Genomic DNA, 55,806 nt, shown 5'->3' with positions numbered 1-55,806 from the left:
ATGTTGCCATCGCGGGGCGGGCGGTTGATGGTCACGCCGTTATCCATCAGGTGCTGGCACATGTCATAGATATTCTCGACCCGATAGGCGAGATGGCCAAAATGGCGGCTGTCATCGGGCAGGGCATCATCGCCATCCCAGTTGTATGTCAGTTCGACAGCGGCGTTTTCCTGGCCCGGAGGGGACATGAACACCAATGAGAACCGCCCGCCTTCATTGTCGATGCGGCGGGTTTCGACGAGACCCAGGAGTTCAAAAAACGCCTTGGATTTGTCCAGATCCTTCACCCGGACCATTGTGTGCAGATATTTGATTTTCATGATGGCTCTCCTTTTCTGTCCCGTTCAACTCTAGGGCAGTGCGACGTGAAGGGCGAGGCTCAGAATTTCGAAGCGAGGCCGAAAGACACCGCAAGTTCGGAGCCAGTGAACCGTGACACGTTGGAATTGGTGCGTGATTGGCGTATTCGCAGGCTGGGGGAAAACCCGGCGTATTGCAGTTTGTGAAAGGTCATGTCGATCTGGGCAAAGGCCGTGCGGTCCTGTCGCCCGCCCGGAACCGGCAGGACGCCCAGCGAATAATCCGGGTAATCGACATAGCTGCCACCAAATCTGGCCGAAAGTTGCACCGGGCCAATAGGACGCCCAATCTCATAACCCAGCGCACCAGACACGGCGCGTGAGGTCAGTTCAGGCGTCGCACCCTCGCTGTGACGCAGTTGAACCGACGCAGCCAGCGTGTTGTTTTTTGCCGTTTTGACGGTAAGCCCGGTTCCGAAGGCCAGGATTGTATCGCGGTTGCCGCTGGCATAGTTGCGCTGTTCGATCTCGACCGATCCGCTGAGCGCTGAGCGCTTGCTGATCGCCTGCCGCAGCCCGGCGCCCGCGCTTGCCGATTCGTAGTAGGTATGGCCACCTTGCCACGATTTCGTCAGCGCCAGATCAAGATCCCAGATCTGGCGCCCGTCATCCTGAGCAAGTGTCTTGGCGAGACCGATCTTGAAGGATGTCGCGCCCAGGTCGGCGTTCGTCAACGGAATTTCACCGGGCAGGGTCGTGGCGGGAGGATCGTCAAGATTGACCCTTTTGACCGACAGTGCAGCCGTCAGCAGGGTCCGGTGGGTCGCGGATTCAGACAGGCGATAGGACAGTGATCCGTACGCTTGGGCGACCACCCCCGGCAAGGCGCGCGCCGCGTTCGACAGAATGCCGATGACAGGCACCCCGTCGATGATGTTGAAGGCACCGTCACTGCCGCCGTTCACGTTGTCCGATGGCCTGATTGAGAAATCCAACCGGCTGCGCCAGGGTGATTGCGCCTGTAACGCGCGATAATTGCGCATGACACGTGCGCGTGACAGGGCATCTGGCGCGGTATCGCCCGCGCGGCGCAACCAAAAGCGTGTCCGCAGGTTGTGGTGTTCCGCCAGCGATGCAACCGCCGCGAGGCGGGCCGCCTGATGCCGGCCATCGCGGGTGTCGGCATAGCGGAACGACAGGCGCCCGGCACGGTAGGCCGCCGCAACCTCACCCATGGAGAGTTTCGCCGTTCCCAGCGCCAAAAGGGCGGCACTGTCGTGGGCATCTTGTTGCAAGAGCGATTGCGCGAGGGGCAAGGCGAGTTCGGTATCGCCCCGCAGACTGGCCGCAAGCGCGACGTGTCGGGCGTCGGGCAGGGTCAGGTCCGCGGTCTCGGCCGCGAGGGGTGCAGTAAGGCCAAGCGTCAGCGCGGCGGCACAGAGAACCTGTGTGAAACCGCCGCAGCCGTGAGGGCGTCGCGGGCACGGCACGCCGTTAGCGGGGCGCGACGGTGTCGCATATGGCCGCATCGCCCGGCACGCCGCAGATCCCCAGAACGAAGACGCCGGTTTCGATGGCGTCCGGGATCAGTTCATGGTTCCCGTCGTAAACTTGGGTTAGCGCGAGGATTCCGCTGACCGATGTCGCGCCAACGCCTCCGAAGTTTCCGCCAAAATCACCGATGTCGGTTGTAGCGATACCGAGTGATTTCGGTTTCTCGGCATCGCCGAAGAATGTGCCGTCCTCGGTGATCTCTGTTGGTGCAAGGATGACGCTTTCAAGCTGAAGGCCAGTATCAACCAGAACCCGATTATAGATCGAACCATTGATTGCTAAATCCGCGAAGTTTGCATTGATGAATGCGGTGCCGGAGGTGCGTGTCGGCTGACCGGGAATGAGCGAGGGATCGGTGCCCGGCGGCACTGGTTTCAACTCGGATCCGTTCGTCAGACTACCGTTGGTGATGCCCGCATAGGTTCCGGCATAGGAAACCTGCCCGGTGCCCGGCCCGTTTCCGGTAGCGTCGGGCGCAGAATAATCGCCGTTGCGTTTGTAATAGGCGCCTGGGCCGAATATCTTGTTGAACTGCCCGCCGTCAGTCACGACTCCAGCCTCGCTGGTGCCATCGGCACTTTGAGCGACAAGTGCGACGAACAGCCGGTCCAGTGCATCCTCCTGCACCGCGAAGGCCTGATATCCGGGGACATCCAGCGTGGGGCGGCGTTCATAAACGGCCTTGATCGGTGTCGTGTCGAGCGATTTGATTTCAACTGTCAGCGAGGGGGCGCTACCACCCGAACCCGGGTTGTACTCAACCGATTTCAGGTTCTGGGCCAGACTTTCGGGAATCCCGTCCGGTTCGACCGGATCATCTACCGGAAAAAGGAATTCACCGCCGCTGCACGCGGCAAGTCCGGCCAGCGCGCTGGCCGCTAAAAGTTTCTTGATCATCACTGCCTGCCTATTATCATATTTTCCGTCAGAGTCAGGGGTTTGGCGGTGCAAGTCAAGGTTATCGACCCCTGCGTGCAGAATAGGGCGGGGGTGTGGAATTTGCGCACCAAGGCGCAGCATCCTGTCGTTGCTCTGGCGGGCATGCCCAGATATAGCATTGCGCGCCGCCCGAATGAGGCTGGCAACGTGCACAAGCAGAACCTTGGGCGCTGCTTCGCGCTATTGTCGCCGGGGGATGGCCCTTCTAAAAGGGGCGTTGGCGCGAACTGCGGGTAGGTGGGGCGCACCGGGGCGCGAAACATGGCCCTATGGATTTCTTGAACACGAGGCATGCGTAATGCGCCATCCAGAACATCAGTACCTCGACCTTCTTTCTCAGGTTCTTGAGCAGGGCGACGAGCGCGTTGACCGGACGGGCGTTGGCACGCGCTCGATCTTTGGGTCGATGGTGCGCTTTGATCTGTCGGGCGGTCAGGTGCCGATCCTGACGACCAAGCGGGTTTACTGGAAAACCGCGGTGAAAGAGATGTTGTGGTTTCTGACCGGCGGCACCAACATCCAGCCGCTGCTGCGCGAGAATGTGCGTATCTGGACAGACTGGCCATTGGCCAGCTACCGCCGCGAGACTGGCGAGAATGTGTCGCAGGAAGCGTTTGAAAAGCGGATCATCGAAGACGACGCATTTGCCGCACAGTGGGGCGAGCTTGGGCCGGTGTACGGCAAACAATGGCGGCGGTGGATGGGGGCGGATGGCCGCGAACATGATCAGATCGCCACTCTGGTACAGACTTTGCGTGAAAATCCCGCCAGTCGCCGTATGCTGTTTCACGGCTGGAATGTTGCCGATCTGGGTGCGATGGCCTTGCCGCCATGTCACATGGTGTACCAATATCATGTGACGTCTGATGGGCGCCTGAATTGTCTGTTGCTGCAACGATCGGTTGATTTGCTGCTGGGGGCGGCGTTCAACTTTGTTGGCGCGACGGCCCTTCAACTGATGCTGGCGCAACAGGCTGGTCTGCGCCCCGGTGAACTTGTCTGGGTTGGCGGTGATGTTCATCTGTATCGCAATCATCTCGATCAGGCGCGCGAACAACTCACCCGCGCCCCCGGCCATTCCCCACGATGAAGCTGACCCGCCAGGCGGCCAGCATCGACGATTACCGGATCGGGGATTTCGAGGTCGAAGGGTACACGCCGCACGCCGCGATCAAGGCTGACGTCGCGGTCTGACGTACTGTCGCGATTCGCCGCTTACCTGCGCGTCAGGCGGTTTCGGCCGGGCGGCCCCGGCCCAACGGATCAAGGTTGCGCGCCGGTTCACCCCGGGCGAGCGCCTGCCAGTCGAGGGCCTGACGCATCAGCACCGAACGCCCGACACAGATGATGGCCGGCGGCTCCAGCGCGGCGGCTGTGATGTCAGCCACGCAGGTGCCAAGGGTGGTTTCCAGCACATGTTGGGCGGGCGTGGTGGCCGAGGTGACCACGGCGACGGGTTCACCCCCGGGACGGCCCGCGTCAAGCAGGGCATTGGCGATCTGGGCGATGTGTTTCATGCCCATATAGATGACGATCACCTGTGAACCGCGCGAAATGGAGGGCCAGTCGAGCGATCCGGGGGTGTTGCCCGATTGATCGTGGCCGGTCACAAAGGTGACAGATTGGTTCACATCGCGGTGGGTGACGGGAATGCCGGCATAGGCCAGCCCGCCGATGCCCGCCGAAATGCCCGGAATGATGCGGATCGGCACCCCGTGCTGCACCAGCGTCTGTCCCTCTTCGCCGCCGCGCCCGAACACGAAGGGATCGCCGCCCTTGAGCCGCAGCACCCGTTTGCCCGCGCGCGCCAGATCGACCAGTTGCAGCGAAATGTCGCGCTGTTTGGCCGAGGGTTTGCCGCCGCGTTTTCCGGCATAGATGTGGTCTGCCCCCGGCGCCCAGTCAAGGATCGCGGGTTCCACCAATGCGTCATAAACCACCACATCGGCCTGGCGCAGGGCATTGAGCGCGTGCAGCGTCAAAAGCCCCGGATCACCCGGCCCGGCCCCACAAAGCCAGACCCAGCCGGGTTGCAATATGGGCCAGTCGTGGGGCGGGAGGGAGGGGGAATCGCTCATGCCCTGTTATGGCGCGGAATAGGGGCGGGGCAAAGCCCGCTTGCGACTGAAATCTGGCCGTTGGCGCCGCGGGTTCCGCAGCCTATGGTGCGGTTCATGAGAGGTGTTCCGACTCGAGAGTTGCGCCGTGGCTGGACCACGGGCGCCTGTGCCACCGCCGCCGTCAAAGCGGCGCTGATGCGGCTGTGGGGCGGGGCGTTCCCGGCCAGCGTTTCGCTGATTCTGCCACGGGGCGAGGTGCCCGTCTGGGAATTGGCCCATCGCGACGCCGGCGATGGCTGGGCCGAGGCGGGGGTGGTCAAGGATGCGGGCGACGACCCGGATGTCACCCATGGGTGCCTTGTGATGGCGCGGGTTGCGCCGTCACAGGGCGGTGTGGTGTTTCGCGCCGGTGCGGGGATCGGCACGGTCACGCGCCCCGGCCTGCCCGTGGCGGTGGGCGAACCGGCGATAAACCCGGTGCCCCGCCAGATGATGATCGCCGAGGTCGAGGCGCTGGCCGCCGAACTGGGCGAAAACCCCGATATTGAGATCACGATTTCCATTGCCGATGGCGCCGCCTTGGCCGAACGCACATGGAACCCCCGGTTGGGCATTGTTGGCGGGCTTTCGGTGCTTGGCACGACCGGGGTTGTGCGCCCGTTTTCCTGTGCTGCGTGGATTGCCTCGATCCACCGGGGCATCGATGTGGCCCGGGCCGAGGGGCAGACCCATGTGGCCGGATGCACCGGCGCACAATCCGAACAGGCGGTGCAGGCGCAGTTCGGCCTGCCGGATTTCGCCATGCTGGATATGGGGGACTTTGTCGGCGGCTTGGTGAAATACCTGTGCCGTCATCCCGTGCCCCGCCTGACCGTGGGCGGGGGCATGGCCAAGATGGCCAAGCTGGGGCAGGGGGCGCGCGATTTGCATTCGGCGCGCAACCGCGTGGATTTTGATCGGTTGGCCCTGCTGTGTGGTGTTGCCGAAGTGGCAGAGACCGGCACCGTTCTGGAGGCATACGGAATCGTTGGCGCGCCTTTGGCCGAGGCGATTGCCCGCGCGGCATGCACCGAATTGCAAGGCATGGTGGCAAAGACCGACATCAGCGTCGATGTGGTGATCTGTGACAGGGCGGGTGGCATATTGGCCATGGCCGGATGATGCGCCTGTTGCTTTTGGCCGGCACGACCGATGCGCGCCGGATTGCCGAAACGCTGGCCCATGCGCCGGGGGTGTCGGTGATCGCCTCGCTTGCGGGGGCCACGCGGGCGCCACGCCCCATGGGGGTGCAGACACGGATCGGCGGTTTTGGCGGGCGCGACGGGTTTGTGGATTTTCTGGAGCAAGAGCGGATTTCGGCGGTTCTCGATGCCACCCACCCCTTTGCCGCCGCCATATCCCACCGCACCCATGATGTCTGTGGCGCCCGCGGATTGCCCTATATGCAGGTGCTGCGCCCGGGGTGGCGCTCCGAACCCGGGGATCGCTGGATTGATCTGGAACGCGAAGAGGATGCCGCGCGCCATATTCCCAAGGGCGCGCGGGTGTTTCTGGCCACCGGGCGCCAGACCCTGGAACGCTTTGCCAATCTGGCAGGGCGCGAATTGATCTGCCGCCAGATTGATCCGCCGACCGGGCCGTTTCCGTTCGACAACGGGTATTTCCTGGTGGGGCGCCCGCCGTTTTCCGAGGCGGATGAGGTGGCATTGTTTCGGCGGCTGGGCGTCGATTGGCTGGTGGTGAAAAACGCCGGTGGCGCGGCGAGCCGCTCAAAGCTGGACGCGGCGCGGGCGTTGCAGATGCCCGTCGCGATGATCCGCCGTCCGGCGCAGCCCGCAGGGGCCAAGGTGGCAACGGTTGACGCGGCGCTGGAATGGGTAAGGGGGCTGGCATGACTGTCAGGCGCATTCTGAACACCCCCGAAGACATGGCCGAAGGCGCGGCATGGCTGATCGGGGTCGAGCCGCGCTTTGCCGAGGTTCTGAACGTGACCGGGCCATGGCCCCTGCGCCGCCGCCCGGGCGGGTTTGGCGCCCTGCTTTATGCCATCGTCGGGCAACAAGTAAGCGTGGCATCGGCCCGTGCGCTCTGGGCGAAAACCGAAACGGCGGGGTTGACGACCTGCGCCGCTGTGGCCACCGCAACCGAGGATGATCTGCGCGCCTGCGGGTTTTCGCGCCCCAAGGTGCGCTATGCCAAGGCTCTGGCGGCCAGCGGGTTTGATTTCGACGCGCTGGATGAACTGCCCGACGACGAGGTTGTCGCGCGGCTGACCGGCCTTCTGGGCATCGGGCGCTGGACGGCAGACATCTACGCCGGGTTCGCCCTTGGCCGGGCCGATGTGATCGCGGCAGGCGATCTGGCGGTGCAAGAGGCGGCGCGGGTGCTGTTCGATCTGCCCGCCCGCCCGAACGACCCGGAATTGCGCGCCCTGGCACAGCCCTGGGCACCGTGGCGCGGCGTTGCGGCACGGGGGCTTTGGGCGTATTACGCCCATATCAAGACACGAGAGGGGATCGGGTGACACGGATATTGGAAAGCAAACGGGCCGGCGCGCCCAGGGGCGAGACGACGGCAGTGGTGGTGCTGCTTCATGGATACGGGGCCGATGGCGCCGATCTGCTGGGGCTGGCCGATCCGTTGGGGCCACATATGCCGGGCGTGGCCTTTGTGGCGCCCAACGCGCCCGAACGCTGCACCGGCAACCCCATGGGGTTTCAGTGGTTTCCCATTCCCTGGATCGATGGATCAAGCGAGGAAGAGGCCGAGGCGGGCATGCGCCTCGCGGTGGACGATCTGAACGCCTATCTTGATTCTGTGCTGGCCGATGAGGGGCTGAGCGCGGACCGGATGATCGTTCTGGGCTTTTCCCAGGGCACGATGATGGCCCTGCATGTGGCCCCGCGCCGCGATGATGAGGTTGCCGGTATTGTCGGATTTTCCGGGCGGCTGTTGCAGCCCGAAACCCTGGCGGACGAAATCGTCAGCCGCGCGCCGGTTCTGTTGCTGCATGGCGATGGCGATGATGTGGTGCCACCCGAAAGCCTGCCTGCCGCCGCCGAGGCGTTGCAGGAGGCGGGCGTCGATGTTTACGCCCACATCATGAAAGGCACGGCCCACGGGATCGCGCCGGACGGGTTGTCGGTGGCGCTGGCCTTCATGCGCGAGCGGCTGGGAATGGAGCAAAACTGAGCCTGTCAGCATCGCCACTGGGTGCTGTCACACCCTTGTCACGCGCTGCTGCTTTTGGTCGTGCGTGACATCACCACCTTGTGGGGCTTGCCAGTGGGCGAACGCCATATATAGTCCGACATATTCCGGGGCGAGGCCGCCCATCTGCGGTCAACCGCCACGCCCCGCGGCGAGGAGTTGAACGACCGATGAACGGCGATTTCAGAACGACCTTCGTACGTGAACCCAGCAGCCTGCGCCATTGCCCGGCTTTGGTGCTGAATGCGGATTATCGGCCATTGTCCTATTACCCGCTGTCGCTTTGGCCCTGGCAAGAGGCGGTCAAGGCGGCGTTTCTGGATCGGGTCGATATTGTCGCCGAATATGATCAGATCGTCCGCTCGCCCAGCACCCAAATCCGTATTCCGTCAGTCGTGGTGTTGAAGGATTTCGTCAAACCGCAGAAACGGGTCGCCTTTACCCGGTTCAACCTGTTCCTGCGTGATGAATTCTGCTGTCAGTATTGCGGTGCCAAAGGGGATCTGACCTTTGATCATGTGATCCCAAGGGCGCGGGGCGGGGTGACCAGTTGGGAAAACGTGGTGGCGGCCTGTTCGCGCTGCAACCTCAGGAAGGGGTCGCAAAGCCTGCGCCAGTCGGGCATGAACCTGCTGAAACCCGCGCGCCGCCCCGGATCGGAAGAATTGAAAAACGTCGGCCGCCGGTTTCCCCCCAACCATCTGCACGATTCCTGGGTCGATTTTCTGTACTGGGACGCAGAGCTGGAAGCCTGATCGTTTCCCCAACACCCCCATGGTCAAGCGCCTGTGTGGTTTTTCGCACCGATCCGGGCCTCCAGAGCCCAGCACGCCGGTCAAAGCGCCTTAGCTGACGGTGGGGGCGGAGGGCGGCAATACTTCCAGATGTCTGCCGATCCGATCTGCGAGCGTGATGGCGGCGGCGCTGTAGAAGGGTGTCGATCCGGCGTTGTGGTCGGTGACATCGACGATGGCGCGCAGGCCCGGCAGGGCCGACCGCAGCGTCCGTTCGACCCCGCCGCGCAATGTGAGCTGCGACGCGGCGCAGCCTTGGCAACCGCCCGACATGCGCAGATAGAGGGTGCCGTCCGTGACCTTTTCGGCAGCGATCTGCCCCCCATGGCCAGCGATGGTCGGGTTGATACGGTCGTTCAGTACCGCGCGGGCGAGGCCAAGCATCCGGGCATCGGCACCGTCCCCGGTCGCCTTTGTGCCGGCGCGATCCCCCAGCGGTGTTTTTGCGTCACCCAGAACCGCGCGGATTGCCGCCGCGATGGGGGCCTTGATGTCGCTCCATGCGGTGCCGGCGATCTTGCGGACATGGATCGCGGGGCCGGCCACTTCGAGGTGGCGCACCCCGGTCACGGCGAACAGGGCAGCGGCCAGCGGCGCGGTCGGGTCCGGCCCGTCAAAGCGGATGACGCCGGCCTCGTGCCGGATCGGTGCATCAAGCAGAAAACACAGCGTGTCCGGGTCGCGTGGCGAGGTTTGCACTCGGATTCGCATCCGAGGCATCGTTTCAGACATCTTCCATCTCCGTCCCCTGCATCTGTCGAAGCGCGCGAAAGGAATGAATGCCGGTGCTGTGGCCGTCGCTGAACGCGATGCCGAGGGCATAATTTCCCACACTCCAGATCCGCGTCGGTGTCACGGTCAGCGGCACTGTCCCGGGATCGAGAAGGGCCTTGCCGGTCATCTCGTCGCGGCAGGCGGCGCAGGGACAGGCAAGGCGCAGGTCGCGCGCCTGGATCACCCGCAGATCACCGTCCGGCCAGCCGATCGCCAGCCCCGCCGCATCAAAGCCGAGCGCGCGGGGAATGTCGCCAGCGTTGCCCGATGCGGGAACTGGTGCCGGCTTTCCGGCGCCGGTTGTCACGGTCCAGTCGAAAGGCAGCGCGATACGGTCGGCACCGGTCTCGGCGTTCACCAACGCGGCAGCGATACCGGCAAAGGCGCGCGCCGCAGGGCAGTCGGGCAGGGCCGCGACCAGCGGCAAGCCATCATCGCCAGAGTCCACAATCGCCGGATCAAGCGGCACCTTGCCAAGGAATGGCACGCCCAGTTCACTTGCGATGGCCGCGCCGCCGCCCTGGTGGAAAATGTGGGTAACGTCGCCACAGGACGGACAGGTAAAGCCGCTCATGTTTTCGATGACGCCGATGATGGGCACCTTGACCTGTTCCATCATCCGAAGGCCACGCCGCGCGATCCTGAGGCTGACATCCTGCGGTGTGCTGACGACCACGGCGCCGGTCAGGGGGAAGGACTGGGCCAGCGTCAACTGAATGTCGCCGGTCCCCGGCGGCAGATCCAGAAGCAGCACGTCAAGTTCGCCCCAGGCCACCTGCGACACGAACATGCGCAGATATTTGGTGACCATCGGACCGCGCATGATTGCCGGGCGGTCATCGTCGGTCATCATCGCCATCGAGATGACCTTGACCCCGTGCGCCTGGGACGGGATCACCTTTTGATCGGGGCCCATTGCCGGCGGGGCGTTGCCCGGAATACCAAGCATGCCGGGGATCGACGGACCATAGACATCGGCATCGACAATGCCGACGCGCAGTCCGGCCCGGGCCATGGCGACGGCGAGATTTACGGTCACGGTGGATTTTCCGACGCCGCCCTTGCCGCTACTGATCGCGATCATTCGGGTCGGGCTGGCTGATGCGTCCGGGGATTTTTCTGCGCTGGTCATGAGGATGGTCTGTCTTCGACTGTGGCAAGAATCGCGCCGAATTGTTGCGGCTGAATGATCAGCTCGGCGAGCGTATGGCGGTCCATGACTGCCATGAAGGCGTTCAAAGCCTCGGTGACGATCACCGGCAGGCGGCAGAATGGCGTGATGGCGCAGGTGTTCGTGGGCGTAAAACATTCGACCATTTCGAAATCCGGTTCGGTCAGGCGGAACACATCGCCCAGATGTATCTGTTCGGGGGGCTGGCCCAACGTGAACCCACCGCTGCGGCCGCGTTGCGAGTGCAGGATACCGGCACGGGCCAGCACACCGATGATTTTCATCAGGTGCCCGCGCGAGATATCATAGACCGCCTGTGTTTCGTCGATCGTCACCAGCCGGTCAGGGTGGGCCGCCGCAAACAGCAGCACCCGCAACGCGTAATCCGACATCATTGTCAGTTTCATGTCGGTTCTCCGATCTGTACCTTCACATCATTCCCGGTTGGATGGGCCATGGCCCCGCCCTTGGGCAACGGCAGGCTTTCGAGATACTGCGCAACTTTTGCGGCCACCTCGCGGCCCTCTCGGATCGCCCATACCACCAGCGAGGGCCCGAGTCGCGCGTCTCCGGCCACGAAAACGCCCTGCGCCGCCGTCATGCGCGATGTGGTATCGGCAGCGATGCGTCCCTGCGCCGACATGCCCACGCGCCCGCCTGTCGGCCCGCCTGCATCCTCGACCATGAACCCGAGCGCGTTGATGACGAGGTCGGCGGCGATCTCGAACCCGGACCCTGGCATCGGCTCTGGCCGTTTGCGCCCGACGTGATCGGGCATGCCCAGCCGCGTGCGGCAGGCCTGAACCGTGCGCACGATGCCGATTTGTCCAAAGCCTTCGGGACGCGCGGTTATCACTTCGACGGGTATGTCCATCAGCGCCTCGGGTTGGCTCTGCCAACCGAATTCCGCGCCTTCCTCTTCCGCGTGGCCAACCTCGCGCGCTGACCCAGGCATGTTGGCACGGTCTCGGCGGTAAAGGCAGGTGACGCCCGCCGCGCCCTGCCGGACCGCCGTGCGTACACAGTCCATTGCGGTGTCTCCACCGCCGATCACGACAACCCACTTTTCGGCGGCATTGATCTCGGGTGTGTCTGTCTCGCCGATCAAGGCGCGGTTCGAGGACACAAGATAGTCCATCGCCGAAATCACACCGGCCAAATCCTCGCCGGGCAGGTCAAGACGGCGCGCTTTATGCGCACCATAGGCCAGAACAACCGCGTCGTGTCGCGCACGCAGCGATTCGAACGCAAGGGATTCGCCAAGAACCTGACCGCCGTGAAAGATCACTCCGGCCTCGGTCAGAAGTGCGGCGCGCCGGGCGACCACGTGCTGCTCCATCTTGAACTCGGGGATGCCATAGGACATCAGTCCGCCCATGCGGGCATGACGGTCATAGAGGTGAACCTCGTGACCGGCCGCGCACAATTCTTCGGCAGCGGCCATGCCGGCCGGACCGGCGCCGACGATGCCAACGTTCTGGCCCGTCACACGCAGCGGTCGCCGTGGCTTTACCCAACCTTTCGCCCAGGCGGTGTCTCCGATATGGCGTTCAACGGCGCCGATCGTCACGGTTCCATGCCCGGCCTGTTCCAACGTGCAGGCCCATTTCGCTTCGCACAAACGATCCTGCGGGCAGATGCGCCCGCAAATTTCGGGGAAATTGTTGGTCGCCTGCGCCAGTTGATAGGCCTCTTGCATGCGGCCTTCGGCGGTCATCTTCAACCAGTCGGGGATGTTGTTCTCCAACGGGCAATAGACCTGGCAATAGGGCGTGCCGCATTGCTCGCAGCGCGAGGCCTGAGCAGCGGCCTCGTCGGCCGAGAAGTCGGGCAAAATCTCGTCGTGGTCGCGGATTCGTACTTTGGGTTTACGCTTGTCTGCCATGCGCCGCTGGAGATGGACGTATTTCTGCATGTGATCGGGCATGTGTGGCCTCCTACCGTTGAGGAGGGTCTATGGCATAAAAGAAATATTGACAATATTTTTTTAAACGCCTAACAGATGAGCATACATCTGACAGGAGGGACCGATGTCCGCCGATACGCAGCCAACCACCGCAGAACCCGTCATCGTCGATCTGCGCCCGATGATGCCGCCTCAACGTCACGCAACCGTCTTTGCGGCGGTTGAGGGATTGGAGCCCGGTGCAACATTCGTACTGATCAATGACCACGCGCCGGTCCCGCTTCTTCAGCGGATCGAACAGAACTGGCCTGCTCAGTTTGATGCCGAGTTTCTGATTGACGGCCCCGAGGTCTGGCAGGTGGCGATCACCCGCAACGGTACCTGATCAGAGAGGAGTCACCAAAATGCGTCTGGAGCCAACAGAAACAGGATTTCAGATTGACGCAGCCGACCTTGCGCCGTTGCTTGGGCTTGAGACGGCTGATCTGCGCCGCCTGATGCGCGATGGTCAGGTCACCAGCGTCTGCGAAGCAGGGCAAGACAAGGATGAAGGGCGCCACCGGATTACCTTTCGCCACGAAGCCACCCGTGTGCGTCTGACCCTGGACAGGCACGGCGCAGTTCTGATGCGAACCCGGACAAGAAGTGCGCCCAAGCCCGACATCCCGGTCGGGGCTGATGTCATGGAACGCGACGTATCGAAAGAAAAACACCTGGCGAATGCGGCCCAGAGTGCCGATGGGGGTGAATTGGCAGTGTCGTTGGATGTATCAGCGCCTGAGCAACACCATCTTCAATTGCCACAACTGCTAAAGCTGGCCGAAATGGTCGAGGATCTTCACACCGGCGACAAAGGAAATCCGGACGGATTATCCAGGATCCTCCGCCGCTTTGTCGCGGCGGAGCAGGGTCTTTTTTCCGTCCCGCACGATGGTTCGGCGCCCGATGTTGCGGCATCGGCAGAGGTCTTGCACGCGAAACACATCGCATTTGATCGCGATATCCAACGGATCCGCGACATCACGACTGATTTCACGGTGCCCGCAGGTGCCTGCACCAGCTGGAAAACGCTCTATGTTGGTCTGTCGGATTTTGTTGACGACCTGGCGCACCGGTTGAAGCTGGAAAAGGAGACGCTTGGCAACCAAATCACCCCCTGACCAAGGTGCAGCCGTCCGGTTGCATTCGATGTGCCGATTGCGCCGACCTGCCGGTCAGGACGTATCGCAGAGTAAACCCCCATGGAGGAGAAAATGTTCAAGATCACACTTCCCGCTGACAGAGCCGAAACTGACGTATCTGCCGTTGCCAGGGCGTTCGGTATCAGTGTCGGGCAATTGCACGACGATATCGCAACCGCCAAAATCAATAACTGGCTCGAACTTGGTGAGGAAAATCAGGACAACAAGCCGCACAGGATATTTGCATCCCGTGACCTCGGACTTCGGGTCGACACGGATGAACATGGCAAGGTCGTTTCCACAACTGCCTATGAGCTTCGGGCCTTTGGCGGCGCCGATGTGACGTATCAATCCCAGGCCGGGATTGCGGCGGATGACACTGCACTGTCCGACAGGGCCCGTCTTGACGCTCTGTTGGACGAAGCACTGAGCGAGAGTTTTCCCGCCAGCGATCCCATCGCAATCTGCATCGAGCGTCCTGTGTCCGCAAGCAAGTCGTCAGGGGATCACCGTGACGGTCGGCACGTCTGACCAATGAGATGAAATCCCCCGCCTGAAGCGGCCATGCCGCGTCGGTGCCCCCTAGGGTGAATTCTCGTTCGGCCCATGGAACAACCCGCCGATCTGCGCCGAAGGGATGGACAGGGCGAACCGGTCAATCAGGTGGAAGGTGTAATATGACCGGAAACTCTCCTCATAGGGATTCTTGGTGAACATCAGGTGCGTCAGAGCGAAAAGCCCGATGCCGATGGTCAGCGGCGCATGCGCTGCCGGCTCATCCTCTGGCTTGCGCCGCGCGGGCAGCGCCGCGAAATGCGTGCTGTTTGCTGCCGATCCATGTCAGAAGCGACATCAGCAATTCGACTCGGTGGCAATGACCTGACAACGGGTTGCGGTACAGCTTGATCGGTGCGGTGCTGGCCGGAAACCTGGGGTTCATCGGGGCGTCGTTTCGCGGGTGCTTAAAGGCCAAGCTTGGTCAGGCCGGGAAAATCGACGGGGCGCGGGCCCTTGGCCCAGGTGAATTTGCGGTCGCCAACGCGGATCGGCATGTCGTTGATGCTGGCTTCGCGACGGGCCGTCAGGCCATGGTCGTCAAAACGCCATTGCTCGTTGCCATGGGCGCGGAACCAGTCACCGGCGGCATTGTGGTATTCATACTGAAACCGCACCGCCACCGGGTCTTGCCTGTTCCAGGCGTCTTCCGCCTTGCGGGTCTTGAGGGCTGTGCTTTCTTTCGTGAACGGCGGCAGCGGGGGGCGGGTTTCGCTCATCGGGGTATCCTTGAAACAGCGGGTGGTCGGGTCATGCCATGCACCGGTCACTTGGGGCCGGTGATGGAGAAGCCATTCGGGGGGGCTGGCAGTACCGACCGGAATCGGGCCGTGCACACATCAGTCTGCGTCACGGTCACCGCTTTCAAATAGGTAGATCAATCTATATAAAAGAATCCGACGCGCCGCAAAAGAGCGGCGATTACCGAAATGAATGACAGGAGATCCAGGCTGATATGGGCCGGAAAAGCAAACGCGACACCATTCTGGACACCGCAGACACCCTGTTCGCGGCGCAGGGGTTCGTGTCAACCGGAATTAACCAGATCACCCGCGAGGCCGGTGTCGCCTCGATGACGCTCTATAACAATTTCACCAGCAAGGATGCGCTGGTCGTCGCCACACTGGAGCGTCGCTCGGATGCATTTTTGGTGATGATGAAAGGCGCGATGGCGGATGCCGGGCCCGCGCCGGGGCCGCGCATCGTCGCCGTATTTGACGCCGTCGAACGCTGGGTTGCGGCAGAGATGGAAACGCCGCCCGGGTTTTCGGGGTGCATGTTTATCAAAGCCGCACAGGAATACCCGTCTTCGGCGTCCCGGGCACGTGCCATCGCTGTTGACCACAAACGCCAGCTTATCGACCTGCTGAAGCGCGAGATCAGGCGGCTTGGCCTTGCAGAACCTGCAGAGACCGCGCTGTCGCTTCAGCTGCTCATTGACGGAGGCATCACCCAGGCGCAGGTTCTTGGTGACCTGTCGAGCATTCCGCGGGCTCGGATGATGGCACGGATGCTGTTGCAACAAGGGCCGGCGCACCACGATTTTTAACCTTATGGGACGACATTGATGACAACCAAACAGGGGCGCCAGCCCGACCCGCGCCGATGGATTCTTGCGGCGCTGATGTGCACCATGATGCTGGCGGCGATGGATACGACCATCGTGTCCACCGCGATCCCGCAGATCGTCGGCGATCTGGGCGGGTTCAGGTTGTTCAGCTGGGTGTTCTCGATCTATCTGCTGGCCCAGACAGTGACGATTCCGATTTATGGCAAACTGTCCGACCTGTTCGGGCGCAAGCCGGTGTTGATGGCCGGAACGCTGGTCTTTCTGGCCGGCTCGGCCCTGTCCTCGCTGTCCTGGGACATGGTCTCGTTGATTGCCTTTCGCGGCTTGCAGGGGCTGGGCGCCGGGGCGATCATGGCGACGGTATCGACCCTGGCCGGTGATCTTTATTCGGTGCGCGAACGCGGTGCGGTTCAGGGCTGGCTGTCCAGCGTCTGGGGGGTTGCCGCGATCGTCGGGCCGCTGTTGGGTGGGGCGCTGGCGGAATATGTGTCGTGGCGCTGGATCTTTCTGATCAACCTGCCGGTCGGCGCCCTGGCGTTGGTATTGATCGGCAAACTGCTGCACGAAAAGTTCGAACGCCGGGCACCGCGCATTGACTATGCCGGTTCGGCGCTGGTTCTTGCAACGGTGGGAACGGTAATTCTTGGGCTGTTGCAGGGCGGACAGGCGTGGCCATGGTTATCGACGACCAGCCTGACAATCTTTGCCGTCGCGGCGGTTCTTCTGATCCTGACGGTTTTTGTCGAACGGCGTGCATCCGAACCGGTGATGCCCGGCTGGCTGTGGCGGCGGCGCGATCTGGCACTGCCTAATCTGGCCATGCTGGGTATGGGGGCGCTGATGATGGCACCAAGCGCGTATCTGCCGACGTTTTCGCAATCGGTGCAAGGGCTGGGCGCCATCGCGGCCGGTCTGGTTCTGGCCACCATGAGCATCGGCTGGCCCGTGGCTTCGGCCTATTCCAGCCGCCTCTACATGCGCTTTGGTTTTCGCAACACCGCGATGACGGGGGCTGTTGTTCTTTTGGTTGCGGCGATCGGCTTTCTGATGGTCCCGGTGCCGCAACCGGTCTGGCCCGTTATCGCGGTTCAGGTGACGCTTGGCATTGGGCTTGGTCTTGTGTCCACGTCCCTGATCGTTGGGGTGCAATCCGCGGTCGGCTGGGACCGGCGCGGCGTCGTGACCGGGGCCAGCATGTTCGCGCGCTATCTGGGGCAAAGCCTTGGGGCGGCACTGTTCGGTGCCATTTTCAACGCGGTGGTGGCCGAACGGCTGGCGCAGGCGCCGAGTGCCCTGGCGGCGGCGCTGCCCGCTGATGTGAACGGTGTGGTTGCGGCGCTGCAGGCCACCCACGACGATTCTGATGTGGCGAGCCTATCTGCGCGATACGATTTCGCTGGCGACACAGGATCTGTACCTGGGCATGGCCGTTATCGCCGTGGTGATGATTGGCGTGCTGCTGGTCGCGCCCTTGCATTTTGATGTGCATGCCGAGGAAAAGCAGTGACATCCGGCGACCATGACAAACCGGCGAGCCGCCTTTGCCCCTTCAACTTTTGGGACAACCGAAATGGACCGAACCGAGCAAATGGAAATGGCAAAGTCGCTTTTGGCGCGCCACCTTGCCCCGCCGGTCCTGGTGCTGCCGAACGTCCGGGATGGGAAATGCCCGACGCGCCGCCAGCCTAGGGTGCGTGGGGGGCGCATCACGCTGGCTAGCGCGCCCACATTGATTACGATGTCCACGACCCGGCGGCTTGCGACAGACTTGCAGGCAAGTGGCGTCTTTGGATTTTCGGAAAACACGATCAACCACCCCGACGCACAAGCGTTGTTTCAACCGAAAGGATGACGTCGATGAAAGCAAGACTGATCCCCGGCAAGCTGGCCCCCGGCGACGTGAACAAAAACAGGACGGGCGGCTGCTGTTTCGGGCATCGCCCGCCCTTGAACGCTTGTCGCGATCACGTCGTTGCGCGCCTATGTCGTTACGGCCACCCTGAACGCGGTGATCGCGGCACGTGTCCCCGGCGTTTTCGCGGCAGGACACCACCAGCGGCCGTTGTGCCTTGTGATCTGTGCGGACCTTCTGCAACGCTCAGAGGTGTTTCGAAACGATAATACAGATACGAAAGAGGGCGGGATGTCAGGCCCAGCCCCTGCGCCACTTGCCGTTGCCATCAAAAAGCCGCGTGACGGTTGATTTTTAATTGCCCGGATTGAAGAACCCGGTGATTTTGCCGATGTCATAGGTCTTGCCATCTACTGTCGTGAGCGTCCTTGCGTCGGTTTCGCGCAATGCGCAGAACTCGTCCAGGGTGATGCCATCGACTGTTTTGCCGTCGACTTTGCTCACGATTTCGCCAAGGGTAAGGCCTGCTTTGTCGGCAGGACCGTCCCTGGCCAATGCAGCCACGATGATTTTGCCATCCCGCATGGTGTATCCGGCGGACGGCACGTCGGACGGGGGGCAATGGTGTCGTCATCGGCAAGGGGATCAAGATACATCATCTGTGACGACCAATCGAAGGTGACGACGAAATTCCTGAGAAACGAATGCCCCATGTTGCCCGCTGTTGTCGGCGCCATGCCATCACCGATCAGAACCGGGGTTTTGATTTCGATAGCACCGAACCGGACGGGCAGGGCCATGGCGGTCAGTTTCGTTTCGAATGCGCCCGCGCCACCACCCGCGATGTTGGTGGTGGATGGTGCATTCGGGGGAACAACGATGCCAACCCCGGCGATATCCCTGGTGTTGATGGTCAGGGGAATGCCCCCGCCAGTGTCCACAAGAAAGGTCAGCGTGCCGTCGCCGACCCCCAGTTCAACAATCGGCGAGGGCGAAAGGTTGCCCGGTTTCACGGTGAAGGGCAGCGCGATGGCGCCGTCGATATGGTCAAGCTGACCAACGGTTGCGGCGACTGTTATCTTGTGGGTGCCATAGTTGATTTGCCAGACCGCGTTGCGCATGGCCGGCGCGCCGAGCAACCCGTGCGGCGCGACGCAATAAAGCGCATCGGCAGGCGCCCAGCCCGTCGCCCCGGTCACATCGGTGATCGTAAGCGCGCCTTCGATCGACAGGGATGGAAAACGTTGCAGCGGGTTCCACAACAGGCGCCCACCCCCGGCAATGCTGACCTGTTCGATGATGGTTTCACCGCCATGATCCGCGGCTATCTGTGACGTTACGAAGGTGGGCGCGCCCGTGTCGACCATAAACGGCAGGGGCGCGCCATCGCCAAAAGAAACGTCGACAACGATGTGGTTCATGATCTCATTGAACGGAAAGGTCACGGGCAGGGCGGCCGGGTCAACGCGGTTCACGGTTGGCAGAAAATCGTCGACCCCGGCAAGAAACGCGAGCAGTTTTTCCAGCCGCGCCCTGTTTTCGGGCGAAACCTCGTGATCCTGGGCGCCTGACGCGGTGCCGGTCACAAAAAGCGTTGCCATCACCAGAGCGGATAAACGCAACCACCCCCGCCCGATGCCGGTCTTTTCCATGTCCGTCCCCCTGAAAGGTTGATGCAACGAAGGGTTTTGAACCCCGATATTGCAGGGCGCAGGCCAAATGCCGTGGATTTCAACCTATACAGGTGCAAAACACCTGTCACCCGCGTCACGGCCAAAGGATCAGCTTTGCCGCCAGAATTACCAGTGTCACAAGGATCACCCGGTCAAACGCCCTGGGCGAGATCGACCGGGCCAGCCGCGCCCCCACCGGCATGAACGCCCAGAGCGGGATCAGGGCCACAGCACTCAGGAACAACATGTGCCGGTCATAAAATCCCAGCGCGACGAGCGTGGGAAACTGCATCGCCCCCATGGCCACGAAAAACAGCGATATGACCGGAATGAACTGTGCGCGGGGCAACCCCATCGCATTGAGAAAGCTGATCGAGATCGGCGCGGAAATACCCGCAGCCCCCTGAAGGATACCTGCCGCCACGCCCACAGGCAGGACGATCCGGTCGGCCTGCGCCTGCGCCAGCCGGAAATCCCTGCGCCACACGCGCAGAACAACATAGCCCAGAACAACCAGCCCGACCGCCAGTGTCAGAAACCGTGCCGGCACGGTGGCCAGCAAGGCACTGCCCACCAGCACGCCCAGGGCACCGCCCACGGCAAACCGCCAGGAAAACCCACCGTGCGTGTGGGTGCGAAATTGCCATAACTGCCAAAGGTTCGTGGCCAGGTTGGGCAGCACCAGAACCACAACCGCCAGCCGCACATCGAAAAGCGCCGCCATCACCGGAATTGCGATGATCGGCGCACCCATTCCGGTTACGCCCTTGAGAATGCCGCCAAGGGCCAGCGCCACGAACAGGGCACAATATGCAGTGAAATCAAGTTCGATCATCTGCCTGATCTAGCAAAGCTGCGGGGGCAGGGCCATGGCCAATTGTGCGCTGGTCAGCCCCAGATTTTCAAAGTACGACTTGGCCATGATCCCAATTCGTATCGGTAACGGCCCGTTTCGCCCTGATCCCCGTGTGGTGGTGTTCACCGCCTTTCTTCTGGCTTTGGGGGTGGCGGGGGGCGAAGCGGCCAAACTGTTGCATCTGCCGCTGCCGTGGATGATCGGCGGTCTTGTGACCTCGGCGGTGATGGTGGCCATTGCGCCGGGCCGGTTTCCGGTGGGGTATACGTTTCCCATGGGGTTCCGCATGCTTGTCATTGCGGTGATCGGGGCGCTGATCGGGGCGCAGGTGAATGCCGGGCTGTTGGCGCAATGGTCGGAAATGATCGTGAGTCTGGTCGGGGTCACCCTGTTTGTCTTTACCGCCCATGGGGTGAATTTCTGGCTGTTCCGCCGTCTTGGCGGCTATGATCGGGCAACGGCGTTTTTCTGTGCCACCCCCGGCGGCGTGATGGAAAGTATCACCCTTGGCGAACAGGCCGGTGCCGATATCCGGGTGCTGACGCTGCAACAGTTTCTGCGCATCATTCTGGTGGTCACGCTGGTGCCGGTGGGGCTGTCGGTGCTGCACGGCCATGCTGTCGGAAGTTCGGCGGGGGTCAGTTTTTCACACGGCGCGGCGCGGCTGTCGGATATTCCCGAACTGATTGCCGTCGCTTTCTGCGGTTTGATGCTGGGGCGGATACTGCGCCTGCCGGCGGGGCAGTTGACCGGGCCACTGATGGTTGCCGGGGCGCTTGGCGCGCTGGGGCTGTTGGAGATGAACCCGCCGGGGTGGGTTCTGGGCGCGGCGCAGGTGGTGCTGGGAACAAGTCTGGGCGTGCGGTTCATCGGGATCACCGGGCGGATGCTGCGTCTTGGGCTTTGGCTGGCCATATTGTCGGTGTCGGCGATGGTGGGGCTTGGTGTTGCACTGTCCGTGATCATTCACGCCATCACCGGCCAGCCGACCGAGGTTCTGGTGCTGTCCTTTGCGCCGGGCGGGGTGACGGAAATGGGGCTGGTGGCCCTGTCGCTGTCAGCGAACCCGGCGGTGGTGACGTTTCACCACCTGTACCGGATCACACTGACCGTTCTGGAAATGTCGGCGCTCAGCCGGTGGATTGCCCCGTCAGGCCGGTAGCTGGCCTGTCTTGTTTGCCGCTTCGCCTGCCTTGTCAAAGGCATCCTGCTGCATGTCGCCCCAGGCCCGGATATCGTATTTGCGCACCACATTGCGCAGGCGTGTCATCCGCTGGCGCCGCTCGTCCTCGGGCATTTCCAGCGCGGTCAGAATGGCACTGTCCATAGAGCGGTGGGAATAGGGGTTGGTGATCACCGCCGCGCCCAGTTCAACCGCCGCACCGGCGAATTCCGACAAAACCAGCACCCCGTCACCGTCGGTGCGTGCCGCGACATATTCCTTGCACACCAGGTTCATTCCGTCCGCCAGCGGCGTGATCCAGGCCACATCGGCCGCCCGGTAATAGCTGATCAGTTCCGAAAACGGCACGGCGCGCGAAATCAGGATGATCGGGGTCCACTCGAAGGTGCCGTATTGGCCGTTGATCCGGCCCGCCGTCTGTTCGATGGCATCCTGCACCTCGGCATAGGCGGTCATGTTGCGGTTGGCGCTGACAGACACATGCATCAGCCGCACCTTGCCCCGCAGATCGGGATTGTCGCGCAGCAGGCGACCGAAACTTTCCAGCTGATCCACGCCGCCCTTGGTGTAATCGGTGCGCCCGACCGACAGGATCAGCCGGGTATCGCCCATTTCAGCGCGGATCTCGGCGGTGGCTGTGGCGGTTTCGGGGCGATCTGCCTGCGACAGGATATAATCCACATCCACGCCCACGGGGGCGGTGCTGATATGCACCTTGCGCCCATGATGGTGCAGCTCGGTCGGGACGGTGCGTTCGGTCAGGGCCGTACCCTCCGAGATGAAATCATCCTGAACCCGGACGCGCACGATGGCATCGACATCAAACAGCGACCGCGCGACCGAGACGAAATTCGACGCATAGCGCGCGATGTGAAACCCGACCACATCACAGGCCAGCAGACTTTCGACGATCTCTTTGCGCCAGGGCAGCACGTTGAATATATCCGCCGCCGGAAACGGGGTGTGGTGGAAAAACGCAATGCGCAGATCCGGGCGCATCTGGCGCAGATACCCCGGCACCAGCCACAGGTTGTAATCATGCACCCAGACCACCGCGCCGATTTTCGCCTCGGCTGCGGCCGCTTCGGCAAAGGCGCGGTTCACATCGCGGAAATTCTTCCAATCCACCGGGTCGTAGTTATAGCGTTCGCGAAACCCGTGCAGGATGGGCCAAAAGGCCTCTTTGCTGGTCACATGATAGAACTGGCTGACCTGATTGGCGGTCAGGGGCAGGCGCGACACCGCATAATCGCCATAGCTGTCGGAAATATCGACAACCTGTTCAAAACCGGGATTCTGCGGGTCATCGGCCAGCTTCCATGCCACCCATGCCCCATGTTCGACCCCGCCAAAAAAGCTTTTGAGCGTCGGGACAATCCCATTGGGGCTGGAATTTTCCTTGAACACGATCTTGCCGTTTTCCTCAACCTCTTCATAGGGTTGACGGTGATAGACGATAACCAGATCGGATGGCATGGGGACTCCTCAGATGTTGGGGTGCAGGTTCAGCACGCGGATCGCCTCGGTGATCCCGGCGGCACCGATGGCCTGGGCGCGGTGGACATGATCCAGCCCCTCAAGCCGTGACAACAACGCCGGTTCCGATCCACCGACCGCAACGGCAGGCAGGCCAAGGGCCAGCATCGAATAATCGTTCATCGTGTCACCCGCCACCAGCAGGCGGGCCGTATCAATGCCCAGATGGTCGGCCAGAAGGCGGATCGACGGGCCTTTGCTGATCCCTTTCGGCAGCACATCGAAATAGCGTTCATCCGACACCAGAACATCCAGCCCCAGCGCGGTCACGGTGTCATGGCTGACCGGATCAAAGATGTCGGGGGCGTAATCATAACTGACGCGATAGCGGAAATCGGTGTCTTGCAGGGTCAGCCCCGGCGCATCGGCCAAAGCGGCGCGCACCCTTGCCCCGGAATCGTTCCAACGGCTGGCGATTTCTGTTTCCAATTCGCCAATGGGTGTGACCTTGCCGTCGCGCACCTGTGCGATGGTGGTGCCCACATCGCCCACCACGTAATCGGGCCATGGCAACCCGTCGTGGCACATCCCTTCGATGAACTGCGGATCGCGCCCGGTGACAAAGATCAGCCCCACCGTATCGCGGTTGCCTGCGATCCAGTCATAGAGCTGTTTGCGGTCGGTTTCGGTGCCCCCCAGAAACGTGCCGTCAAGATCGGTGGCCAGCACGAATTGCTTGGCCGAAATCGGTTTTTCAGTGACGGGCGTGGTCATGATGCACCTCCGTTTGCGGGCACTGCCGGGATTTGGGCCGAAGGGTGATCCAGCGACAGCCCCATGGCGCGCGGTTCGAATTCGATCGGTGATGACCACATGCGCGCAAAGGTATCGTTCAGATCGGCGCCTTCGTGCAGGATGCGGCGCACCGCCTCGCAGATCGGCATGGATACCCGGACACGGCGTGCCAGATCGGTCACGGAAATCGCGTTCATCTCGCCCTCGACCACCACGGGGCGGCCCTCGAAACATTCGGCGCGCGGGATGCCCGCGCCCAGTTGCGTCCCAAGGGACATGTTGCGCGAACTGTCCGACGAACAGGTCAGGGTCAGATCGCCCGCGCCGGACAGGCCGGTGACGGTTTCGCGCTGCCCCCCCAGGGCCTCGGCCAGACGCTTCATCTCATCCATGCCCCGGGTGATCAGGGCCGCGCGGGTGTTCTTGGCAAAACCAGCGCCCGTCATCATGCCACAGGCGATGGCGATCACGTTTTTCACCGCACCGCCGATTTCCACGCCCACCAGATCGTCAGAGATATAGGTGCGGAACGACGGCGTGCTAAGCGAAACCGCGACCCGGGCGGCGGGGCTTTCCATCGGCGACAGGCGGTCGTTGTACGAGAATTTGAACGCCACCGTCGCGGCAGTGAAATGGCCCATCGCGGTTTCATCGGCAAAGGTCGGCCCAGAAATCACGCCCACGGGATGATCGCCCAATTCATCGGCCACGATATGCCCCATCAGAAACCCGGTGCCTTCCTCGATTCCCTTGGCGCACACCGCCACCGGAACGCCCTTGCCGATCAGCGGCGCGATCTGGCTGCATATTTCGCGGATGGCGATCGAGGGAATGACGATCAGCACCGCCTCGGCGCCGTCCAGGGCCGCCGCCAGATCGGTGGTGGCCACGATGCCCGGTGCCAGATCAATACCGGGCAAAAAGGTGGTATTGCGCCCGTTGGTGTTGATGTCGTCAATCACGGCGCTGTCACGCCCCCACAGGCGCACATTGCGCCCGGCACGACGCGCGACAGTGGCAAGGGCCGATCCCCAGGCGCCGGCGCCCAGAACGGCCATGGTGCCATAAGGGCGCGCTTGCAGGGCAGGGCGGGGCAGATCGGGCGGGGCGTTGGTCACGGCATCTCCTTCGGCGCGGACGGGCTGCACGGGTAACGCGTGCCGCAGGTGCAAAGTTCCCTTGCTGCTGTGCAGAATACAAGAGCTTTCGCGCCACAGTTTGCCACAATGCAGCGGTTCTGACCACCGAGGGTGCGACACGGCCACCTCATTTCCTTGCAGAGGGGCGGTGGAAATAAAAAATTTTACCAGTTGATAAAATTTCAACCTGTGGCAAGCTAAACCTGTTCCAGCAACCGGGGAGGCAGCGATGAGCAACAATCAGATGACGCCGGGGGTGGCCGCAGGGCGTTTGCCCGATGCAGCCTATTCCGACAATTTCACCGACCTTCATCCCCCCTCGACGGTCACGAGGCGGCGGTGGCCGCTGACCGGTGTTATTTCTGCTATGATGCACCCTGTATCACGGCCTGTCCGACCGACATTGATATTCCCCTGTTTATTCGCCAGATCACAACCGGCACCCCCGAAGCGGCGGCGCGCACGATCTTTGAACAGAACATTCTGGGCGGTATGTGCGCCCGGGTCTGCCCCACAGAAACCCTCTGCGAAGAGGCCTGCGTGCGCGAAGCGGCCGAGGGCAAGCCGGTGGAAATCGGGCGGTTGCAACGCTTTGCCACCGATACACTGATGCAGGCTGACGTGCATCCGTTCACCCGCGCGCCGGAAACCGGCAAACAGGTGGCGGTGGTGGGCGCGGGGCCAGCGGGCCTTGCCTGTGCGCACCGTCTGGCCATGCTGGGCCACGGGGTGACGCTCTATGATGGGCGGCCCAAGGCGGGCGGGCTGAATGAATACGGCATCGCCAGTTATAAAACGCCAAACGGGTTTGCCCAGGCCGAGGTGGACTGGCTGCTTGCCATTGGCGGCATCACGGTGGAACTGGGGCAGCGGCTGGGCGAGGGTCTGTCCCTGTCCGGCCTGACCGCTGATTTCGATGCTGTGTTCCTTGGGGTCGGCCTTGGCGGGGTGCGGGCATTGACCGTTCCGGGGGCCGATAAGGATGGCGTGCAGGATGCGGTGGATTTCATTTCCGATCTGCGCCAGTCGCCCGACCTGTCCAGCCTGCCCGTGGGGCGCAACGTGGTGGTGATTGGCGGCGGTATGACAGCGGTGGATGCCGCCGTGCAGGCGCGGCTGTTGGGGGCGCAGAATGTCACCATCCTTTATCGCCGTGGGCGCGACGGGATGAATGCCTCGGTCTTTGAACAGGATCTGGCCGCCTCGAACGGCGTACGGATCATCACCAATGCCGTGCCCGTTGCGGTGCATGGCAACGGCAGTGCGCAGGAAATCGAATGCGCCTATGTCACTGACGCGCAGGAACACACGGGCGAGGTGTTTCGCCTGCCTGCCGATCAGGTGCTGAAAGCCATCGGTCAACTGATTGACACCACCCCCGATGGCCTGACCCTTGATGGTCAGCGCATTGCCACCTCGGGGGCGGGGCGCACAAGCATGGCAAGCGTCTGGGCCGGGGGCGATTGCACCGCCATGGGCGACGACCTGACCGTGACCGCAGTGGCACAGGGGCGCGACGCGGCGCTGGATATTCACGCCGCCCTGTCCGGTGCAACAGGATGAGCGTTTCATTCTCTAAAGATGGAAGGACAACAGTATGACCATCTCACGGATAAATTTCATGTCGATACCGGTTCACGATCAAGATCGTGCCATCGCCTTTTACCGTGATCGTCTTGGCATGGAGGTGCATACCGACGCCGCATATGGTGACGATTGGCGATGGGTGTTTCTGAAAATTCCGGGCGCCGAAACGATGATCCAATTCGCCAAGGCCGCCGAAATGACGGTGGCACAGGATCATCCCGCCCTTGTGCTGGTCTCGGATGATGTCGAGGCCGAGGTTGCCGCCCTTGCCGCGTCAGGGGTCACCGTTCGGGATGGTCCCGATGATGCGCCCTGGCAGCCGGGCGTGCGATACGCATTGATCGAAGACACCGAAGGCAACGTTATCTTGCTGGAATCTTTTAAGGGAGGCGCATAAATGGCTGATCTTTCAACAAATTTTGTCGGTATCAAGTCACCCAACCCATTCTGGCTCGCCTCGGCGCCGCCCACGGACAAGGCCTATAACGTGGTGCGCGCCTTCAAGGCGGGCTGGGGGGCGTGGTGTGGAAAACCCTGGGCGAGGAAGGCCCGCCCGTGGTCAACGTCAACGGCCCGCGCTATGGCGCGATCTGGGGCGCGGATCGCCGCCTGTTGGGGCTGAACAACATCGAATTGATTACCGACCGCCCGCTTGAGGTGAACCTGCGCGAGATCAAGCAGGTGAAACGCGACTGGCCGGACCGCGCCATGGTGGTCAGCATCATGGTGCCCTGCGAAGAGGCGGCGTGGAAGGCCATTTTGCCCCTTGTGGAAGACACCGGCGCTGACGGGATCGAGCTGAACTTTGGCTGCCCCCACGGGATGAGCGAACGGGGCATGGGCGCCGCCGTGGGCCAGGTGCCGGAATATGTTGGTATGGTTGCCCGTTGGTGCAAGCAACACAGCCGGATGCCGGTGATCGTCAAACTGACCCCCAACATCACCGACGTGCGCCACGCCGCCCGCGCGGCGGTGCAGGGCGGGGCCGATGCGGTCAGCCTGATCAACACGATCAATTCGATCACCTCGGTTGATCTTGATACCATGTCGCCCGAACCCAGCATCGACGGCAAGGGATCGCACGGGGGATATTGCGGCCCGGCGGTGAAACCCATCGCCCTGCACATGGTCGCCGACATCGCCCGCGACCCGGAATGTAACAACATTCCGATCAGCGGCATCGGCGGTGTGACCACATGGCGCGATGCGGCGGAATTCATGGCACTGGGGGCGGGCAATGTGCAGGTCTGCACCGCCGCCATGACCTATGGGTTCAAGATCGTGTCGGAAATGAAATCGGGCCTGTCCCAGTGGATGGATGAAAAGGGATATACATCGGTTGATCAGATCACGCGCCGCGCCGTGCCCAACGTGACGGATTGGCAGTTCCTGAACCTCAATTATGTGGCCAAGGCAAAGATTGATCAGGAACTGTGCATCAGTTGCGGGCGCTGTTTTGCCGCCTGCGAGGACACCAGCCATCAGGCGATCGCCATGTCCGACGACCGCACCTTTACGGTGATTGATGAAGAATGCGTCGCCTGCAACCTTTGCGTCAATGTCTGCCCGGTGGAAGATTGCATCACGCTTGAACCCATGGCCCATGGCAAAACCGATCCGCGCACCGGCAAGGTGGTGGAAAAGGAATATGCCAACTGGACGACGCACCCCAACAACCCGGGCGTTGCGGCGGAATAACCCCTTTGCCCTCCGGCGCGCGCCGGGGGCAGATCATTCGTATCCTGTCATCTCAAGATACCCGCGCCCGCTGTGCGATCCGGCAATGCGCACCGGCCCTTCCCAATAGGGCAGGCTGGTGTTCATCCATGCGTCGGGGTTCATGGCGCTGATCGTCACATCCACCCCTTTTTCGGGCAATTCCACCCGCCAGACCACGGGCACAGCGCGCCCCGCCACCCGGTGGCGTTTTTGCGGTGTCATCGCCAGATCGCCGTCGTCAAAGGGCGTTGGCGTGCCATCGGGCGCAATCCATGTGGCCGAGGTGAATCCGCCGGTCCCGCTGCGCAACACAAACCCCATCAATTTGGCACCACTGTCGAAACTCAGTGAAACCCAGTCCCAGCCGCTTTGATCCGCATCCAAAAGCTGCGACGACCATTCACGATCCAGCCAGGCCTGCCCCTGCACCGTGACCGGGCCGCCGGGCAGAAACAGGGTGCCATTCACGGCGTAAAACGGCTGGGAATAATACCGGCTTGCCTGGCCTGCGGCGGATTTCACCGAATATCCCCCATCGCCCTGCGCCACCAATGGCCCCTTGGCCGCAAGGCGCAGGTCATAGCCAAAATCGCTGCCCTGCGCGCTCAGGGTCAGGGTGTTGATGTTTGGCCCTGTCATCTGCCACTCATCAATCCACGCCGCAAAACCATCCTGCACCGAAACGCCCGCCTGTCCGGTGCCGCCCCGCGCCAGACGTTCGGTCACGAAGTGATCTGTCGGTGTGGTCAGGGCCGCGTGGCCCATCCATGCCTGATCTTTTGCCGCACCACCGGGGCGCAGGGCCGAGCGGAACAGCGTCCATTGCACGCCGTAGTCCACGCCATCGTCGCCGGTCAGGTTGGCGGTCACATACCACCATTCAATCCGAAACCCGGGATGCGGTGCATGATCGCGCGGAAATATGAATGGCCCCGGCGTGACAGCTTCAAACCCGTCATTGGCGGCGCCCAACCCGGCAAACCCCTGTGCCAGCGCGCCGCCGGCCGAAACGGCAAACAATACCGCGCAGATCAACCCTTTAACGTTCATGGGCAAACATCCCCAGCAAGCGCGCAGGCGGCATCCGCGCAATGCGCAGCGCCGGAAACAGCGCCGCCAGCCCCGCCGCCAGCAACGACAGAACGCCCAGTATCAACCAATCGCGCGGGAACAGGAACAGCGGCAGGCGCCAGCCGAACGCCTCGACGTTCACCACCGCCAACAGGACCCAGGCCAACAGCAGGCCCACTGGCACGGCGCAAACCAACGTCAGCCCGGCCAGCACCAAAGCGCGCAACAGCTCCAGCCGCGCAAGGCGGCGGCGCGACACCCCCAGCGCCCAGACGGGGGCCAGTTGCGGCAGGCGCATGGCGGCAAGGGTCAGCAGGCTGGTGAGAATGGCAAATCCGGCAACTGAAAGCGTCAGCACATTCAGGGCGCGCGACACGGTGAATGTCCGCTCGAATATCCCCAGCGAAAACGCCTTGATCGAGGCCTGATCGACGATGTTGTCGGCAGGCAGGCCGAAATCGTCGATCAGGGCGCGGCGCAGCGTATCAACATCGCCGTGTGGCAGGCGCAGGCCAAAGCGCAGGCGCTCCACCTCGGGGTAATGGGCGGTCAGCGTGTCGATCCCCATGAGGATCTGCCCCAGTGGATTGCCATAATCACTGTAAACGCCCAGAACCGGCGCCTGCCAGTCGCGCAGGGGCAGGGTGGCGCCGGGCCACAGATCGGCGCGCCGGGCCAGTTGTTCATTGACCAGCACGCCCTTGCCCGCCGCGAGGTTGTCCCACAGATCGGGGGTGGTGGCGATCATGGGCCAGTTGTCGCGATAGGTGGGATGATCGGCCACGCCGTAAATCTCGCCCGGCTGCCCGGCCAAAGTGGCGTCGATACTCCAGATTGGCAGGGTTGCATCAACACGGGGCGCCAGAAATTCCTGCAATGCGGTGGCCTGTTCCGTGGTTTCGGCGGTGACGTAAAGTTCGGAGGCCAGCCGTTGATCCAGCCACCCGGTAAAGGTGAGCCGAAAGCTGGAAACCATCGTGCCGACCCCGATATTGGCCGCCAGCGCCAGCAGCAGCGCCATCAGGGCCAGGGAAAGCCCGGGCAGTTGTTGGCGCGTATCGGCCCAGAACCATTGCGCCAAAGGCCCCCGCGCCAGTCGCGCCCCAAGGGCCATGACCCCGTAAAGAACAAGAGGCAGGGCAAGGGCCGCCGCGATCAACAGCGCCCCCAGCATCACGAAAGCAGCGATCAGCCCGCTGCCAAAGGCCAGCGTCGCCGCCGAGAGTGCGGTCAGAAACACCGCGCCCGCCCCCTGCCAGACCAGCGCCGATTCCGACGCCCGCGCCCAGGCCCTGGGCTGTGCCGGGGCCAGCAGGGGCAGGCGCGCCACCTGCCACAGCGACGCAACAGCGGCCAGCCCCGTGCCCAGCACCGCAATGCCCAGCCCGCTCAGCCACCAGATGGGGCGGATCGACAGGGTGCCTTCGACCGAAGCCCCATAAAGCCCGCGCAGGGTGGCCGCGACATTGGGGATAAGCGCGCTGGCCAGAAGATAGCCCATCGCGATGCCAAGGGCGCCCGACACCAGCGCCAGCACCAACAGCTCGGCCAGCAACAGCGCCAGCAGGCTGCGCGCAGGCAGACCAAGGGCGCGCAGGGTGCGAAACACTGGGCGGCGCTGTTCAAACGCCAGCCCGATGGTGCCGCGCACGATGAACAGCCCTACGGCAAAGGACAGCAGGCCAAAGGCCGTCAGGTTCAGGTGAAAACTGTCGGTCAGGGCGGCCATGTCGGTGCTGGCCTTCGGGGCGTTCTGCACCAGATCGGGGGCGATATCGGCCAGATCGGGGCGTTGGCGCGGTTGATCGCCCAGCACCACAAGACGGGTAAACCGGCCCTCAAGCCCCAGCAATCGTTGGGCCACAGGAATATCGCCATAGGCGATTCCGGGGGCAGGCCAGCCATTGAGACAACAGTGGGCAGATCGGCCCCCACCAGCCGCGCCATGGTTTCGGGCGCGGCGATCAGGGGGCCGCCTTTGCCGATGAATGTCGCGCTCAGGGCGGTGTTGCCGGTTCCGGCGGGCAGATCGGCAAGGGGCAGGGTGAACGGGTCGATCCCGATGATATGCAGGGGGCCGGCCTTGGTGGTGATCGTACCTTCCACCACGGGGCTGACCAGCCACCCGGCGCGGCGCAGGGCGGTGAATGTGGCGGCATCCAGCGGCGTGCCGTCGGGGGTGGTGATCGTGGCGCGGGGGGCGGGGCCAAGGGCGGCGGCGGCGCGGTCATAACTGCTGCGCGCTTCGGCGTTGATCGCCTGCACCCCCGACCACAGGGCGGTGGCCGTGGCCAGCCCCAGAACCAGCGTCAGCAATTGAAAAGGCCGCCGCCGCCAGTGGGACAACAGCGCATGCAGGGCGGCGCGCCTCATGGCACGATGCGCCCCCGTTCCAGATGCGCCTGTCGATCCAGCCGCGCGGCAAGCCGGGGCGAATGGGTGACCATCAACAGCGCGGTGCCGGTTTCCCCCACCAGCTCCAGCATCAGGTCCAGCACCTGTTCGCCGGTGTCCTCATCCAGGTTGCCGGTGGGTTCATCGGCCAGCACAAGGCGCGGACGCGCGGTCAGGGTGCGCCCGATGGCAACCCTTTGTTGCTGTCCGCCTGAAAGCTGCTCGGGGAATTTGCGCAGGTGATCGGCCAGCCCCAGCCGCCGGGCCAGCGTTTGCGCCCAGGCCGGATCGGCGCGACCGGCCAGCCGGGCCTGAAACGCGATATTGTCGGCCACGTTCAGCGATGGGATCAGGTTGAACTGTTGAAACACCACGCCAATGGTCGTGCGCCTGAGCGCTGCGCGCCCGGCATCATCCAGCGCGGTGATGTCCTGATCGTCGATGTGAATCGTGCCGCTGTCGGCGTGATCCAACCCGGCGATCAGATGCAACAGGGTGCTTTTGCCTGACCCGCTTTCGCCCGTTAGTGCCAGCGAGGCACCAGCGCCAAGGGACAGATCAACGCCGCGCAAAACCGGCTGGCCGCTGTCCCAGGATTTCGTGATGCCCTTGACGCTCAGCACGGCTGTTTCCTTTTACCAGCACGACAGGTAGCATGATCGGCCGGTAAAGACAGGGGGTTAGTCCAGCGGCGAATGGCCGCCGTATTGCCCCGAGGAAAACACCAAAGGCGCGCCGGGGCGGATTTGGGCCGTCAGAACCCGCCCGACGATGATCGCGTGATCGCCGCCGTCATGTACCGCGTGGCGGGTGCATTCGAACCGGGCAAGACAGCCTTCGATCAGGGGCGCGCCGCTGTCACCGGGCGCCCAGTCAAGCGCGTCAAAGGCCGCGCCGTCGCGCACGAAGGCATGGCATAATTCGGCCTGTTCGGCCCCCATGACGTGGATTGCATAGTGGCTGGCCGCCTCGAACACCGGAAACCGGCGCGCCGCCCGGGCGGGCGACCACAGCACCAGCGGCGGGTCAAGCGACACGCTGGCGAAACTGTTGGCGGTCATCCCGAGGGGGCCATCGGGGGTGTCGGTTGTCACCACCGTTACCCCGGTGGCAAAGCGACCCAGAGCATCACGAAACACGCGGGCCGTGTCGGGGCCGGGGATGAAATTATGGGCCTTGGCCATGGTCAGGGAACCTCTTGTCCGGTGGCGTGGGCGTAAAGTTCAAACCAGGTCTGGCGGTCAATTTTCACCTTAAGGGCGTCGGATAACGTTTTGATACGGTTTATGTTATTCGTTCCCATAACGGGCATGATCCGCGCCGGATGCGCCAACAGCCAGGCCACGGCGATGGCGGCCATGTCCACGCCCTGTTCGCGGGCCAGCGCGGCAAGGGCCGTGCGCAACGGGCCATGGCCACCCTTGCCTGTCATCAGGCTGCCACCGCCCAGCGGCGACCACGCCATGGGGGCGATGCGGCGCTCTTGCAGGAACGCAAGATCGCCATCGGTGAAGGGCGCGGCATGGCCCAGGGATATTTCGATCTGATTGGTCAGCAACGGGTTGTTCATACCCGATTGCAGCAGCGTCCAGTCGTGGGGTTTGAAATTGCTCACCCCGATGCCGCGCACCTTGCCCGATGTCACCAGATCATCCAGCGCGGCGCCGGTTTCGGCGGCATCCATGAACGGATCGGGGCGGTGAATCAGCAGCAGGTCGATATGGTCAATCCCCATCAGCCGCAGCGAGTGATCGACCGAGGTTTCAATGTGGGCGCGCGAGGTGTCGTAATGTTTCACCCGCATCCCGGAATGGCGCCCGACAGGGGCGACGATATCGCATTTTGTCACGATTTCCATACGGTTGCGCAGATCCGGGGTCAGGGCGGCGCCCATGATTTCCTCGGCCATATAGCCGCCATAGATATCGGCCTGATCCAGGGTTGTGATGCCTTGGTCCAGGCAGGCGGCGATTTTTTCGCGGATGTGGTCGGGGGCGGTGTTGGCATCATCACCCAGCCGCCACATGCCATAGATGATGCGGCTTAATGACAGGTCATCACTCAGGTGTATGCGGTCCATCAGTGGCGTTCTCCTGCGCCCAGGGGCGTCTGCGGTGTGTCATCCGGCACCCGGCCATAGGCGTGGGGCAGTGAGCAGGTTTTCATCTGCGGCAAAACCCGCTGTCCGAACGATTTACATTCATCCATATGGGGATACCCCGAGAAAATAAAGCTGCGGATGCCCAGTTTTTGATAGGCTTCGATCTTGCTCAGCACCTGATCGGTTGATCCGACCAGCGCCGCGCCACAGCCGGAGCGCGCCCGGCCGATGCCTGTCCACAGGTGCGGTTCGACATAACCGAACTGATCGGACAATTCCCGCGCCCGCGCCTGATGGGCCACGCCCAGGCTGATGCTGTCATGGGCGCGATCACGGATCAGTTTGCCATATTCATCATCCAGCTTGCTGACCAGATGATCGGCGTATTCGCGCGCCTCTGCCTCGGTATCGCGCACGATCATGTGGACACGCAGGCCATAATCCAGTGTTCTGTTATATTTTTCAGCAGCTTCGTTGGCGTCCTTCATGCGTTGGATGATGTTTTCCTCTGGCTCGGGCCACATCAGGTAAACATCGCAATGCTGGCCGCACAAATCACGGGCCGCGGGGGAATAGCCGCCAAAATAAAGCAGCGGCCCGCCGGTTTGATAAGGTTTGGCCGGATCGGTGGGAACGTCTTTGAAATTATAGACTTGCCCGTCATAGTTGATGTGATCTCTGGTCCAGGCCTGTTTCAGAATCTCGACCACCTCGCGCGAGCTGTTGATAGCGAAACGTGCTTTCGGCCACCTCACCGGGGAAATCGGATGAAATCACGTTGAGGGTCAGCCGCCCCTGCAACATATGATCCAGCGTCGCCACGGTGCGCGCCAGCATGATCGGCTGCATTTCGCCACAGCGGATGGCGGCCAGCATGTTGATTTTTTCGGTGATCGGCGCGCAACCGGCCACGAACGATAGGGTGTCCTGACCCACCTGATAGGACGAGGGGCACAGGACATTGCGAAAACCCTGGGCCTCGGCCTCTTTCACGATGGCGCTGCAATGGTCCCAGCTAGAGCGAAGATCGCCATCGGGAACGCCGAGAAACTGGTAATCGTCGGAACAGAGCGCCGAAAACCAAGAGACTTCGGCGCCGTCGAGATCGGCAGAGGTGACGGGAACTACGGTCATCGAATCTTTCCCTGATTGGTGCGGTTTTCCCTTGCCTAGCACCCCCATAGATGTGCATCAATAGTATATCAATTTGATGGCGCAGATATGACCGAACCGCAAACCCTGCCACTTTACATCCAGATCGGTGATGCGTTGCTGCATGACATCGCCGCCGGTCGTTTTATCGAAGGGGAACGCCTTCCGCCCGAACGGGTGATGGCGGCGCAACATGGCATTTCGGTTGGCACCCTGCGCAAGGCGTTGGCGGATCTGACCGAAAAGGGCCATCTGGAGCGGCGGCAGGGATCGGGCAATTATGTGCGCCGCACCCGGGATGCGGGCGGGCTGTATGCGTTTTTCCGGCTCGAATTGCTGGACGGGGGTGGGCAGCCAGCGGCGCAGGGGATCAGCGTTGATCTGTTGAATAAACCGAACGATGCGCCTGATTTCGGCCCCTCACCACAGGCGCAGCGGATCTCGCCGGTTGCGCACCCTTGGCGGTGTGCCGGCGGTGGTCGAGGAAATCTGGCTGGATGCCCATTGGACCGGGGCGTTGTGCCTGGGCGATCTGGAGGGGTCGCTTTATCACCTTTACCGCAGCCGCTTTGGCCTGATGATTTCCCGGGCGGAAGATCGGGTTGGCGTGGGCGAGATGCCCGATTGGGGTGGGTTGCTGCCTGCGGGGGCGGTCTGTGGATTTATCGAACGGTTGAGCTGGGATCAGAACGGCGCGCGGGCCGAATATTCGCGCAGTTGGTTTGACCCGAACGTGGCGCGCTATGTATCGCGAATGAAATAGGGGCTGAAATGACGAAAACTGTGCATTACGGGGTGATCGGTTGTGGGATGATGGGGCAGGAGCATCTGCGCAACATCGCCCTTGTCCCCGGCGCGCGGGTTGCCGCGATATTTGAGCCGGATCCGGCCATGGCCGCTGCCGCGCGGGTCACGGCACCCGACGCGGTGCTGTGCGATACGCTGGCCGATCTGCTGGCGTGCGAACCGCTGGATTGCCTGGTTGTTGCATCGCCCAACCACACTCACTCCGGGGTTCTGGGTGAAATCGCCGCGCGCCGTCCCTTGCCCTTGTTGATGGAAAAACCGCTGTTTACCGATCCGGGCGATCGTGACCGGGTGCTGGCCATTGGTGATGCCTATGCCGCGCCCCTGTGGGTGGCGATGGAATATCGCTATATGCCGCCGTTGCAGGTGTTTCTTGAAAAAATGCAAGAGGCGACAGGCGGCATCAAGATGCTGACCATCCGTGAACACCGCTTTCCGTTTCTGGAAAAGGTGGGAAACTGGAACCGGTTCAACCGCAATTCAGGCGGAACCTTGGTGGAAAAATGCTGTCACTTCTTTGATCTGATGCGGTTTATCCTTGGGGCCGAACCGGTGCGCGTCATGGCCAGTGGCGGGCAGGTGGTGAATCATCTGGATGAGGTTTATGACGGCGAACAATCCGACATTTGGGATACCGCCTATGTGATCGTCGATTTCGCCAATGGGGCGCGGGCCATGCTGGATTTGTGCATGTATGCCGAAGGTGCGCGGTTTCAGGAAGAAATCGCCGCCGTTGGCCCCACGGGCAAGATTGAGGTGAAGGTGCCCGGCCCGACCCGGTTCTGGCCTGCCCATCTGGGGGCGCCGCCTTTGCCGCAGGTCGTGATTTCGCCGCGCACCCCCAAGGGACCACAGCAGGTGGATATTCCGGTTGATCCGGCGCTGCTGACCGCCGGAGACCACAACGGTTCGACGTTTTATCAGCATCACCGGTTCAACGCCGCGGTGCGTGGCGATGGCCCGGTCGAAGTGTCATTGCGCGACGGCGAACGCGCCGTGGCCATGGGCATGGCGGCACAGACCTCGGCGCGGGAAGGGCGCGCCGTTGATATGTGAGGCCGAAACGCGCGGATGCGTCATCTTTTGTCGCAATCGGGCGACGCGGGGCGGGGTGGCTGTTGCTAGGCTCGGGGGGTTCACAGCAAGCGGAGCCTGACCATGAAAAGCCACACCCAAGTCGTTGTCATCGGGGGCGGCGTTGTCGGCTGTTCGGTGCTGTACCACCTGACGCGGTTCGGCTGGAGCGATTGCGTGCTGCTCGAACGCTCGGAACTGACCAGCGGATCAACCTGGCATGCGGCGGGGGGCATTCACACGATCAACGGTGATCCGAATGTCGCCAAGTTGCAGAAATATACTGTCGATCTGTATCGGGAAATCGAGGAATATTCCGGGCAGGATGTGGGGTTGCATCTGACCGGCGGTGTCATGCTGGCCGCCACGCCGGAACGGTTTGACTGGCTCAAATCCATGCTGGCCAAGGGGCGGTATCTGGGGCTGGACGCCGAACTGATCACCCCGAACGAAGCGGCCGAATTGTTTCCGCTGCTGGACCCGACGCAATTTGTCGGCGCGCTGCATGACGAGGCCGAGGGCCATCTTGACCCCTACGGCACCACCCATGCCTATGCCAAATCCGCGCGCAGGAACGGCGCCGAGATTGAATTGCACACCAAGGTGGAAGCGCTGGAAATGCTGGGTGATGGCACCTGGCGCGTGACCACCGACAAGGGTGACATCATCGCCCAGCATGTGGTGAATGCCGGCGGGTTGTGGGCGCGCGAAGTGGGGCGCATGGTGGGGCTGGAACTGCCGGTTCTGGCCATGGAACACATGTATCTGCTGACCGATGACATGCCCGAGGTGGCGGCGTTCAACGATGCCACGGGGCGGGAAATGCTGCACGCCGTTGATTTTGATGGCGAATTATATCTGCGGCAGGAACGCAAAGGCATGTTGATGGGCACCTATGAAAAGGCGTGTCGCCCATGGTCGCCCAAAAACACCCCGTGGAGTTTCGGGCATGAGCTGCTGGAGCCGGATCTTGACCGGATCGCGCCCAGCCTTGAGGTGGGGTTTCGCCATTTCCCGGCGTTTGAAAATGCCGGGATCAAGCAGATCATCAACGGCCCGTTTACCTTTGCCCCCGATGGCAACCCCCTTGTCGGGCCAATCCGGGGCTTGCCCGGATTCTGGAGCGCCTGTGGCGTGATGGCCGGGTTTTCCCAGGGCGGGGGTGTCGGGCTGGCGCTGGCGCAATGGATGGTCAACGGCGATCCGGGGATGGATATTTTTGCCATGGATGTCAGCCGCTTTGGCGATTACGCCACGCTGGCCTATACCAATGCCAAGGTGCAGGAGAATTATGCGCGGCGCTTTTCCATCCGCTTTCCGAACGAAGAACTGCCCGCCGCGCGGCCCCTGAAAACCACGCCGATCTATGATCTTTTGGCCGGGCAGGGCGCGCAGTTCGGCGCGTCTTTCGGGCTGGAATCCGCCCTGTGGTTTGCGCCCGAGGGGGTGCGGGATGCGTTTTCGTGGAAACGCTCGACCGACCACGATCATGTGGGCGCCGAGGCCCGGGCAGTGCGCGACAGCGTCGGGGTGATCGAAACCTCGGGGTTTGCGAAATACAGCGTAACCGGGCCGGGGGCGCGGCCTGGCTGGACCGGATTTTGGCGGCGCGCATTCCGGCGCCGGGACGGATGGTGCTGGCGCCGATGCTGAAAGACGACGGTTATGTCATCGGGGATTTCACCCTGGCCAATCTTGGCAAGGGTGAGTTTTTCATCGCCGGATCGGGCATCGCCGAGGAATATCACATGCGCTGGTTTGAACAGCACATGGATGAAGGCGTGTCCGTCGTGGCCCATGGCGCCGATCTGGTGGGCCTGTCGATTGCCGGGCCGAACGCCCGGGCGGTTCTGGAAAAGCTGAGTGATGAGGATGTCAGCGCCGAAGCGTTCAAATTCATGGACATACGGCGCATGGATGTTGCAATGGCGCCCTGCATCGTGGGCCGGGTCAGTTTCACCGGCGATCTGGGGTATGAGATCTGGATGAAACCCGCCTGTCAGCGCCACGTTTATCTGGCGATCAAGGCGGCGGGTGAAGAATTCGGCATCCGCGATTTTGGTCTCAGGGCGTTGAATGCCCTGCGGCTGGAAAAGGGGTTTGGCGGTTGGGGCCGGGAATATCGCCCGATCTATTCGCCCTATGAGGCCGGGCTGGGGCGGTTCGTCGCTCTGGGAAAAGACGCTGATTTCATTGGCAAAGCGGCGGCAACAGCGATGAAGGCCGAGGGCGGCAAAATGCGCCTGCGCACGCTGGTGGTTGAGGCCGAAGATTGCGATCCCATCGGGGATGAGCCGATCTATCACGCCGGTGCCGTCGTGGGGTGGGTCACGTCGGGGGGATATGCCCATGCCTCGGAGGTGTCGGTTGCCGTGGGTTATGTGCCGCGCGAATTGGCCGAGGTCGAGGCGGGGTGGGAAATCGAGGTGCTGGGCATACGCCGCCCCGCCACCCTGCGACGCATGCCGTTGTTCGATGCCAACGGCAGCCGAATGCGCGCCTGATCAGCCTGCAACGGTGATCGTGGCGGGCAGGCGGTGTTCCATGACATCCTCGGCGTTGGGCATGTCGTTTTCACGCAGTTTGGCAAAGGCTGCCTCACCGTCCAGCCCGTGTTCGCGCCAGCGCTGCATCAGCCGGCTGCGCAGGGTGGCCTCGGGCACATCCAGCCAGACCGACAGGGACCAGAGTTTTGTCAGCTCGCGCCAGTCGGGGTGATCGTACAGCAGGTAATTGCCCTCGACGATCACAAGATCGGTGTCGGCCTGCAACATGGCAGCCCCAACAATGGCCAGATCGCGGTTGCGGTCAAACAGCGGATAATAAACGGCACCGCCTTCCAGCATGTCCAGCATCAGGCGGGCAAAACCACGGGCATCAAACGTGTGCGGCGCCCCCTTGCGCGCCCGATCACCGCGCGCATCAAGAATGGCGTTGTCCAGATGAAACCCGTCCATGGGCACCACCTGTGCGGTGCGCCCCGCGCGGATCAGATCAAAGGCGAGCCGTTCGGCAAAGGTGGATTTGCCGCTGGCAGGCGCCCCCGCCAGTGCGATCAGGTGGCGCCCGGGGGGCAGGCGCAGGGCGAGGGTGGCCGGGTCCGGGCCGTTCATGCGGCCTGTGCCGGTTCTTTGGCGCCGGTCATAAAGGCCACGGCGTCGGACATGGAATATTCATCCGGTCTGATCACGGTCAGGCGTTTGCCCAGACGGTGAATGTGAATCCGGTCGGCCACCTCGAACACATGGGGCATATTGTGCGAAATCAGCACGATCGGCACACCCTTGGCGCGCACGTCCTGAATCAGCTCCAACACCTTGCGGGATTCCTTGACCCCAAGGGCCGCAGTGGGTTCATCAAGGATGATGACCTTTGACCCAAAAGCGGCGGCGCGGGCCACGGCGACGCCTTGCCGCTGACCGCCTGACAGGGTTTCAACCGATTGATTGATGTTCTGGATCGTCAGAAGGCCCAGTTCGGTCAGCTTTTCACGGGCGAACCGCTCCATCTCGGCCTTGTCGAGCTGGCGCAGCCATTTGCCGCGAAACCCGGGTTTGCGCAATTCGCGGCCCATGAACATGTTGTCGGCGATCGACAGGGCGGGCGACAGGGCCAGTTGTTGATAAACCGTGGCAATTCCATGATCGCGGGCATCAAGGGGGATGAAAAATTCACCCGCTTGCCCTCAAGAAACACTTCGCCTTCGTCGGGGGTGACGGCGCCTGACACCGCCTTGATAAGGCTGGATTTTCCGGCGCCGTTGTCGCCGATCACGGCAAGAATTTCACCCGGGTACAGTTCAAAATCGCAATGATCCAGCGCGGTGACCTTGCCATAGCGTTTGACCAGATTCTTGCCTTGCAGGATGGGCTGGTCGGTGCGGGGGGATGCCATGTTCATGTTACAGCGATGCCTTTCTGATCCATTGATCCACGGCGACAGCCGCAATGATAAGAACGCCGATCAAAAGATAGGTCCACTGGGCATCGGCCCCAAGCAGGCGCAGGCCAAGGGTGAAAACCCCGACGATCAGCGCACCAAACAACATCCCAAGGATCGAACCGCGCCCGCCAAACAGCGAAATGCCCCCGATCACCACGGCGGTGATGCTCTGGATATTGCCCAACTGCCCCGAGGTGGGCGACACCGACCCGATCCGCCCGATCAGCGCCCAACCGGCAAAGGCACAGATCAGACCCGAAAGGGCATAGACCGAAATCAGCACCCGGTTGACCTGAACGCCCGAAAGCTCGGCCGCTTCGGGGTCGTCACCCACGGCATAAACATGCCGCCCCCACGCGGTTTGGCGCAGCACATAGGCCAGTGCCAGCACCAACAGCACCATGAACACCACCCCAACCGTCAGCCGCGCCGCACCAATGGGAATTGTCGTGCCAAAGAATTGCAGCATGGGCGCGGTTTCCGAAATATCCTGAGCGCGGATGGTTTCATTGGCGGAATAAAGGAAATTCGACGCCAGAACGATCTGCCACATGCCCAGCGTAACGATGAACGGCGGCAGTTTTACCCGCGCCACAAGCCAGCCGTTCAGCGCGCCAATGGCGGTGCCCGCAGCCAGACCGCACAGAATGCCAAGGGGCGCCGGAATGCCATAGCGGAAGGTAAACTGGCCCATGACGACGGAACTGAACACCATGATTGCCCCAACGCTCAGATCAATGCCGGCGGTCAGGATCACCAGCGCCTGTGCGGCGCCCAAAATGCCGACAATCTGTACCTGTTGCAGGATCAGCGTAATGGCAAAGGGGGAAAAGAATTTGGACCCAAGCAGCAGGCCGAAAATGACAAAGGACATCAGCAGCACAATCAGCGGCACCAGGGATGGTGTTTGATGCAGCGCGCTCTGGAGCTTGTGAATCAGGCCCTGCCTGTCGTTGGCAAATTCGGCAATGCTCTGGGAACTGGCGGAAAGCGAGGATTCTGTAATCCTGCCCGGATGGGCGTTGATCTGACATGGGAACTCCGCGGGTATGGTGTGGCCCGTGTTGGATGAAAACGGGAAAGGGGCGGGGAAACCGCCCCTTTCGGTTTCAGATCAGGGGATTAGCCCCAGCAGCGATCCATGCCTTCCTTGACTGAAATGCTGTCAACGCCATCGACAGGGTGATCGGTGACAAGGGACACGCCGGTGTCAAAGAACGCCTTGCCATCGGTGGCGGCGGGCAGGGTGCCGTCGGCGGCATAGGCGGCAATCGCCTCGATCCCCTTGGACGCCATGAGCAGCGGATATTGCTGGCTGGTGGCGCCGATCACGCCGTCGGCCACGTTCTGAACGCCGGGACAGCCGCCATCGACCGACACGATCAGCACATCGTTTTCGCGTCCGATCGCCTTGAGCGCCTCATAGGCTCCGGCGGCGGCGGGTTCGTTGATGGTGTAGACGACGTTGATCATCGGATCCTTGGCCAGCAGGTTTTCCATGGCCTTGCGCCCGCCTTCTTCGTTGCCGGCGGTCACGTCATGGCCGACGATGCGCGGGTCGTCTTCGTCGCCCCATTTGTTCACATCCTTCACGTCGATGCCGAACCCGGTCAGGAACCCCTGATCGCGCAGCACGCCGACGGTTGGCTGGCTGACGCCCAGATCAAGCATGGCGATTTTCGCATCGGCAGCCTTGTCGCCCAAAGTGGCAGCGGCCCATTGGCCGATCAGTTCACCTGCCAGAAAATTGTCGGTGGCAAAGGTCATGTCGGCGGCATCGATCGGGTTCAGCGGCGTATCAAGCGCGATCACCACCAGCCCGGCATCGCGGGCCTGCTGCACCGAGCTGACGATCGAAGACGTGTCAGACGCGGTGATTAGAATGCCCTTGGCGCCGTCCAGAATGCAGGTTTCGATTGCGGCAACTTGGGTTTCATGGTCGCCGTCGATCTTGCCCGCGAATGTCTTGAGATCCACGCCCAGTTCGGCCGCCTTGGCCGTGGCGCCTTCTTTCATCTTTACAAAGAACGGGTTGGTATCGGTTTTGGTGATCAGACAGGCCGAAACGCCATCGGCGGCATGGGCCATGCCACTGGTTGCGGCAAGAACAAGTGCTGTGCTGGTAAGAAGTTTCTTCATTTGGTTTCCTCCCAAGAAGATATGAACTGCCGGAAATTCCGACCATTCAAAACGTGTCACCTGCGGGGTTTCCCTTCAGGATCACCGAAGTCTAAGCGTAAACCGGTGGGTCGTGTCAATAAATAAACAAACTTGATTTATTGATCCCAAAGCGTAGATATGAGCCAAGAGGAGTGTGCCCGTGAGTGAAAAGCCGATCATCACGCGCGATCCGGCAAGCGGGGTCAATCAGGCCCGGGTGCGCGATCATAACGAACGGTTGGTGCTGACGCTGATTCAGCGCCACGGCGCCTTGCCGGGCAGTGACATCGCGCGCCGTGCGGGCCTGTCGTCCCAGACGGTTTCGGTGATCCTGCGCGGGTTGGAACGCGACGGTTTCATCCAGAAGGGCAAGCCACAGCGGGGCAGGGTGGGCAAACCCAGCATGCCGATGATGCTCAGCGCGGATGGGGTGTTGTCGGTGGGGTTGAAAATCGGGCGGCGCAGCGCCGAACTGACCCTGATGGATTTTCTGGGGCAGGTGCGCATGTCGCGGCAGTTGACCTATCGTCTGCCACTGCCTGACGTGGTGTTCTCGTTTTTGCAGGACGGTTTGGGCCAGATCGCCCAAAGCCTGACTGAGAAACAGCGCCAGCGCATTCTGGGCATCGGCATCGCCGCGCCATTCGAACTGTGGAACTGGCAAGACAGCATTGGCGCGCACCGTGATGATATGGAGGTCTGGCGGGATCTGTCGTTCAGCGACCGGATCGCCCGGTTTTCCGATCTGCCGGTACATGTGGAAAATGATGCAACGGCGGCCTGCCGAGCGGAACATGTGTTCGGGCTGGGGCCGACTTTGGGGGATTTCGCCTATTTTTTTGTGGGGTCGTTTATCGGCGGTGGCGTCGTGTTGAACCGGTCGGTGTATCAGGGGCCTGCGGGCAATGCGGGGGCGTTCGGATCGCTGCCGCTGACCGGGCCGGGGGGCGGCGGTCGCAGTTGATTGATCTTGCCTCGATCCACCTGCTGGAAACCCGGCTGGCCGAACGGGGGCAAGACCCGGCGCACCTGTGGACCATGCCCCAGGACTGGGGCCGCTTTGCCGAGTCCGTCACCCCCTGGATCGAGGCCAGCGCCCGGGCCCTGTCACAGGCGGTGGTGGCGGTATCGGCGGTGATTGATTTTGCCGATTTCGTCATCGACGGCGCGGTGCCCCCTGCGGTGCGCACCCCCTTGTGGCCGCCACGCGTGCCCATCTGGCGCGCGAGGATCTGCGCGGCCTTACCCCGCCGCGCCTGCATGAAGGCACTGTGGGGATGCAGGCCCGGGTGATCGGGGCGGCGGCGGTTCCGATCTATGCGCAGTTCCTGCTGAACAGTCACGCCGCCTGGGCGTGAGGCGCTGAAAAACCGCGCGCCCGGCCCAATTCGGCGTTTCGCCGGGGGCGCTGTTGCGGTAGACTTTGCGCAACGGTCGAAACAGGCCGAGCAGAGCAGAGCAGCCATGACTATCCTGAAAACCATCACAGTGGCCCTTTTGGGCGTGCTGCCGCTGTCGCATCCGGCAATGGCAACCGAAACCCTTGGCGCGCTGGCCCGTCCCGATCTGGCGCGCTCGGAAATCGTTGATCTGGGGGCCAATCTGCAAATGACACTGACCCTGTCTCAGCCGGTGCCATGGCGGATTTTCACCCTCGATCTCGCCGCCCCGTCTGGTGGTTGATTTCAGTACGGTGGATTGGGCCGGGCAGGATCTGAACAGCATCCTGTTCAGTGATCATGTGTCCGAGGTTCTGACCGGGCCGTTCCTGAATGACTGGAGCCGCATGATGTTGCACCTGTCCGAGCCGATGGCCCTGGAAACCGCCGCGATGGTGACAGGTGCGGCGGATGGCACGGCGGTGCTTAAAATTCAGATGGCGGCGGTGGATGCCGAAACCTTTGCCGCCGGTATCGAACCGCCCCCCGGCGCCGTGATCAGTGGCGCGCCAGTGACCGATCTGCCAAAACCGCGCGCCCGCCAGACCGGGGATAACCCGCTTGTCGTCGTGCTGGACCCGGGCCATGGGGGTATTGATCCGGGGGCCGAATATGACGGTGTGGTCGAAGCTGACGTGATGCTGCGCTTTGGCAAGGATCTGCGCGCGGTGCTGGAAGACAGCGGCAAATTCCGTGTGGTCATGACCCGGGAAAACGATGTGTTCGTGCCGTTGGAGGAACGCGTGACCGTGGCGCGCATGGCGGGGGCCGACGTGTTTCTGTCGCTTCACGCCGATGCCCTGGCCGAGGGGCGGGCCTCGGGGGCGACCATCTATACCCTGTCGGACGAGGCCAGCGACGAGGCGTCGCGCCTGTTGGCAGAACGCCACGACCGGGCCGATCTGTTGGCGGGGGTGGATCTCAAGGATCAGGATGATGTGATTGCCGGGGTTCTGATGGATCTGGCCCGGGCAAACACGACCCCCGGGCCGAACGTCTGGCGCGCGAATTGGTTGCTGGCCTGGCCGAACGTACCCATGATCTGCACAAACGGCCAAGGTTGCACGCGGGGTTTTCGGTGCTGAAGGCGCCGGATATTCCATCGGCGCTGATCGAACTGGGGTTTCTGTCCAGCGCCCATGACCGGATGCGCCTGACCGACCCGGCCTGGCGGCACAAGGCGGCACTGGGCATTCGTGACGGCCTGTTGAAATGGGCCAGGGATGATGCCGCCGAGGCCCGGCTGCTGCGCCAATAACCCCCGCTGCCGGATGCCATAAATGTGAGCGGCAAACGGCCATGTGCCGCAGGGGCGGTTTTGACCCGGCTGACAGGTGTATATATACAAGCGCAAGCTTTGCAGGGGGCGTTTGCCATGATCCGATTCATATTGTCGTTTTTCGGCGCGATCTTCAGTTGGGTAACCATCGCGGCGCTGTTTGCCGCGCTGACCATCGGGGCGGTTTTCTGGATGTATTCCCGTGACTTGCCGAACACGGACCAATTGGCCCAATATTCTCCGCCGACGATCAGCCGAATCTATTCCCGCGAGGGGCGGATCATTGATGAATTCGCCAAGGAACGCCGCCTGTTCGCCAGCGCCAAGGATATTCCCGACCTGGTAAAGGGCGCCTTTATTTCTGCGGAAGACAAGAATTTCTATACCCACAAGGGGTATGATGTGCGCGGCATGCTGGCCGCTGCCGTGACCGCCGCCAAGGGCGGGGCGTTGCGCGGCGCCTCGACCATCACCCAGCAGGTGATGAAAAATTTCCTGTTGGGGGGCGAACGCAGCGCCGAGCGCAAGATCAAGGAATTGATTCTGGCCAGCCGGATCGAAGGCACCCTGAGCAAGGACAAGATCCTTGAACTCTACCTCAACGAAATTTTTCTGGGCCAGAACTCTTTTGGGGTGACTGCCGCCGCCCAGACCTATTTCAACAAACCTCTGGCCGATCTGACCCCGGAAGAGGCGGCCTATCTTGCGGTTCTGCCCAAGGCCCCGTCGAATTATCACCCGGTCCGCGACATGAAACGGGCAATCACCCGGCGTAATTTCGTCCTGCGCGAGATGTGGGAAAACGGCTATATCGACGAGGCCCAATATCGCAAGGCGCGGCTGGAGCCGCTGCGCTCGGTTCAGAATGGCGATTTCGACAGCTTCAAGTCGGCCCTGCCGCCGCGTGATTATTTCACCGATGAAATCCGCCGCCAGCTTAGCAATGATTTTGGCGAGAGCGAGTTTTTCTCAGGCGGTCTGACCGTGCGCGCCACCATCGACCCCGAATTGCAGAAAGTCGCCGCCGAGGCCCTGCGCCGCCAGTTGGAAAGCTATGACCGGGGCACCGGAATCTGGCGCGGGACGGGCAAAAAGATCGCGCTGGATAAACTGAACGACGAGGCAAGCTGGCGCGAGGCGCTGGCCAACGTGCGCGTGGCGCGGGACGTGGTGCTGGAAGATCAGTGGTATCCGGCGGTTGTTCTTTCGGTGGGCGACACAAGTGCGCGGATCGGCATCGAAGATGTGCCCGAAGACGCGGACGGCCACTGGATTGAACCCAAGGATGTGCAATGGGCGCGCAAGCGGCACAAGGATGGCACGCGCGGCCCAAAGGCGCGCGTTGCCGGCGATCTGCTGGACAAGGGCGATGTCGTGTTTGTGCGCCGGATGACCAGTGACAGCGACGGATCGTTCATTCGCTGGACCCTGCGTCAGGTGCCCGAGGTGCAGGGCGCCTTTATGGCGATGGATGTGAACACGGGCCGGGTTCTGGCCATGCAGGGCGGTTTTTCCTATCAGAATTCGGTGTTCAACCGCGCCACCCAGGCCACCCGTCAGCCCGGTTCATCGTTCAAGCCGTTCGTCTATGCCGCCGCGCTCGATTCCGGGTTCAGCCCGGCCACCGTGGTGGTGGATGCCCCGATCGAGATCAACACGCCACAGGGCATGTGGCGGCCCAAGAACTATGCCAACCGGTTTTACGGCCCCACGCCCCTGCGCACCGGGATCGAACAATCGCGCAACGTGATGACCGTGCGTCTGGCCGAAGAGGTGGGAATGGACACCATCGCCGCCTATGCTGAACGGTTCGGCGTTTATGACAACATGGGGCGGTTTCTGGCCAATGCGCTGGGGGCGCAGGAAACCACGCTGTTTCGTATGGTTGCGGCCTATTCCATGTTCGCCAATGGCGGCGAGCGGGTGGAACCGACCCTGGTGGACCGGGTGCAGGACCGGTACGGTGCCACGGTTTACAAACACGATCAGCGCAGCTGTCCGGAATGCGAGGTGGCCTCGATCGCGACAGGGATGGCACCTGCCATTACCTCGAACCGCGAACGGGTGATTGACGCGATCACCGCCTATCAGCTTACCTCGATGATGAAAGGTGTGGTGGAACGGGGCACGGCCCGGGGCAAGGTAAATCTGGGCGTTCCCGTAGCGGGCAAGACCGGCACGACCAACGATGAAAAGGATGCCTGGTTCGTGGGCTTTACCAGCACCATCGCCGCCGGCTGTTACATCGGCTATGACCGGCCACGGCCTATGGGCCATTCGGGGTCGGGGGGCGGGCTGTGTGCGCCGGTGTTCAACCGGTTCATGCAGGAGGCCACGCGCAAATATGGCGGCGGTCCGTTCGAAGTGCCGCCGGGCGGGCAATTCATCAACATCAACCGCCGCACCGGCGCGCGCCTGTCGGACGATGCCAGCGGCCCCGATGTGGTGGCCGAATATTTCCGGCTGGGCGAAGAACCGGTGTTTGGCGTGGCCTTTGATGGTGGCTTTGCCATGGGCGCCAACCTGCCGCTGTTTTCCGAGGGCGAAACCGATGATGGCGGCGCGCAGGTGCGCACCTCGTCGGGCGGGGTGGTGAAAATTCCCAAGAAGAAGGCGACCTTCGGGTCGATTTCGTCAGGCGGGCTTTACTAAGTCGAAACCCTGTCGGGCGCGCACCTTGCCCCACCGGCCCCGCGTTGGTATCAGCGGGGTCTGATATCATGAATTGCGGGAACCCCAGACCATGCGCGCCGAAGCACAGAACACGGTCGAAGCGATCACCAAGTCGATCACGCTGATTGGCCAGCGGATGAACCGCGAGACAGCCGATCACCGGCTGGAAGAGTTCAACGCCATGGTGGAATCCCCCGACCTGTGGGACGACCCCGAAAAGGCGCAAAAGCTGATGCGCGACCGGCAGGTTCTGGTTGATGCCATCGCCCGCCACGATGGCATGGCGCAAGAGCTTTCGGATAATGTCGAGCTGATCGAGCTGGGCGAAATGGAAGGCGACGACGAGGTTGTCAGCGAGGCCGAAAGCGCCCTGAAATCCCTGAAAGACCGCGCCGCCGACGCCGAGCTTGAGGCCCTGCTGAACGGCGAGGCCGATGGCAACGACACGTTCCTTGAGATCAACAGTGGCGCCGGGGGCACCGAAAGTTGCGATTGGGCGTCGATGCTGGCGCGGATGTATGTGCGCTGGGCCGAAAAGAAGGGCTATACCGTTGAATTGCAATCGGAAACGGCGGGAGAAGAGGCGGGGATCAAATCCGCCGCTTACAAGATTTCAGGGCCCAATGCCTATGGCTGGTTAAAATCGGAAAGCGGCGTGCATCGGTTGGTGCGGATTTCGCCCTATGACAGCGCGGCGCGGCGGCACACGTCATTTTCGTCGGTCTGGGTTTATCCGGTGGTCGATGACAACATCGAAATCGAAGTGAACCCCAGCGACATCCGCCTTGATACCTATCGTTCAAGCGGGGCAGGCGGGCAGCATGTGAATACGACGGATTCGGCGGTGCGGATCACCCACCTGCCCACAGGGATCGTGGTGACATCTTCGGAAAAATCCCAGCACCAGAACCGCGACATTGCCATGAAGGCGCTGAAATCGCGGCTGTATCAGATGGAGCTGGACCGGCGTAACGCCTCGATCAACGAAGCCCATGAGGCCAAGGGCGATGCGGGCTGGGGCAACCAGATTCGCAGCTATGTGTTGCAGCCCTATCAGATGGTAAAAGATCTGCGCACCAGCTTTGAGACGTCGGACACCCAAGGGGTGCTGGACGGCGATCTTGACCGGCTGATGGCGGCGACGCTGGCCATGGATGTGACCGGCAAAAGCCGGGCCGAGGCCAACGCCGAAGAGTGATCGCCGCTGGCCCGGTTTGATCCAGCGGAGCGGGCTGACGCCCGCATTACATTTTTGCGGGCGCCCGGACGCGCCGTCTCGTCCGGCTTTTTAGCGGCCCATCCAGCCGCCATCGACGGTCAGGACCGTTCCGTGGACATAATCCGACGCCGCCGAGCTGAGAAATACCGCAGGGCCGATGAAATCGTCGGGGTGGCCCCACCGGGCGGCGGGGATGCGGCCAAGGATGGATTGGGCGCGCTCGGGGTCGTCCTGCAGGGCCTGGGTGTTGTCGGTGGCGATATAGCCGGGGGCGATGGCGTTGACGTTCACGCCCTTGGCGGCCCATTCATTTGCCAGCGCCTTGGCCAGCTGGGCGATTCCGCCCTTTGAGGCTGCATAGCCGGGCACCGTTACGCCGCCCTGAAACGACAGCAGGGATGCGGTGAAGATGATTTTGCCCGATCCCCGGGCGATCATGGTTTTGCCGATTTCACGGCTGAGCACGAACTGGCTGGACAGGTTGATTTCGATCACGCTGTCCCACAGATCATCGCCGTGATCGGCCGCCGGGGCGCGTTTGATCGTGCCGGCGTTGTTGATCAGAATGTCGATCGTGGGATGATCCTTGACCACCTGTGCGGCAAAATCCGCCACGGCCGCGCGATTTGAAAAGTCACATTGATAGGCCGCGAATTGGCGGCCTGTGTTTGTGACCTCTGTTTCAACCGCGCTGCCGTGGGCCTTTAGCGAGGCGCTGACGCCGATGATATCGGCGCCGGCCCGGGACAGCCCCAGGGCCATGGCTTTGCCAATGCCACGGCTGCACCCGGTGACAAGGGCGGTTTTTCCGGTCAGATCAAAGATATCAGACATGTTCAGTTTCCTCCGGGGGCCGGATACAGGTAATGGGGCAACCACATGGACAGTTCAGGGATGAACGTCAACAGCAGCAGCACCGCCACCAGCGGGATCAGGAACGGCGCGGTTGCCACGACACAGCGTTCAAACGGCACCCCTGACACCTTGGACAGCACATAAAGCACCAATCCAACAGGCGGGGTCAGCAGGCCGATCATCAGGTTCAGGATCAGGATGATCCCGAAATGCACCGGATCAACCCCAAAGTGCATGGCCACGGGCAACAGAACCGGCGTCAGGATGGTGATGGCGGCGATGGTTTCCATGAAACAGCCCACCACCAGAACGATCAGCATGATGATCAGCAGGACCACCGTTTTATTGTCGGTAAAGCCCAACAGCCCGCCAGCAAAGGATTGCGCCACCTGATTGGCGGTCAGGATCCATGCGAAAATGGCCGAGGCGGCGACGATCATCATGATGGATGCGGTGATGTCGACCGTATCCATGGACACCCGCAGCAGCCGTTTGAAATCAAGCGTGCGGTAGACGACAATTCCCAGAAACATCGAATAGGCCACGGCGGCGATTGCGGCCTCGGTCGGGGTGAAGATGCCCGACAGGATGCCGCCGACGATGATGAACGGGGTGAACAACGGCAGGATCGCGTGCCAGAATGAGATGAGGAAGTGTTTGACCACAAACCGTTCATCGCGGGGGTATTTGCGGATTTTGGCGTAGAACCCGACCATCACCATAAGCGACAGCGCCATGAGCAACCCGGGGATCATTCCCGCTGCAAACAGCTGCCCGATGGAGGTGTCGGACACCACGCCATAAACGATGAGGGGCAGGGAGGGCGGAATGATCGGCCCGATGGTCGAGGAGGCGGCGGTGATGCCGACCGAAAAATCGGTGTCATAGCCGGCGTCGCGCATGGCCTTGATTTCGATATTGCCCAACCCGCCTGCATCGGCCACTGCCGCGCCGGACATGCCGGCGAAAATCACGCTGGCGCCCACGTTTACATGGCCAAGACCACCGTGCAGCCACCCCATGGCCGCGCTGGCAAAGGCGAAAATCTTGGTGGTGATCCCGGCGGTGTTCATCAGGTTTCCGGCCATGATGAAAAACGGCACGGCGATCAGCGGAAAGGAATTGATGCCGTTGACCATATTGTGCAGCACCACAACCGGCGGCAGGCCGTCGATCAGGATAAAGATCAGCGAGGACACCCCAAGCGCCACGGCGATGGGCGCCCCGGCGATGAGCAGCACGAAAAGAACGAAGAACAGAATAAACAGGGTCATGGATGCGCCGATCAATCAGGAATTTCGTTTAGCGAATGCTCTTCCAGCTCTCGCAGAACGTCTTCGGGGGATTGGCGGATCTTGTGGATCAGCCAGAACAGCGAAAACAGCGCCATGGCGGCAAGGCAACCCGCAACACACCAATAAACCAGGCTTTTTGGTATCTCGACCGAGGCCATCTTGGTGCGGGTTTTCTGTGCAAGAATGACCCCGAGATAGGCCAGGTAGCCATAAAATGCGACCGAGACAAGCTCCATGGTGATGGTAAGCAGTTTGCCGAGGCGGGGCGGCAGGTAACGATAGAAAAACTCAAGAAAGATGTGGGTGCCTTTGCGCGTTACCGAGACCGCGCCGAAATAGGCCACCACAATCAGCGCATAGCGGGCGATTTCCTCGGTCCAGGCCAGGCTGTCATTCAGCACGTAGCGGGTGAAGAATTGCAGGAAGACGATGATTGCCAATCCCCAGAGCGCGATCAATCCGGGGATGTCGGTGATGTGAAAGTCCGAGATGTCGACCTTTGCATCGTCGAACGAAAAGCCGGGGCGTGCGGAATCCGCACCCCCTTTTCTGATTTGGATGTCGTCATGATATAACGATCCTGCCCTGCTCAGAGTGCCTGGAGCCGGTCGAATTGTTCCTTGGTGTAAGGAACGTCATCCCATGATTGCAGCTTTGGCAGCACCGCATCCTGAAACGGCTTGCGGTCAACTTCGTTCACGTTGTTGCCCTGTTCGCGGAACCATGCAATCAGATCCGTTTCGGATTGATAGATTTCTTCCGATACCTTCAGCGATGCGTCTTCCAGCACCTCACGCACGACCGCCTCATCATCGCCCAGACGGCCAACCGCATCATCCGACATGATCACCAGCAGCGAATTCAGAAGGTGCCCGGTCAGGTTGATATCCGACTGTACCTCATAGAACTTTTTGAACTTGATGGTGGGCAGGGGGTTTTCCTGTGCATCCACAACACCCTGTTGCAGGGCCAGATACACCTCGGAGAATGCCATCGGGGTGGGGTTTGCGCCAACTGCGTTGGGGAACATCAGCATCAGGGGAGAATTGGGAACCCGGATTTTCAGGCCCTTCATATCCTCGGGCTTGAGGATTGGCTTGTTCGCGGTCACGTGCCGCTGTCCGTAATAGACGAGGCCCATAACCTGATTGCCCGTCGCGTCGTGATAGCCATCGGAGAGTTCGGAAAACAGATCGCTGGTGCGATAGGTCAGCCAATGATCATAGCCGCGCATGATGAACGGATAATCCGAAATGGCGATGGGGCCATAGTAACGTTCAACAAAGCTGGGGCCGGTATAGATGATATCGACGGCGCCAATGCCAAGCCCTTCGTTGATTTCAACTTCCTTGCCCAGGGACGAGGCGGGAAAAACCTTGATCTCGATCCGGCCATCGGTGCGCTTGGCGATTTCGTCAGCAGCCCAGAGTGCCGTCTGATGATAGGCCGAGCCTTCCTCATAGACATGGGCCCATTTCAGGGTTTCGGTCGCATAGGCGGCCGTGCCTGCAAGCAGGCTCATGCCTGCGGCAGCGATGGTTGTGGCGAATCGGCTAAGTGTCATTTCTTCCTCCTATTCGTGCCCCACATGATGCCGGACACTCTGTTCACCGGTATTTGTCTGCGCAAATTTCCGGCATTTGACGATTGGTCGCTTATCTAGTATATCAGATATATGTAAAAAACAAGCTCGACCTTCGTAAAGAAACATGCGCCGCTTGGTTCAGGCCAATCCAGGCCCCATGTAATGAAGCTTGGTTAATGAATGCTGATGGAGTCAAGCTTGGAGAATAGCGCAGGTCAGATTGAACGGCGACGCGCCGGGAACGGCGCCCCGACCGGCGCGGCGCGGTTTCATGGACGTGGCGCCCAAACCCTGTCCGAGATTCAGTATGATCGGTTGCGCACCGCGATCGTTGCCATGGATCTGCGGCCCGGAGATATGATTTCGGAAAAGCAGATCGCGCTGGACGAGGGTATCAGCCGCACGCCGATCCGCGAGGCGATCCTGCGGCTGACCAAGGAAAACCTGGTCGAGGTGGTGCCAAAATCCGGCACCTTCGTGGCCCGTATCCCGATTTCGAGCATTCCCGAATCGCTGATTGCGCGCCGCGCTCTGGAGTGTATGACAACTCGCTCTGCCGCGCGGTATGCCCGCCGCAGTCAGGTTCTGGAACTGCTGGCGCTGGTCGAACGCCAGCGCGAGTTGGCAGAGCAAAAGGATTTCAGGCAATTTTATCGGGCGGATGAGGATTTTCACGCGTTGATCGCCCAAATCGGCAATCTGCCGGGGCTGTGGACGCTGGTGCAGCAGGTCAAACTGCAAATTGATCGGTATCGGCGTCTGACCCTGCCCGAGGATGGCCGGATGATGATGGTGGTGGAACAACATGCCGCCGTTGCCGCCGCCATCGAGGAAAAAGACGAAAACCGCGCCTGCAAGATGATGGACCTGCATCTGTCAGGCTTGCAGTTGCACATTGCCAATGTCGCTGGCGCCCACCCCGAATATTTCATCCATGACATTGATCTGGATGACATTCCCCATCTCTGAGCCGGGTTTTCCGGTTCGCAAATTACGGATATTCCGATGACCCTGACTGTCAGACAAGTTTCCAGCCCCGCCGAAACCAAATCCTTTGATACGGCGCAATTGCGCGAAAATTATCTGGTTGAGACGCTGTTTCGCCCGGACGAGGTGACGATGACCTACAGCCACCTTGACCGGACGGTCGTGGGCGGTGCGATGCCTGTGGGCGATGCGCTGCCGTTGCTGTCGCACAAACAGATCGGATCGCCAAATTTTCTGGACCGGCGCGAAATCGGGATCATCAACATCGGCGGAACCGGCAGCGTAACCGCAGATGGCACCGTGTTTTCCCTGGCGCAGACCGACGGGCTGTATTTGCCCATGGGCGTCACCGATGTCAGCTTTGCCAGCGACGATGCGGCAAACCCGGCCCGGTTCTATTTTATCAGCACACCGGCCCATCACGCCCACAGCGCGATGAAAATCACTGCGGAAGACGCGAATTGCCTGAATCTGGGCAGTCAGTCGGATGCGAATGTGCGGGTGCTGCGCCAGTATATTCACCCGGATGTCTGTGCGTCGTGCCAGTTGGTCATGGGCGTTACCCGGATCGAGGATGGAAGTGTGTGGAACACGATGCCCTGCCACACCCATGACCGGCGTTCCGAGGTGTATCTTTATTTTGATATGGCCGAAGATACCCGGGTGTTTCACCTGATGGGCGAACCGACAGAAACCCGGCATCTGGTCGTTGCCAATGAACAGGCGATCCTGTCGCCGGGATGGTCGATTCACAGCGGCGTGGGGACCGGGCGTTACAGCTTTATCTGGTCCATGGGCGGGGACAATCAGGACTTCACGGATATGGATTTCGTGGAAATGAAGGATCTGACCTGAGGCGCTTGGCGCCAGGGTTGATCCAAAGGCGGCGCTGACGCGCCATTCCATTTTTTGCGGGCGCCTGTGGCGGGCGGTGTGATCTGCTGTGACCGGCGGTGTATTGGGTGATCCGTGGCCCCATCGGGGATCGCGCCGGTTGCGCAGATTCGAAAACCCGCTTTGCTATGTTTCATTGCCCACAATGCCGGCGCCAGCCGGCATGTCCTGTTGCGCGGTACAAGTGTGATCTGCGGTGCCTTGACATACCTGACTTTTTCAGTAGGTTTTAACGCAACGTCCGAGCCAACCCAAAGCGGCAGCCAGGATCCCAGCAGCGACAGAGAGTCTTGTCCCCATGCAGCCCTTGCCAGCCCCCTTGATGACGCAGGCCCCCCCGTGACCGAGCGCCATGATTCCCTCGTGTGGCGCGAGATCGTCCAATCCGCAATGGAGGGGGCGCCCCTTGCCACCGAGAACCTTGAAATGTTGATCGACCGGATGGAGCGCCAGCCATGAGCGAACGCACCGATACCTCAACCGCACCGCGCAGCCCGTCACATCTGCCCACCCATGAGGCCAGCGCCCTGACCAAGGGCGGCAATCAGGCGCAGATTTTGCTGGATGATCTTGTCTATACCCTGCG

Annotated in this window: 53 protein-coding genes and 7 pseudogenes (2 of these 60 running past the window's edge); 29 read left to right on the top strand and 31 right to left on the bottom strand. The window is 61.9% G+C overall.

Features of this window, described 5'->3' with window-relative positions:
- The 3 genes in view from AC0L7P_RS14670 to AC0L7P_RS14660 are tightly spaced (at most 59 nt apart) and all read right to left on the bottom strand, a layout consistent with a single transcriptional unit that may run on beyond the window.
- Positions 1–320 carry the 5' portion of a VOC family protein gene (locus AC0L7P_RS14670; protein ID WP_473433408.1) on the bottom strand. Its footprint begins 109 nt before the window's first position, so 320 of the gene's 429 nt are visible here — the first part of the coding sequence; its start codon is at positions 318–320; its stop codon lies beyond the left edge, outside the window.
- A gap of 59 nt (positions 321–379) precedes the next feature.
- A complete protein-coding gene (locus tag AC0L7P_RS14665) occupies positions 380–1,789 on the bottom strand; it encodes a surface lipoprotein assembly modifier (RefSeq protein WP_473433407.1) in 1,410 nt (469 codons plus the stop codon).
- A 4-nt stretch (positions 1,790–1,793) separates the two neighbouring features.
- Positions 1,794–2,873, bottom strand: a complete 1,080-nt coding sequence (locus tag AC0L7P_RS14660) for a thymidylate synthase (RefSeq protein ID WP_473433406.1) — start codon at positions 2,871–2,873, stop codon at positions 1,794–1,796.
- A gap of 52 nt (positions 2,874–2,925) precedes the next feature.
- Between AC0L7P_RS14660 and thyA the strand changes: the two are divergent.
- Positions 2,926–3,986, top strand: a pseudogene (gene thyA, locus AC0L7P_RS14655) (thymidylate synthase).
- Positions 3,987–4,018: 32 nt separating this feature from the next.
- Here thyA and cobA read toward each other — a convergent pair.
- Complete coding sequence (gene cobA / locus AC0L7P_RS14650) at positions 4,019–4,870, bottom strand: uroporphyrinogen-III C-methyltransferase (RefSeq protein WP_473433405.1); 852 nt, start codon at positions 4,868–4,870, stop codon at positions 4,019–4,021.
- Between the two features lie 96 nt (positions 4,871–4,966).
- Between cobA and AC0L7P_RS14645 the strand changes: the two genes are divergently transcribed.
- The 5 genes from AC0L7P_RS14645 to AC0L7P_RS14625 all read left to right on the top strand — a co-directional run bounded on the left by AC0L7P_RS14645 (position 4,967) and on the right by AC0L7P_RS14625 (position 8,817).
- A complete protein-coding gene (locus AC0L7P_RS14645; RefSeq protein ID WP_473433404.1) occupies positions 4,967–6,013 on the top strand; it encodes a cobalt-precorrin-5B (C(1))-methyltransferase in 1,047 nt (348 codons plus the stop codon).
- On the top strand, positions 6,013–6,747 hold the full coding sequence (locus AC0L7P_RS14640; protein ID WP_473435471.1) for a cobalt-precorrin-6A reductase: 735 nt from the start codon (positions 6,013–6,015) through the stop codon (positions 6,745–6,747). Before AC0L7P_RS14645 ends, AC0L7P_RS14640 begins: the two co-directional genes overlap by 1 nt.
- Positions 6,744–7,376, top strand: a complete 633-nt coding sequence (locus AC0L7P_RS14635; RefSeq protein ID WP_473433403.1) for a DNA-3-methyladenine glycosylase family protein — start codon at positions 6,744–6,746, stop codon at positions 7,374–7,376. The genes AC0L7P_RS14640 and AC0L7P_RS14635 overlap by 4 nt, the downstream gene beginning before the upstream one ends.
- Positions 7,373–8,044, top strand: a complete 672-nt coding sequence (locus AC0L7P_RS14630) for an alpha/beta hydrolase (RefSeq protein WP_473433402.1) — start codon at positions 7,373–7,375, stop codon at positions 8,042–8,044. The genes AC0L7P_RS14635 and AC0L7P_RS14630 overlap by 4 nt, the downstream gene beginning before the upstream one ends.
- Before the next feature lie 188 nt (positions 8,045–8,232).
- Positions 8,233–8,817: an HNH endonuclease gene (locus AC0L7P_RS14625; protein WP_473433401.1), complete on the top strand. Its 585-nt coding sequence runs from the start codon at positions 8,233–8,235 to the stop codon at positions 8,815–8,817.
- A gap of 90 nt (positions 8,818–8,907) precedes the next feature.
- Here the strand turns inward: AC0L7P_RS14625 and AC0L7P_RS14620 are convergent, their stop codons facing one another.
- The 4 genes from AC0L7P_RS14620 to AC0L7P_RS14605 are packed head-to-tail and all read right to left on the bottom strand — an operon-like array spanning position 8,908 to position 12,728.
- Positions 8,908–9,567: a NifU family protein gene (locus tag AC0L7P_RS14620; protein WP_473433400.1), complete on the bottom strand. Its 660-nt coding sequence runs from the start codon at positions 9,565–9,567 to the stop codon at positions 8,908–8,910.
- 13 nt (positions 9,568–9,580) lie between these two features.
- Complete coding sequence (locus AC0L7P_RS14615) at positions 9,581–10,762, bottom strand: P-loop NTPase (RefSeq protein WP_473433399.1); 1,182 nt, start codon at positions 10,760–10,762, stop codon at positions 9,581–9,583.
- Positions 10,759–11,208 carry an RrF2 family transcriptional regulator gene (locus tag AC0L7P_RS14610; RefSeq protein WP_473433398.1) on the bottom strand — a complete coding sequence of 150 codons (450 nt, stop codon included), beginning with the start codon at positions 11,206–11,208 and terminating at the stop codon, positions 10,759–10,761. Before AC0L7P_RS14610 ends, AC0L7P_RS14615 begins: the two co-directional genes overlap by 4 nt.
- Positions 11,205–12,728: a glutamate synthase subunit beta gene (locus tag AC0L7P_RS14605; protein ID WP_473433397.1), complete on the bottom strand. Its 1,524-nt coding sequence runs from the start codon at positions 12,726–12,728 to the stop codon at positions 11,205–11,207. Before AC0L7P_RS14605 ends, AC0L7P_RS14610 begins: the two co-directional genes overlap by 4 nt.
- A gap of 103 nt (positions 12,729–12,831) precedes the next feature.
- Between AC0L7P_RS14605 and AC0L7P_RS14600 the strand changes: the two genes are divergently transcribed.
- From AC0L7P_RS14600 to AC0L7P_RS14590, 3 genes are all read left to right on the top strand, one after another.
- Positions 12,832–13,092, top strand: coding sequence for a DUF2249 domain-containing protein (locus tag AC0L7P_RS14600; RefSeq protein ID WP_473433396.1), 261 nt, complete (start codon positions 12,832–12,834; stop codon positions 13,090–13,092).
- Positions 13,093–13,111: 19 nt separating this feature from the next.
- Complete coding sequence (locus AC0L7P_RS14595) at positions 13,112–13,867, top strand: DUF6522 family protein (protein WP_473433395.1); 756 nt, start codon at positions 13,112–13,114, stop codon at positions 13,865–13,867.
- An 81-nt stretch (positions 13,868–13,948) separates the two neighbouring features.
- Positions 13,949–14,419 (top strand): DUF6522 family protein, encoded by a 471-nt coding sequence (locus AC0L7P_RS14590; protein WP_473433394.1) that lies wholly within the window; start codon positions 13,949–13,951, stop codon positions 14,417–14,419.
- 51 nt (positions 14,420–14,470) lie between these two features.
- On the opposite strand, the gene AC0L7P_RS14585 is transcribed toward AC0L7P_RS14590, so the two are convergent.
- Complete coding sequence (locus AC0L7P_RS14585) at positions 14,471–14,605, bottom strand: hypothetical protein (RefSeq protein ID WP_473433393.1); 135 nt, start codon at positions 14,603–14,605, stop codon at positions 14,471–14,473.
- Between the two features lie 245 nt (positions 14,606–14,850).
- Entirely contained in the window at positions 14,851–15,162 is a 312-nt protein-coding gene (locus AC0L7P_RS14580; protein WP_473433392.1) for a DUF1348 family protein, read from the bottom strand.
- Between the two features lie 236 nt (positions 15,163–15,398).
- Between AC0L7P_RS14580 and AC0L7P_RS14575 the strand changes: the two genes are divergently transcribed.
- A complete protein-coding gene (locus AC0L7P_RS14575; protein ID WP_473433391.1) occupies positions 15,399–15,992 on the top strand; it encodes a TetR/AcrR family transcriptional regulator in 594 nt (197 codons plus the stop codon).
- An 18-nt stretch (positions 15,993–16,010) separates the two neighbouring features.
- The gene (locus tag AC0L7P_RS14570) at positions 16,011–17,495 is read left to right on the top strand and encodes an MDR family MFS transporter (protein ID WP_473433390.1); all 1,485 of its coding nucleotides are present in this window, start codon (positions 16,011–16,013) and stop codon (positions 17,493–17,495) included.
- Positions 17,496–18,219: 724 nt separating this feature from the next.
- Here AC0L7P_RS14570 and AC0L7P_RS14565 read toward each other — a convergent pair.
- The 3 genes from AC0L7P_RS14565 to AC0L7P_RS14555 all read right to left on the bottom strand — a co-directional run bounded on the left by AC0L7P_RS14565 (position 18,220) and on the right by AC0L7P_RS14555 (position 20,373).
- A complete protein-coding gene (locus AC0L7P_RS14565) occupies positions 18,220–18,450 on the bottom strand; it encodes a PDZ domain-containing protein (RefSeq protein ID WP_473433389.1) in 231 nt (76 codons plus the stop codon).
- On the bottom strand, positions 18,366–19,517 hold the full coding sequence (locus tag AC0L7P_RS14560) for a hypothetical protein (protein ID WP_473433388.1): 1,152 nt from the start codon (positions 19,515–19,517) through the stop codon (positions 18,366–18,368). The genes AC0L7P_RS14565 and AC0L7P_RS14560 overlap by 85 nt, the downstream gene beginning before the upstream one ends.
- Before the next feature lie 115 nt (positions 19,518–19,632).
- Complete coding sequence (locus AC0L7P_RS14555) at positions 19,633–20,373, bottom strand: sulfite exporter TauE/SafE family protein (RefSeq protein ID WP_473433387.1); 741 nt, start codon at positions 20,371–20,373, stop codon at positions 19,633–19,635.
- A gap of 85 nt (positions 20,374–20,458) precedes the next feature.
- Between AC0L7P_RS14555 and AC0L7P_RS14550 the strand changes: the two genes are divergently transcribed.
- On the top strand, positions 20,459–21,556 hold the full coding sequence (locus AC0L7P_RS14550) for an AbrB family transcriptional regulator (RefSeq protein ID WP_473433386.1): 1,098 nt from the start codon (positions 20,459–20,461) through the stop codon (positions 21,554–21,556).
- On the opposite strand, the gene ggpS is transcribed toward AC0L7P_RS14550, so the two are convergent.
- From ggpS to AC0L7P_RS14535, 3 genes are read right to left on the bottom strand one after another with little or no spacing between them, the layout of a single operon-like run.
- On the bottom strand, positions 21,545–23,053 hold the full coding sequence (gene ggpS / locus AC0L7P_RS14545) for a glucosylglycerol-phosphate synthase (protein ID WP_473433385.1): 1,509 nt from the start codon (positions 23,051–23,053) through the stop codon (positions 21,545–21,547). The genes AC0L7P_RS14550 and ggpS overlap by 12 nt on opposite strands.
- A 9-nt stretch (positions 23,054–23,062) precedes the next feature.
- Complete coding sequence (locus tag AC0L7P_RS14540; RefSeq protein ID WP_473433384.1) at positions 23,063–23,827, bottom strand: HAD-IIB family hydrolase; 765 nt, start codon at positions 23,825–23,827, stop codon at positions 23,063–23,065.
- Positions 23,824–24,906 (bottom strand): NAD(P)H-dependent glycerol-3-phosphate dehydrogenase, encoded by a 1,083-nt coding sequence (locus tag AC0L7P_RS14535; protein WP_473435470.1) that lies wholly within the window; start codon positions 24,904–24,906, stop codon positions 23,824–23,826. The genes AC0L7P_RS14540 and AC0L7P_RS14535 overlap by 4 nt, the downstream gene beginning before the upstream one ends.
- 310 nt (positions 24,907–25,216) lie before the next feature.
- On the opposite strand from AC0L7P_RS14535, the pseudogene AC0L7P_RS14530 reads away from it, so the two are divergent.
- The 3 genes and pseudogenes from AC0L7P_RS14530 to preA all read left to right on the top strand — a co-directional run bounded on the left by AC0L7P_RS14530 (position 25,217) and on the right by preA (position 28,272).
- Positions 25,217–26,550: pseudogene (locus AC0L7P_RS14530) on the top strand (NAD(P)-dependent oxidoreductase).
- Between the two features lie 58 nt (positions 26,551–26,608).
- The gene (locus AC0L7P_RS14525) at positions 26,609–26,971 is read left to right on the top strand and encodes a VOC family protein (protein ID WP_473433383.1); all 363 of its coding nucleotides are present in this window, start codon (positions 26,609–26,611) and stop codon (positions 26,969–26,971) included.
- Positions 26,972–28,272 (top strand): annotated as a pseudogene (gene preA / locus AC0L7P_RS14520) (NAD-dependent dihydropyrimidine dehydrogenase subunit PreA).
- 33 nt (positions 28,273–28,305) lie between these two features.
- Here the strand turns inward: preA and AC0L7P_RS14515 are convergent.
- The 7 genes and pseudogenes from AC0L7P_RS14515 to AC0L7P_RS14485 all read right to left on the bottom strand — a co-directional run bounded on the left by AC0L7P_RS14515 (position 28,306) and on the right by AC0L7P_RS14485 (position 34,993).
- On the bottom strand, positions 28,306–29,343 hold the full coding sequence (locus AC0L7P_RS14515; protein WP_473433382.1) for a lipocalin-like domain-containing protein: 1,038 nt from the start codon (positions 29,341–29,343) through the stop codon (positions 28,306–28,308).
- A complete protein-coding gene (locus AC0L7P_RS14510) occupies positions 29,333–31,093 on the bottom strand; it encodes an FtsX-like permease family protein (protein ID WP_473435469.1) in 1,761 nt (586 codons plus the stop codon). Before AC0L7P_RS14510 ends, AC0L7P_RS14515 begins: the two co-directional genes overlap by 11 nt.
- Positions 31,081–31,737 carry a hypothetical protein gene (locus AC0L7P_RS14505; protein ID WP_473433381.1) on the bottom strand — a complete coding sequence of 219 codons (657 nt, stop codon included), beginning with the start codon at positions 31,735–31,737 and terminating at the stop codon, positions 31,081–31,083. The genes AC0L7P_RS14510 and AC0L7P_RS14505 overlap by 13 nt, the downstream gene beginning before the upstream one ends.
- The gene (locus tag AC0L7P_RS14500) at positions 31,734–32,381 is read right to left on the bottom strand and encodes an ABC transporter ATP-binding protein (protein WP_473433380.1); all 648 of its coding nucleotides are present in this window, start codon (positions 32,379–32,381) and stop codon (positions 31,734–31,736) included. The genes AC0L7P_RS14505 and AC0L7P_RS14500 overlap by 4 nt, the downstream gene beginning before the upstream one ends.
- 57 nt (positions 32,382–32,438) lie before the next feature.
- Entirely contained in the window at positions 32,439–32,942 is a 504-nt protein-coding gene (locus AC0L7P_RS14495) for a flavin reductase family protein (RefSeq protein ID WP_473433379.1), read from the bottom strand.
- Positions 32,943–32,944: 2 nt separating this feature from the next.
- Positions 32,945–33,838 (bottom strand): aldo/keto reductase, encoded by an 894-nt coding sequence (locus AC0L7P_RS14490; RefSeq protein ID WP_473433378.1) that lies wholly within the window; start codon positions 33,836–33,838, stop codon positions 32,945–32,947.
- Positions 33,838–34,993, bottom strand: a pseudogene (locus AC0L7P_RS14485) (LLM class flavin-dependent oxidoreductase). Before AC0L7P_RS14485 ends, AC0L7P_RS14490 begins: the two are co-directional and overlap by 1 nt.
- Positions 34,994–35,080: 87 nt before the next feature.
- Here AC0L7P_RS14485 and AC0L7P_RS14480 point away from each other — a divergent pair.
- The 4 genes and pseudogenes from AC0L7P_RS14480 to AC0L7P_RS14465 form a co-directional block, all read left to right on the top strand.
- Positions 35,081–35,236, top strand: a pseudogene (locus AC0L7P_RS14480) (GntR family transcriptional regulator); the annotation flags it as partial.
- Positions 35,237–35,411: 175 nt separating this feature from the next.
- The gene (locus AC0L7P_RS14475) at positions 35,412–35,774 is read left to right on the top strand and encodes a UTRA domain-containing protein (protein ID WP_473433377.1); all 363 of its coding nucleotides are present in this window, start codon (positions 35,412–35,414) and stop codon (positions 35,772–35,774) included.
- A gap of 8 nt (positions 35,775–35,782) precedes the next feature.
- Entirely contained in the window at positions 35,783–36,874 is a 1,092-nt protein-coding gene (locus AC0L7P_RS14470) for a Gfo/Idh/MocA family protein (protein ID WP_473433376.1), read from the top strand.
- Between the two features lie 102 nt (positions 36,875–36,976).
- Positions 36,977–39,396, top strand: a pseudogene (locus AC0L7P_RS14465) (GcvT family protein).
- Here AC0L7P_RS14465 and AC0L7P_RS14460 read toward each other — a convergent pair.
- From AC0L7P_RS14460 to AC0L7P_RS14445, 4 genes and pseudogenes are all read right to left on the bottom strand, one after another.
- Complete coding sequence (locus AC0L7P_RS14460) at positions 39,397–40,005, bottom strand: nucleoside/nucleotide kinase family protein (RefSeq protein ID WP_473433375.1); 609 nt, start codon at positions 40,003–40,005, stop codon at positions 39,397–39,399.
- Positions 40,002–40,786: pseudogene (locus tag AC0L7P_RS14455) on the bottom strand (ATP-binding cassette domain-containing protein). Before AC0L7P_RS14455 ends, AC0L7P_RS14460 begins: the two are co-directional and overlap by 4 nt.
- Before the next feature lie 7 nt (positions 40,787–40,793).
- A complete protein-coding gene (locus AC0L7P_RS14450) occupies positions 40,794–41,804 on the bottom strand; it encodes an ABC transporter permease (protein WP_473435468.1) in 1,011 nt (336 codons plus the stop codon).
- Between the two features lie 152 nt (positions 41,805–41,956).
- Positions 41,957–42,973 carry a substrate-binding domain-containing protein gene (locus AC0L7P_RS14445; RefSeq protein ID WP_473433374.1) on the bottom strand — a complete coding sequence of 339 codons (1,017 nt, stop codon included), beginning with the start codon at positions 42,971–42,973 and terminating at the stop codon, positions 41,957–41,959.
- 181 nt (positions 42,974–43,154) lie between these two features.
- Here AC0L7P_RS14445 and AC0L7P_RS14440 point away from each other — a divergent pair, with 181 nt between their 5' ends.
- From AC0L7P_RS14440 to prfB, 7 genes are all read left to right on the top strand, one after another.
- A complete protein-coding gene (locus AC0L7P_RS14440) occupies positions 43,155–43,958 on the top strand; it encodes an ROK family transcriptional regulator (protein WP_473433373.1) in 804 nt (267 codons plus the stop codon).
- Positions 43,955–44,287 (top strand): hypothetical protein, encoded by a 333-nt coding sequence (locus AC0L7P_RS14435; protein WP_473433372.1) that lies wholly within the window; start codon positions 43,955–43,957, stop codon positions 44,285–44,287. Before AC0L7P_RS14440 ends, AC0L7P_RS14435 begins: the two co-directional genes overlap by 4 nt.
- A gap of 171 nt (positions 44,288–44,458) precedes the next feature.
- Positions 44,459–44,677 carry a hypothetical protein gene (locus AC0L7P_RS14430; protein WP_473433371.1) on the top strand — a complete coding sequence of 73 codons (219 nt, stop codon included), beginning with the start codon at positions 44,459–44,461 and terminating at the stop codon, positions 44,675–44,677.
- Positions 44,670–45,518 carry an N-acetylmuramoyl-L-alanine amidase family protein gene (locus AC0L7P_RS14425; protein WP_473433370.1) on the top strand — a complete coding sequence of 283 codons (849 nt, stop codon included), beginning with the start codon at positions 44,670–44,672 and terminating at the stop codon, positions 45,516–45,518. Before AC0L7P_RS14430 ends, AC0L7P_RS14425 begins: the two co-directional genes overlap by 8 nt.
- The gene (locus AC0L7P_RS14420; protein WP_473433369.1) at positions 45,443–45,691 is read left to right on the top strand and encodes an N-acetylmuramoyl-L-alanine amidase family protein; all 249 of its coding nucleotides are present in this window, start codon (positions 45,443–45,445) and stop codon (positions 45,689–45,691) included. Before AC0L7P_RS14425 ends, AC0L7P_RS14420 begins: the two co-directional genes overlap by 76 nt.
- A gap of 117 nt (positions 45,692–45,808) precedes the next feature.
- Positions 45,809–48,364 carry a penicillin-binding protein 1A gene (locus tag AC0L7P_RS14415; RefSeq protein ID WP_473433368.1) on the top strand — a complete coding sequence of 852 codons (2,556 nt, stop codon included), beginning with the start codon at positions 45,809–45,811 and terminating at the stop codon, positions 48,362–48,364.
- A 91-nt stretch (positions 48,365–48,455) separates the two neighbouring features.
- Entirely contained in the window at positions 48,456–49,583 is a 1,128-nt protein-coding gene (gene prfB / locus AC0L7P_RS14410; protein WP_473433367.1) for a peptide chain release factor 2, read from the top strand.
- A 90-nt stretch (positions 49,584–49,673) separates the two neighbouring features.
- On the opposite strand, the gene AC0L7P_RS14405 is transcribed toward prfB, so the two are convergent.
- The 4 genes from AC0L7P_RS14405 to AC0L7P_RS14390 form a co-directional block, all read right to left on the bottom strand.
- A complete protein-coding gene (locus AC0L7P_RS14405) occupies positions 49,674–50,438 on the bottom strand; it encodes an SDR family NAD(P)-dependent oxidoreductase (RefSeq protein WP_473433366.1) in 765 nt (254 codons plus the stop codon).
- Between the two features lie 2 nt (positions 50,439–50,440).
- Positions 50,441–51,733: a TRAP transporter large permease gene (locus tag AC0L7P_RS14400; RefSeq protein WP_473433365.1), complete on the bottom strand. Its 1,293-nt coding sequence runs from the start codon at positions 51,731–51,733 to the stop codon at positions 50,441–50,443.
- Between the two features lie 11 nt (positions 51,734–51,744).
- On the bottom strand, positions 51,745–52,212 hold the full coding sequence (locus AC0L7P_RS14395) for a TRAP transporter small permease (RefSeq protein ID WP_473433364.1): 468 nt from the start codon (positions 52,210–52,212) through the stop codon (positions 51,745–51,747).
- Positions 52,213–52,343: 131 nt separating this feature from the next.
- Positions 52,344–53,318: a sialic acid TRAP transporter substrate-binding protein SiaP gene (locus tag AC0L7P_RS14390; protein ID WP_473433363.1), complete on the bottom strand. Its 975-nt coding sequence runs from the start codon at positions 53,316–53,318 to the stop codon at positions 52,344–52,346.
- Between the two features lie 219 nt (positions 53,319–53,537).
- Here AC0L7P_RS14390 and AC0L7P_RS14385 point away from each other — a divergent pair, with 219 nt between their 5' ends.
- The 3 genes from AC0L7P_RS14385 to hemP form a co-directional block, all read left to right on the top strand.
- A complete protein-coding gene (locus tag AC0L7P_RS14385; RefSeq protein WP_473433362.1) occupies positions 53,538–54,308 on the top strand; it encodes a GntR family transcriptional regulator in 771 nt (256 codons plus the stop codon).
- 36 nt (positions 54,309–54,344) lie between these two features.
- The gene (kduI, locus tag AC0L7P_RS14380; protein ID WP_473433361.1) at positions 54,345–55,181 is read left to right on the top strand and encodes a 5-dehydro-4-deoxy-D-glucuronate isomerase; all 837 of its coding nucleotides are present in this window, start codon (positions 54,345–54,347) and stop codon (positions 55,179–55,181) included.
- Positions 55,182–55,675: 494 nt separating this feature from the next.
- Positions 55,676–55,806, top strand: partial view of a hemin uptake protein HemP gene (hemP, locus tag AC0L7P_RS14375; RefSeq protein ID WP_473433360.1) — the 5' portion only. 37 nt of this gene lie beyond the right edge of the window; only the first 131 of its 168 coding nucleotides appear in the window; its start codon is at positions 55,676–55,678; the stop codon falls past the right edge of the window.

The sequence above is a fragment of the Oceaniglobus sp. K40-3 genome (assembly GCF_055808395.1).
The sequence above is the reverse complement of the archived record's forward strand: the minus strand, read 5'-3'. Positions and strand labels throughout refer to the sequence as shown.

What these genes read in the sequence shown, in the direction of transcription:
- AC0L7P_RS14600 (WP_473433396.1), top strand. Translation starts at nt 12,832, where the DNA reads ATGTCCGCCGATACGCAGCCAACCACCGCAGAACCCGTCATCGTCGAT.
- AC0L7P_RS14405 (WP_473433366.1), bottom strand. Translation starts at nt 50,438, where the DNA reads ATGTCTGATATCTTTGATCTGACCGGAAAAACCGCCCTTGTCACCGGG.
- kduI (WP_473433361.1), top strand. Translation starts at nt 54,345, where the DNA reads ATGACCCTGACTGTCAGACAAGTTTCCAGCCCCGCCGAAACCAAATCC.
- AC0L7P_RS14555 (WP_473433387.1), bottom strand. Translation starts at nt 20,373, where the DNA reads ATGATCGAACTTGATTTCACTGCATATTGTGCCCTGTTCGTGGCGCTG.
- AC0L7P_RS14610 (WP_473433398.1), bottom strand. Translation starts at nt 11,208, where the DNA reads ATGAAACTGACAATGATGTCGGATTACGCGTTGCGGGTGCTGCTGTTT.
- AC0L7P_RS14575 (WP_473433391.1), top strand. Translation starts at nt 15,399, where the DNA reads ATGGGCCGGAAAAGCAAACGCGACACCATTCTGGACACCGCAGACACC.
- AC0L7P_RS14505 (WP_473433381.1), bottom strand. Translation starts at nt 31,737, where the DNA reads ATGAGGCGCGCCGCCCTGCATGCGCTGTTGTCCCACTGGCGGCGGCGG.
- AC0L7P_RS14475 (WP_473433377.1), top strand. Translation starts at nt 35,412, where the DNA reads ATGCGCCTGATTTCGGCCCCTCACCACAGGCGCAGCGGATCTCGCCGG.
- AC0L7P_RS14510 (WP_473435469.1), bottom strand. Translation starts at nt 31,093, where the DNA reads ATGGCCGCCCTGACCGACAGTTTTCACCTGAACCTGACGGCCTTTGGC.
- AC0L7P_RS14615 (WP_473433399.1), bottom strand. Translation starts at nt 10,762, where the DNA reads ATGACCAGCGCAGAAAAATCCCCGGACGCATCAGCCAGCCCGACCCGA.
- AC0L7P_RS14490 (WP_473433378.1), bottom strand. Translation starts at nt 33,838, where the DNA reads ATGGACCGCATACACCTGAGTGATGACCTGTCATTAAGCCGCATCATC.
- AC0L7P_RS14595 (WP_473433395.1), top strand. Translation starts at nt 13,112, where the DNA reads ATGCGTCTGGAGCCAACAGAAACAGGATTTCAGATTGACGCAGCCGAC.
- AC0L7P_RS14625 (WP_473433401.1), top strand. Translation starts at nt 8,233, where the DNA reads ATGAACGGCGATTTCAGAACGACCTTCGTACGTGAACCCAGCAGCCTG.
- AC0L7P_RS14540 (WP_473433384.1), bottom strand. Translation starts at nt 23,827, where the DNA reads ATGACCACGCCCGTCACTGAAAAACCGATTTCGGCCAAGCAATTCGTG.
- AC0L7P_RS14535 (WP_473435470.1), bottom strand. Translation starts at nt 24,906, where the DNA reads ATGGCCGTTCTGGGCGCCGGCGCCTGGGGATCGGCCCTTGCCACTGTC.
- AC0L7P_RS14515 (WP_473433382.1), bottom strand. Translation starts at nt 29,343, where the DNA reads ATGAACGTTAAAGGGTTGATCTGCGCGGTATTGTTTGCCGTTTCGGCC.
- AC0L7P_RS14495 (WP_473433379.1), bottom strand. Translation starts at nt 32,942, where the DNA reads ATGGCCAAGGCCCATAATTTCATCCCCGGCCCCGACACGGCCCGCGTG.
- AC0L7P_RS14525 (WP_473433383.1), top strand. Translation starts at nt 26,609, where the DNA reads ATGTCGATACCGGTTCACGATCAAGATCGTGCCATCGCCTTTTACCGT.
- AC0L7P_RS14605 (WP_473433397.1), bottom strand. Translation starts at nt 12,728, where the DNA reads ATGCCCGATCACATGCAGAAATACGTCCATCTCCAGCGGCGCATGGCA.
- ggpS (WP_473433385.1), bottom strand. Translation starts at nt 23,053, where the DNA reads ATGCCATCCGATCTGGTTATCGTCTATCACCGTCAACCCTATGAAGAG.
- AC0L7P_RS14430 (WP_473433371.1), top strand. Translation starts at nt 44,459, where the DNA reads ATGACTATCCTGAAAACCATCACAGTGGCCCTTTTGGGCGTGCTGCCG.
- AC0L7P_RS14620 (WP_473433400.1), bottom strand. Translation starts at nt 9,567, where the DNA reads ATGCGAATCCGAGTGCAAACCTCGCCACGCGACCCGGACACGCTGTGT.
- AC0L7P_RS14400 (WP_473433365.1), bottom strand. Translation starts at nt 51,733, where the DNA reads ATGACCCTGTTTATTCTGTTCTTCGTTCTTTTCGTGCTGCTCATCGCC.
- AC0L7P_RS14470 (WP_473433376.1), top strand. Translation starts at nt 35,783, where the DNA reads ATGACGAAAACTGTGCATTACGGGGTGATCGGTTGTGGGATGATGGGG.
- AC0L7P_RS14460 (WP_473433375.1), bottom strand. Translation starts at nt 40,005, where the DNA reads ATGAACGGCCCGGACCCGGCCACCCTCGCCCTGCGCCTGCCCCCCGGG.
- AC0L7P_RS14570 (WP_473433390.1), top strand. Translation starts at nt 16,011, where the DNA reads ATGACAACCAAACAGGGGCGCCAGCCCGACCCGCGCCGATGGATTCTT.
- AC0L7P_RS14590 (WP_473433394.1), top strand. Translation starts at nt 13,949, where the DNA reads ATGGAGGAGAAAATGTTCAAGATCACACTTCCCGCTGACAGAGCCGAA.
- AC0L7P_RS14550 (WP_473433386.1), top strand. Translation starts at nt 20,459, where the DNA reads ATGATCCCAATTCGTATCGGTAACGGCCCGTTTCGCCCTGATCCCCGT.
- AC0L7P_RS14640 (WP_473435471.1), top strand. Translation starts at nt 6,013, where the DNA reads ATGCGCCTGTTGCTTTTGGCCGGCACGACCGATGCGCGCCGGATTGCC.
- AC0L7P_RS14635 (WP_473433403.1), top strand. Translation starts at nt 6,744, where the DNA reads ATGACTGTCAGGCGCATTCTGAACACCCCCGAAGACATGGCCGAAGGC.
- AC0L7P_RS14660 (WP_473433406.1), bottom strand. Translation starts at nt 2,873, where the DNA reads ATGCTGCGCCTTGGTGCGCAAATTCCACACCCCCGCCCTATTCTGCAC.
- AC0L7P_RS14445 (WP_473433374.1), bottom strand. Translation starts at nt 42,973, where the DNA reads ATGAAGAAACTTCTTACCAGCACAGCACTTGTTCTTGCCGCAACCAGT.
- AC0L7P_RS14415 (WP_473433368.1), top strand. Translation starts at nt 45,809, where the DNA reads ATGATCCGATTCATATTGTCGTTTTTCGGCGCGATCTTCAGTTGGGTA.
- AC0L7P_RS14565 (WP_473433389.1), bottom strand. Translation starts at nt 18,450, where the DNA reads ATGCGGGATGGCAAAATCATCGTGGCTGCATTGGCCAGGGACGGTCCT.
- AC0L7P_RS14580 (WP_473433392.1), bottom strand. Translation starts at nt 15,162, where the DNA reads ATGAGCGAAACCCGCCCCCCGCTGCCGCCGTTCACGAAAGAAAGCACA.
- AC0L7P_RS14585 (WP_473433393.1), bottom strand. Translation starts at nt 14,605, where the DNA reads ATGTTCACCAAGAATCCCTATGAGGAGAGTTTCCGGTCATATTACACC.
- cobA (WP_473433405.1), bottom strand. Translation starts at nt 4,870, where the DNA reads ATGAGCGATTCCCCCTCCCTCCCGCCCCACGACTGGCCCATATTGCAA.
- AC0L7P_RS14390 (WP_473433363.1), bottom strand. Translation starts at nt 53,318, where the DNA reads ATGACACTTAGCCGATTCGCCACAACCATCGCTGCCGCAGGCATGAGC.
- prfB (WP_473433367.1), top strand. Translation starts at nt 48,456, where the DNA reads ATGCGCGCCGAAGCACAGAACACGGTCGAAGCGATCACCAAGTCGATC.
- AC0L7P_RS14560 (WP_473433388.1), bottom strand. Translation starts at nt 19,517, where the DNA reads ATGGAAAAGACCGGCATCGGGCGGGGGTGGTTGCGTTTATCCGCTCTG.
- AC0L7P_RS14645 (WP_473433404.1), top strand. Translation starts at nt 4,967, where the DNA reads ATGAGAGGTGTTCCGACTCGAGAGTTGCGCCGTGGCTGGACCACGGGC.